50 protein-coding genes and 2 pseudogenes (1 of these 52 only partly in view) are annotated in these 57671 nt (G+C 62.0%); 37 read left to right on the forward strand and 15 right to left on the reverse strand.

Annotated features, from left to right (window positions below):
* Both DLM46_RS09280 and DLM46_RS09285 read right to left on the reverse strand, forming a co-directional pair.
* A protein-coding gene (locus tag DLM46_RS09280) for a response regulator (RefSeq protein ID WP_115100473.1) crosses the window boundary here: on the reverse strand, window positions 1–219 show its 5' end (the start). It extends 429 nt beyond the left edge of the window; only the first 219 of its 648 coding nucleotides appear in the window; the start codon lies at window positions 217–219; its stop codon lies off the left edge, out of view.
* A gap of 2 nt (window positions 220–221) precedes the next feature.
* Window positions 222–1631, reverse strand: a complete 1410-nt coding sequence (locus DLM46_RS09285; protein ID WP_115100474.1) for a cache domain-containing protein — start codon at window positions 1629–1631, stop codon at window positions 222–224.
* Window positions 1632–2106: 475 nt separating this feature from the next.
* Here DLM46_RS09285 and DLM46_RS09290 point away from each other — a divergent pair, with 475 nt between their 5' ends.
* Both DLM46_RS09290 and mctP read left to right on the forward strand, forming a co-directional pair.
* Window positions 2107–2304 (forward strand): DUF3311 domain-containing protein, encoded by a 198-nt coding sequence (locus DLM46_RS09290; protein WP_115100475.1) that lies wholly within the window; start codon window positions 2107–2109, stop codon window positions 2302–2304.
* Window positions 2301–3782 (forward strand): monocarboxylate uptake permease MctP, encoded by a 1482-nt coding sequence (mctP, locus tag DLM46_RS09295; RefSeq protein WP_115100476.1) that lies wholly within the window; start codon window positions 2301–2303, stop codon window positions 3780–3782. Before DLM46_RS09290 ends, mctP begins: the two co-directional genes overlap by 4 nt.
* Window positions 3783–4548: 766 nt before the next feature.
* Here the strand turns inward: mctP and DLM46_RS38995 are convergent.
* Window positions 4549–4788: a hypothetical protein gene (locus DLM46_RS38995; protein WP_133300318.1), complete on the reverse strand. Its 240-nt coding sequence runs from the start codon at window positions 4786–4788 to the stop codon at window positions 4549–4551.
* Window positions 4789–4869: 81 nt separating this feature from the next.
* On the opposite strand from DLM46_RS38995, the gene DLM46_RS09300 reads away from it, so the two are divergent.
* The 3 genes from DLM46_RS09300 to DLM46_RS09310 all read left to right on the forward strand — a co-directional run bounded on the left by DLM46_RS09300 (window position 4870) and on the right by DLM46_RS09310 (window position 9697).
* Entirely contained in the window at window positions 4870–6987 is a 2118-nt protein-coding gene (locus DLM46_RS09300; RefSeq protein ID WP_115100477.1) for a D-(-)-3-hydroxybutyrate oligomer hydrolase, read from the forward strand.
* 139 nt (window positions 6988–7126) lie between these two features.
* On the forward strand, window positions 7127–8140 hold the full coding sequence (locus tag DLM46_RS09305) for a hypothetical protein (RefSeq protein WP_115100478.1): 1014 nt from the start codon (window positions 7127–7129) through the stop codon (window positions 8138–8140).
* A 144-nt stretch (window positions 8141–8284) separates the two neighbouring features.
* Window positions 8285–9697: a DUF2252 domain-containing protein gene (locus tag DLM46_RS09310; protein ID WP_115100479.1), complete on the forward strand. Its 1413-nt coding sequence runs from the start codon at window positions 8285–8287 to the stop codon at window positions 9695–9697.
* 65 nt (window positions 9698–9762) lie between these two features.
* Here the strand turns inward: DLM46_RS09310 and DLM46_RS09315 are convergent, their stop codons facing one another.
* Window positions 9763–10632 carry a polysaccharide deacetylase family protein gene (locus DLM46_RS09315; RefSeq protein ID WP_115100480.1) on the reverse strand — a complete coding sequence of 290 codons (870 nt, stop codon included), beginning with the start codon at window positions 10630–10632 and terminating at the stop codon, window positions 9763–9765.
* A gap of 261 nt (window positions 10633–10893) precedes the next feature.
* Here DLM46_RS09315 and DLM46_RS09320 point away from each other — a divergent pair, with 261 nt between their 5' ends.
* The 6 genes from DLM46_RS09320 (at window position 10894) to DLM46_RS09345 (ending at window position 16136) form a co-directional block, all read left to right on the forward strand.
* Entirely contained in the window at window positions 10894–11661 is a 768-nt protein-coding gene (locus DLM46_RS09320; RefSeq protein WP_115100623.1) for an SDR family oxidoreductase, read from the forward strand.
* Between the two features lie 99 nt (window positions 11662–11760).
* Window positions 11761–12090: an oxidoreductase-like domain-containing protein gene (locus DLM46_RS09325; protein ID WP_115100481.1), complete on the forward strand. Its 330-nt coding sequence runs from the start codon at window positions 11761–11763 to the stop codon at window positions 12088–12090.
* Window positions 12091–12140: 50 nt separating this feature from the next.
* Window positions 12141–13037 carry an NAD-dependent protein deacetylase gene (locus DLM46_RS09330; protein WP_208866252.1) on the forward strand — a complete coding sequence of 299 codons (897 nt, stop codon included), beginning with the start codon at window positions 12141–12143 and terminating at the stop codon, window positions 13035–13037.
* 305 nt (window positions 13038–13342) lie between these two features.
* Window positions 13343–13975 (forward strand): DUF938 domain-containing protein, encoded by a 633-nt coding sequence (locus DLM46_RS09335; protein ID WP_115100482.1) that lies wholly within the window; start codon window positions 13343–13345, stop codon window positions 13973–13975.
* Between the two features lie 173 nt (window positions 13976–14148).
* Complete coding sequence (gene gndA / locus DLM46_RS09340; protein ID WP_115100483.1) at window positions 14149–15558, forward strand: NADP-dependent phosphogluconate dehydrogenase; 1410 nt, start codon at window positions 14149–14151, stop codon at window positions 15556–15558.
* 260 nt (window positions 15559–15818) lie between these two features.
* Window positions 15819–16136: a DUF4148 domain-containing protein gene (locus DLM46_RS09345; protein ID WP_115100484.1), complete on the forward strand. Its 318-nt coding sequence runs from the start codon at window positions 15819–15821 to the stop codon at window positions 16134–16136.
* Between the two features lie 286 nt (window positions 16137–16422).
* Here DLM46_RS09345 and DLM46_RS09350 read toward each other — a convergent pair whose 3' ends face one another.
* On the reverse strand, window positions 16423–16743 hold the full coding sequence (locus tag DLM46_RS09350; protein ID WP_115100625.1) for a hypothetical protein: 321 nt from the start codon (window positions 16741–16743) through the stop codon (window positions 16423–16425).
* Window positions 16744–17007: 264 nt separating this feature from the next.
* Between DLM46_RS09350 and DLM46_RS09355 the strand changes: the two genes are divergently transcribed.
* From DLM46_RS09355 to ltaE, 3 genes are all read left to right on the forward strand, one after another.
* Window positions 17008–17319 carry a cupin domain-containing protein gene (locus DLM46_RS09355; RefSeq protein WP_115100485.1) on the forward strand — a complete coding sequence of 104 codons (312 nt, stop codon included), beginning with the start codon at window positions 17008–17010 and terminating at the stop codon, window positions 17317–17319.
* Between the two features lie 151 nt (window positions 17320–17470).
* Window positions 17471–18220: a peptidoglycan DD-metalloendopeptidase family protein gene (locus DLM46_RS09360; protein WP_115100486.1), complete on the forward strand. Its 750-nt coding sequence runs from the start codon at window positions 17471–17473 to the stop codon at window positions 18218–18220.
* A 407-nt stretch (window positions 18221–18627) separates the two neighbouring features.
* The gene (gene ltaE, locus DLM46_RS09365; protein WP_115100487.1) at window positions 18628–19635 is read left to right on the forward strand and encodes a low-specificity L-threonine aldolase; all 1008 of its coding nucleotides are present in this window, start codon (window positions 18628–18630) and stop codon (window positions 19633–19635) included.
* 76 nt (window positions 19636–19711) lie between these two features.
* On the opposite strand, the gene DLM46_RS09370 is transcribed toward ltaE, so the two are convergent.
* A complete protein-coding gene (locus DLM46_RS09370) occupies window positions 19712–21085 on the reverse strand; it encodes an MFS transporter (protein WP_208866259.1) in 1374 nt (457 codons plus the stop codon).
* Between the two features lie 735 nt (window positions 21086–21820).
* Between DLM46_RS09370 and DLM46_RS09375 the strand changes: the two genes are divergently transcribed.
* Complete coding sequence (locus tag DLM46_RS09375) at window positions 21821–24274, forward strand: glycogen/starch/alpha-glucan phosphorylase (RefSeq protein ID WP_115100489.1); 2454 nt, start codon at window positions 21821–21823, stop codon at window positions 24272–24274.
* Between the two features lie 114 nt (window positions 24275–24388).
* Here DLM46_RS09375 and DLM46_RS09380 read toward each other — a convergent pair whose 3' ends face one another.
* Complete coding sequence (locus DLM46_RS09380) at window positions 24389–25477, reverse strand: hypothetical protein (protein ID WP_115100490.1); 1089 nt, start codon at window positions 25475–25477, stop codon at window positions 24389–24391.
* Window positions 25478–26240: 763 nt separating this feature from the next.
* Window positions 26241–26630, reverse strand: a complete 390-nt coding sequence (locus tag DLM46_RS09390) for a DUF6232 family protein (protein ID WP_115100491.1) — start codon at window positions 26628–26630, stop codon at window positions 26241–26243.
* A 924-nt stretch (window positions 26631–27554) separates the two neighbouring features.
* On the opposite strand from DLM46_RS09390, the pseudogene DLM46_RS09395 reads away from it, so the two are divergent.
* Window positions 27555–27731 (forward strand): annotated as a pseudogene (locus DLM46_RS09395) (DUF1330 domain-containing protein); the annotation flags it as partial.
* Between the two features lie 91 nt (window positions 27732–27822).
* Here DLM46_RS09395 and DLM46_RS09400 read toward each other — a convergent pair.
* On the reverse strand, window positions 27823–28449 hold the full coding sequence (locus tag DLM46_RS09400) for a TetR/AcrR family transcriptional regulator (protein WP_115100492.1): 627 nt from the start codon (window positions 28447–28449) through the stop codon (window positions 27823–27825).
* A 178-nt stretch (window positions 28450–28627) separates the two neighbouring features.
* On the opposite strand from DLM46_RS09400, the gene DLM46_RS09405 reads away from it, so the two are divergent.
* Entirely contained in the window at window positions 28628–29155 is a 528-nt protein-coding gene (locus DLM46_RS09405; protein WP_115100493.1) for a DinB family protein, read from the forward strand.
* Window positions 29156–29514: 359 nt separating this feature from the next.
* The gene (locus DLM46_RS09410; RefSeq protein ID WP_115100494.1) at window positions 29515–30072 is read left to right on the forward strand and encodes a sugar O-acetyltransferase; all 558 of its coding nucleotides are present in this window, start codon (window positions 29515–29517) and stop codon (window positions 30070–30072) included.
* Window positions 30073–30328: 256 nt separating this feature from the next.
* Here the strand turns inward: DLM46_RS09410 and DLM46_RS09415 are convergent, their stop codons facing one another.
* Complete coding sequence (locus DLM46_RS09415; RefSeq protein WP_115100495.1) at window positions 30329–30952, reverse strand: TetR/AcrR family transcriptional regulator; 624 nt, start codon at window positions 30950–30952, stop codon at window positions 30329–30331.
* A 134-nt stretch (window positions 30953–31086) separates the two neighbouring features.
* On the opposite strand from DLM46_RS09415, the gene DLM46_RS09420 reads away from it, so the two are divergent.
* The gene (locus DLM46_RS09420; RefSeq protein WP_115100496.1) at window positions 31087–31575 is read left to right on the forward strand and encodes a DinB family protein; all 489 of its coding nucleotides are present in this window, start codon (window positions 31087–31089) and stop codon (window positions 31573–31575) included.
* 151 nt (window positions 31576–31726) lie between these two features.
* Here the strand turns inward: DLM46_RS09420 and DLM46_RS39350 are convergent, their stop codons facing one another.
* On the reverse strand, window positions 31727–31885 hold the full coding sequence (locus DLM46_RS39350; RefSeq protein ID WP_165847940.1) for a hypothetical protein: 159 nt from the start codon (window positions 31883–31885) through the stop codon (window positions 31727–31729).
* A gap of 195 nt (window positions 31886–32080) precedes the next feature.
* On the opposite strand from DLM46_RS39350, the gene DLM46_RS09425 reads away from it, so the two are divergent.
* Both DLM46_RS09425 and DLM46_RS09430 read left to right on the forward strand, forming a co-directional pair.
* Entirely contained in the window at window positions 32081–32539 is a 459-nt protein-coding gene (locus tag DLM46_RS09425) for a cupin domain-containing protein (protein WP_115100497.1), read from the forward strand.
* 180 nt (window positions 32540–32719) lie between these two features.
* Window positions 32720–32923, forward strand: coding sequence for a hypothetical protein (locus tag DLM46_RS09430; protein ID WP_208866253.1), 204 nt, complete (start codon window positions 32720–32722; stop codon window positions 32921–32923).
* Here the strand turns inward: DLM46_RS09430 and DLM46_RS09435 are convergent.
* The 3 genes and pseudogenes from DLM46_RS09435 to DLM46_RS09445 form a co-directional block, all read right to left on the reverse strand.
* Entirely contained in the window at window positions 32886–34094 is a 1209-nt protein-coding gene (locus DLM46_RS09435) for a leucine-rich repeat domain-containing protein (RefSeq protein WP_244306011.1), read from the reverse strand. The two genes, DLM46_RS09430 and DLM46_RS09435, sit on opposite strands and share 38 nt — an antisense overlap.
* A gap of 138 nt (window positions 34095–34232) precedes the next feature.
* Window positions 34233–34397 (reverse strand): annotated as a pseudogene (locus DLM46_RS40140) (NAD(P)/FAD-dependent oxidoreductase); the annotation flags it as partial.
* A gap of 70 nt (window positions 34398–34467) precedes the next feature.
* A complete protein-coding gene (locus tag DLM46_RS09445; protein ID WP_115100499.1) occupies window positions 34468–35517 on the reverse strand; it encodes a LacI family DNA-binding transcriptional regulator in 1050 nt (349 codons plus the stop codon).
* Between the two features lie 218 nt (window positions 35518–35735).
* Here DLM46_RS09445 and DLM46_RS09450 point away from each other — a divergent pair, with 218 nt between their 5' ends.
* From DLM46_RS09450 to DLM46_RS09470, 5 genes are all read left to right on the forward strand, one after another.
* Window positions 35736–36893 (forward strand): ABC transporter ATP-binding protein, encoded by a 1158-nt coding sequence (locus DLM46_RS09450; RefSeq protein WP_115100500.1) that lies wholly within the window; start codon window positions 35736–35738, stop codon window positions 36891–36893.
* 20 nt (window positions 36894–36913) lie between these two features.
* Window positions 36914–38149, forward strand: coding sequence for an ABC transporter substrate-binding protein (locus tag DLM46_RS09455; RefSeq protein ID WP_115100501.1), 1236 nt, complete (start codon window positions 36914–36916; stop codon window positions 38147–38149).
* Between the two features lie 16 nt (window positions 38150–38165).
* Window positions 38166–39113, forward strand: coding sequence for a carbohydrate ABC transporter permease (locus tag DLM46_RS09460; RefSeq protein WP_115100502.1), 948 nt, complete (start codon window positions 38166–38168; stop codon window positions 39111–39113).
* Window positions 39114–39127: 14 nt separating this feature from the next.
* Window positions 39128–39979, forward strand: coding sequence for a carbohydrate ABC transporter permease (locus DLM46_RS09465; RefSeq protein WP_115100503.1), 852 nt, complete (start codon window positions 39128–39130; stop codon window positions 39977–39979).
* 85 nt (window positions 39980–40064) lie between these two features.
* The gene (locus DLM46_RS09470; protein WP_115100504.1) at window positions 40065–42074 is read left to right on the forward strand and encodes a beta-galactosidase; all 2010 of its coding nucleotides are present in this window, start codon (window positions 40065–40067) and stop codon (window positions 42072–42074) included.
* A gap of 83 nt (window positions 42075–42157) precedes the next feature.
* Here DLM46_RS09470 and DLM46_RS09475 read toward each other — a convergent pair whose 3' ends face one another.
* Window positions 42158–43192, reverse strand: a complete 1035-nt coding sequence (locus tag DLM46_RS09475; protein ID WP_115100505.1) for a LysR family transcriptional regulator — start codon at window positions 43190–43192, stop codon at window positions 42158–42160.
* Between the two features lie 117 nt (window positions 43193–43309).
* Between DLM46_RS09475 and DLM46_RS09480 the strand changes: the two genes are divergently transcribed.
* The 11 genes from DLM46_RS09480 (at window position 43310) to yjfF (ending at window position 57476) form a co-directional block, all read left to right on the forward strand.
* Window positions 43310–45061: an IlvD/Edd family dehydratase gene (locus tag DLM46_RS09480; RefSeq protein ID WP_115100506.1), complete on the forward strand. Its 1752-nt coding sequence runs from the start codon at window positions 43310–43312 to the stop codon at window positions 45059–45061.
* A 21-nt stretch (window positions 45062–45082) separates the two neighbouring features.
* Window positions 45083–46666 (forward strand): aldehyde dehydrogenase (NADP(+)), encoded by a 1584-nt coding sequence (locus DLM46_RS09485; protein WP_115100626.1) that lies wholly within the window; start codon window positions 45083–45085, stop codon window positions 46664–46666.
* 99 nt (window positions 46667–46765) lie between these two features.
* Entirely contained in the window at window positions 46766–47695 is a 930-nt protein-coding gene (locus DLM46_RS09490) for a dihydrodipicolinate synthase family protein (protein ID WP_115100507.1), read from the forward strand.
* Between the two features lie 58 nt (window positions 47696–47753).
* Entirely contained in the window at window positions 47754–48683 is a 930-nt protein-coding gene (locus DLM46_RS09495; RefSeq protein WP_115100508.1) for a Gfo/Idh/MocA family protein, read from the forward strand.
* An 83-nt stretch (window positions 48684–48766) separates the two neighbouring features.
* A complete protein-coding gene (locus tag DLM46_RS09500; RefSeq protein WP_115100509.1) occupies window positions 48767–49771 on the forward strand; it encodes an arabinose ABC transporter substrate-binding protein in 1005 nt (334 codons plus the stop codon).
* Window positions 49772–49890: 119 nt separating this feature from the next.
* Window positions 49891–51432 carry an L-arabinose ABC transporter ATP-binding protein AraG gene (araG, locus tag DLM46_RS09505; RefSeq protein ID WP_115100510.1) on the forward strand — a complete coding sequence of 514 codons (1542 nt, stop codon included), beginning with the start codon at window positions 49891–49893 and terminating at the stop codon, window positions 51430–51432.
* A 74-nt stretch (window positions 51433–51506) separates the two neighbouring features.
* Window positions 51507–52517: an L-arabinose ABC transporter permease AraH gene (gene araH, locus DLM46_RS09510; RefSeq protein ID WP_115100627.1), complete on the forward strand. Its 1011-nt coding sequence runs from the start codon at window positions 51507–51509 to the stop codon at window positions 52515–52517.
* Window positions 52518–52777: 260 nt separating this feature from the next.
* The gene (locus DLM46_RS09515; protein WP_115100511.1) at window positions 52778–53746 is read left to right on the forward strand and encodes an ABC transporter substrate-binding protein; all 969 of its coding nucleotides are present in this window, start codon (window positions 52778–52780) and stop codon (window positions 53744–53746) included.
* 102 nt (window positions 53747–53848) lie between these two features.
* Window positions 53849–55363, forward strand: a complete 1515-nt coding sequence (locus tag DLM46_RS09520) for a sugar ABC transporter ATP-binding protein (RefSeq protein ID WP_115100512.1) — start codon at window positions 53849–53851, stop codon at window positions 55361–55363.
* A complete protein-coding gene (locus tag DLM46_RS09525) occupies window positions 55360–56400 on the forward strand; it encodes an ABC transporter permease (protein WP_115100513.1) in 1041 nt (346 codons plus the stop codon). Before DLM46_RS09520 ends, DLM46_RS09525 begins: the two co-directional genes overlap by 4 nt.
* Window positions 56397–57476, forward strand: a complete 1080-nt coding sequence (yjfF, locus tag DLM46_RS09530; protein ID WP_115100514.1) for a galactofuranose ABC transporter, permease protein YjfF — start codon at window positions 56397–56399, stop codon at window positions 57474–57476. Before DLM46_RS09525 ends, yjfF begins: the two co-directional genes overlap by 4 nt.
* Window positions 57477–57671 lie beyond the last annotated feature (195 nt).

Raw genomic sequence — 57671 nt, forward strand, 5'->3', positions numbered from 1 at the left:
CGCTAGCGCGATGCCGTTCATGCCGTTCATGCCGACATCCATCAGCACGAGATGAGGTTCGTGGCTGGCGGCGAGCGCGAGCGCTTCCTGTGCATTGCCCGCTTCGCCGACGATTTCGAGGTTGCGCACCGCTTCGAGCCGGGCTCGTAAACCGTCGCGCACGAGCGGATGATCGTCGATCAGGATCAGGCGTGCGACGGCGGGTGAGGTGTCGTTCATGGTCAGTGTTCCTGCAAGGCCGGCGAATGCGGCTCGTGTGTTCCCAACGGCACACGTGCGGTGACGATCGTGTGGCCGGTTTGCGAGCAGAGGGAGAGTTTGCCGCCCAGCGCCTCCAGACGCTCGCGCATATTGCGCAGTCCGACGCCGGCGCGCGGGCCGACGAACGCGTGCGTCACGTCGAAACCGCGCCCATTGTCGGAGATCGACAGCGTGACGGCCTCGCTCGATACTTCCAGCATGAGCGCTGCTCTCGACGCCCGTGCGTGCCGCACGATGTTCGTCAGCGCTTCCTGCGCGATACGGAACAGGACGGTGTTGACGGCGTCCGGCAATGCCGCGGCGTTCGTATGGGTAACCTGCGTGAAGCCGATCGCGATACCCGACTCGTCGCCCAGCTCTCGCGTGAGTTGCTCCAGTGCGGCCGCTACGCCGAGGTCGTCGAGCATCGACGGACGCAGCGCATGGGAAATGCGGCGCACTTCGCGCAGCGTATCGCCGAGCCGCGCGAGACTGGTCGATAGCGCGGCTTCCGCCGCGGGCACGCGCACCTCGCTGCGCTCGAAACGCGCCAGCGCCGATTCGAGCAGCAGCTTGACCGATACCATCATCTGACTGATGCCGTCGTGCAGTTCACGCGATAGCCGCGCACGTTCGTTTTCCTGCGACTCGACCACCTGCTGCGCGAGCCGCTTCAGTTTCGCGTCGGCGCTGCGGTATTCGGTGACGTTGAGCACCAGCGCACATAACGCGATCACGGCGAGGCCTGCTAGCGCGATCGCGTCGATCCACTTCATCGTGCGGTCGATGTTGGCCGCCGCACGCTGGTCAATGTGCGCGAGCGTCGTATCCACGTCGTCCAGATAGATGCCGGTGCCGATCATCCAGCCCCAGCGTTCGAGCGGCACCACATAGCCGAGTTTGGATGCGAGCTTGCCCGTCGACGGACGATGCCACACGTAACGCACATAGCCGCCGCCATGCGAGGCGGCGGCGAGCAGTTGCTGAATGGTCGGTGTGCCTTGCGGATCGCGCAGTGCCCACAGATCGCGTCCGACCAGATCGGGTTCGCGCGGATGCATCAACGTGCGGCCGTGCATGTCGTAGACGAAGAAGTAGCCGTCCTGGCCGAAGTCCATTTTCTCCAGTATGCCGAGCGCGCGGGTGCGCAGCATTGCATCGTCGCGCGCGTTGTCGCTGCCGGCGTTGTAGAGCGGCGCGATCGCGGTGGTCGCGAGCTCGACGTAGTGCTTGAGTTCGATTTCCTTGCTGGCCATGTAGGCAGCCTGCGTCGTGGCGTGCTGCGTTTCGGCGAGCGCGGTGGCTTCGTGGCGCACGCCGATTTCGATGCTGGCGATGGCGGCCAGAAAGGGCACGATAGCCAGCAGGACGATCTTCGCTTTGAGTTTCATCGTTGACAAGACGGCCGACGGGCTACGTAGTATTACGTAGCCTGCTTACGTAGTTGCGCGGTTGTGAGGACGCTTACGAAGGCGAATACTACATCCCCACGGCGTGCCGCGCTTTTCGGCCGGGCACGCCTTCTGCCGCACTGTCGCGAATCCGGCCCAGCCCGGCATTTTTATAAATCAGCAGGAGACACATGAACCCGGTTTCAGGCTCAGTCCGTGCATCGTCGCAAGGGGAGGGCGTTCGCTTTCGCTACGCCGGTGGTTTGCCTGCGAGCCGGCTATGACCTGCGGTGAGGTCGTTGCGCATTCGTATGAATGTTCGGTCGACCCGCTGGATGAGCCGTCACCCCAATCCATTCCCGCGTTGTGCAACAAGCAGACTCCGGTTCCGCCTGCCTGATAACAGGCAACCGGCCTTCCGCGTGCCGGACCACAAGTCATGTCACGCGGTTTCGACCATATCTAGGAGAAGTTCTTGGAGACCTCCCAACCGTCCGCCCGTTCATGGCTCTGGCTCATCTTGCTGGTGCCGTACATCGCGTTGTTGTGGCTGCCGTTCTATAACGACACGCGTCCCTCGTTCGCCGGCTTTCCTTTCTTCTACTGGTATCAGTTCCTGTGGGTGCCGTTGACCTCGCTGCTGATTTATATCGTGTATCGAGGTGTCAAATGAGCGAGCTGAATCCTGTGAATCCGGTTGCGATGACCGTCTTTATCGCGTTTTTTGTGCTCGTCACCGTGATCGGTTTTTTTGCCGCGCGCTGGAAGCGGGGCGACCTGACGCAATTGCATGAGTGGGGTTTGGGAGGCCGCCAGTTCGGCACGGTGATTTCGTGGTTCCTGGTGGGCGGCGACTTCTACACCGCCTATACCGTGATCGCGGTGCCCGCGCTCGTGTATTCGGTGGGGGCGTATGGTTTCTTCGCATTGCCGTACACGATCATCGTCTATCCGTTCGTGTTCGCGGTCATGCCGAGGTTGTGGAAAGTCGCGAAGGCGAAGGACCACATCACGGCGGCCGACTATGTGCAGGGCGAATACGGCGGCAAGTGGTTCCCTGCGGCGGTCGCGCTGACCGGGATTGTCGCGACGATGCCGTATATCGCCCTGCAGCTGGTGGGCATGCAGGTCGTGATCAAGGGCTTGGGCGTGAGCGGCGAAATGCCGTTGATCGTCGCCTTCGTGATTCTTGCGTTGTACACGTATGCCAGCGGCTTGCGGGCGCCGGCGATGATCGCGTTCGTGAAGGACATCATGATCTACATCGTCGTGATCGCGGCGGTGTGGCTGATTCCGTCGAAGCTTGGCGGCTACGCGCATGTGTTCGATGCGGCCGATACGTTTTTCAAGGCCAAGGGCGGCGCAACCGGCATTATCCTGAAGCCGGCGCAGTTCACTGCTTATGCATCGCTTGCCTTGGGCTCGGCGCTGGCGGCGTTCATGTATCCGCATACGATGACGGCGGTGTTGTCTTCATCTTCCGTGGGCACGGTGCGTAAGAATGCGATTTTCTTGCCGGCTTATACGTTGTTGCTCGGGCTGATTGCGTTGCTTGGGTATATGGCGATTGCGGCGGGCGTGCATGTGAAGTCGGCTTCGGACGTGGTGCCGGCGCTGTTCGGCACGCTGTTCCCGTCGTGGTTTGTCGGTTTTGCGGCGGCGGCGATTGCGATTAGCGCGTTGGTGCCTGCCGCGATCATGTCGATTGGGGCGGCCAATCTGTTCACGCGGAATTTGTGGCGTCCTCTTGTCTCGCCGGATATCACGCCTGCGGCGGAGGCTTCTACGGCGAAGATCGTTTCTTTGGTCGTGAAGTTCGGTGCGCTGTTGTTTATTGTGTTTTTGCCTACGCAGTATGCGATTGATTTGCAGTTGCTCGGTGGGGTTTGGATTTTGCAGATCTTTCCTGCTATTGTGTTTTCCTTGTATACGCGGCGGTTGAACACGCAGGGGTTGTTCCTGGGATGGCTCGTCGGGATTGTGATTGGGACGGGGATGGCTGTTTCTCAAGGGCTCAAGCCGGTGTTTGCCTTGCACTTTGGTGACGCTGTCTATCCGGTTTATATCGGGTTGATTGCGCTTGTGGCTAATGTTGTTGTTAGTTTTGGGGTTTCTGTTCTTTCTCCTCGGAGAGTTGTTGCTGTTGTTTGAGGTTTGTTTTTTTTGCCTGGGCGGCGCTTGTTGTTGTGCTGCCCAGGGCGGTGGGCTTTGGCGGTTTTTTTGCCTTCGCGGCGCTTATGTTCGTGCTGCCCACGGCGTTGGCCTTTCCTTGATTTCTTTGTGGTCTATTAGCTTTCCCCCTGTGCGGGGGAGCACCTACTTTTCTTTGCCGGCCGCAAAGAAAAGTAGGCAAAAGAAAGCGGCTAGAACCGCTAATTCTTAAGCGGGCACCACGGTGATCAACGGGGAGTGGCGGCCACCTGATCTGTGCCCGTGCCCCTGCACGCGGTGGTGACAAGGCAGTCATCCACCCCTTCTCGCGCTGCGCGCTCGCCGGAAAGGTACTTCATCCAACCAATCACTACGGTTGACGCCCGCGTTGTGTGCCGGGCGTAGCTCGCCAGTTCACGCGTGCGCGCCGCTCCATGACCCCCGAGTTCCGCTCAACATAGCACTCCAGATCAGCCCCTCGCCGGGGCGAAACCGATGGCTGGCGCCAGGCAAAACCGAAGCGAGCGGTGTGGGATGGACCTTGCCGGCGAGCGCGCAGCGCGAGAAGGGGTGGATGACTGCCTTGTCACTGGCACACATGGACCACGGTGTGGTCCGGCAGGTTTCCACTACCGGTGGTTGACCGTGGTGCCCGCTTCAGAATTAGCGGTTCTAGCCGCTTTCTTTTGCCTACTTTTCTTTGCGGCCGGCAAAGAAAAGTAGGTGCTCCCCCGCACAGGGGGAAAGCTAATAGACCACAAAGAAATCAAGGAAAGGCCAACGCCGTCGGAATAAGGAAAAGAAAGACCAAGGAAGCCAGAACAGGGAAAGACCCTACCGCAGGCAGCACCACCAGAAAGCCCCGCGAAGGCAAAAAATCAAGTAAATACCATCGCCGTAGGCAAACAGAAACAAGAACCGCCGCCCAGGCAAAAAAACATCCTAAACTTGCATCAAGCTTTCCCACGCCCCCGGCAGGGCACAACCCCCAGGAAACCTGATTCATCGAGAGACTCCCGCCCGGCAGGGCTCCAATAGCGGAGCCCCAACCGCGGGACCACAAAAAAAGAAAGCGGAGACAACCGAGATGACATCACCGATACCCGCGAGGGCAGCGCTAAACCCCACCACCCAGGCGCGAGCCGCATCAATAGCAATAGCTCTTGCACTAACCTCCTGCCACGGCGGCAACGGCGGCAACACCACACCGCAGACCAATGTCCTCCCGAGCTTCATCACCAGCCCGGTGAAAATCCAGTCCTACGACGGCAACACCGACGACCTCCTCACTGCCGGTCTCGGCAAAACAGGTCTGGCATTAGCCACGGCGCCGACCATCGCCAACCCATCACAACCCACCGCCGCCGAACTCCGGCGTCTCGCCATCTGGTCGAACTATCGCGCGCTCGTCGACATGACGGCAAACGGCGGCTACGGGCGTTTCTGGGGTCCCAATGTCGACCTGAACGGCAACGACACCCTCGGGGAAGGCAAAATCGCCGGCAAGGAATATCTCGCGTTCGCCGACGACGGCAGCGGCAAGCTGAACGTCAGCATGCTCGTGCAAATCCCGGCAAGCTTCAATCCGGATCAGCCATGCATCGTCACGGCGACCTCGTCAGGGTCGCGCGGCGTGTACGGCGCAATTTCCGCCGCCGGCGAGTGGGGCCTCAAGCGCGCTTGCGCAGTCGCCTACACCGACAAGGGCGGCGGCAACGGCGCGCATGAACTGTCGACCAACCTCGTCACGCTCATCGACGGCACCTTGCAGGACGCAGGCACCGCCGGCAACACCAGCATCTTTACCGCGAATCCTGGCGGCAGCGCACTCGCTGCCTTCAACAGCAATTTCCCGAACCGCTACGCATTCAAGCACGCACACTCGCAACAGAATCCGGAAAAGGATTGGGGCAAAAACACGCTGCAAGCCATCCAGTTCGCGTACTGGGCACTCAACGATTCATTCGGCACGCTCGACGGCTCGACGCGAACCGTGCGCTATGCCAACGGCACGATCACGACCATCGCGGCGTCGGTGAGCAACGGCGGCGGCGCGGCGCTTGCCGCAGCCGAACAGGACACCGGCGGCTGGATCACCGCAGTCGTGGTCGGCGAGCCGCAGATCAATTTGCGGCTGCCCGCGCAAGTGTCGGTGACCCAGGGCGGCGTGCCAGTCGGTGCAATCGGCAAACCGCTCGCCGACTACATGACGCTCGCGAATACGTTGCAGCCGTGCGCGGCGCTCGCGCCCGCCGCGGCCGGCGCGCCGTATCTGAGCGCGTTGCCGCTCGCCACGACCACGGCGATTCGCACCGCGCGATGCGCGTCGCTGGCGGCCGACAGCGTCATCGCCGGCACGACGGTGACGGCCCAGGCGACCAATGCGCTGGCGCTGCTGCATCAAAACGGATACCAGACCGATTCCGATCTCCTGCAGGCGCCAATGTGGGACTCTCAGGCAGTGCCGGCCGTTGCCGTGACCTATGCCAATGCGTACTCGCAGTCGAGCGTTGCCGATAACCTCTGCAACTTCGGCTTCGGCACCACGAGTTCAACCGGTGCTGCGGGCGTCACGCCGGCGGTGTCGCCGATGCTCACGGTGTTCGGCACCGGCAACGGCGTGCCGCCGACCAATGGCATCAACCTCGTCTACAACGCGGGCGCATCCGGCGCGGCGGATCATCGCCTGGCGAGCGCGGATGGCAGCTATGCGGGCGCCGCCTGTCTGCGCAGACTGTGGACGAACGGCGGATTGACCAGCGGTGTCGAGGCGATCCGCGTGAATGCCAACCTGCACGGCAAGCCAGCCATCATCGTGCAGGGCCGCGCCGATGCGCTGGTACCGATCAACCATGCGTCGCGTCCGTATCTGGCGATGAATCAGCTGGCCGAAGGCGGCGCGAGCAAGCTGTCGTTCTACGAAGTGACGAACGGCCAGCATTTCGATGCGTTCCTTGGTGTCGCCGGCTTCGATACGCGTTTCGTGCCGGTCCACTACTACAACCTCCAGGCGCTCAACCTGATGTGGAATCATCTGAAGAGCGGCACGCAGTTGCCGCCTTCCCAAGTGATTCATACGACGCCGCGCGGAGGCACTGCCGGCGCAGCGCCCCCGCTCAGCACCGCTAACCTTCCCGCGATTGCCGCGAGCCCAGGGCCCGACGCGATCACGGTCACTAACGGTGCGGTGAACGTACCGAACTGAGGAGCGGCGTCCCGCTGCGTTGCCCCGTATCGAGGCCAACCCCATCCCAGGCCGGAACGCCACTTGCGTGCAGCGTGGCGGGCATACGGCGCCCGCCGACAACATCAAACAGCAACGATAACTTTAAAGGGGCGCCCGCATGCTGAATCTGAAACGTGCTTCAGGCAACCAGCCGATAGTCAAGACTATCCCCTGCGTTGCCGGTCTGTGTCTGCTGCTGGCTTCGGGCGCGAGCGACGCCCAGGAATTCTCGATGTTCGGCGGCGGCTCGCGCGCCAGCAGCACGAACACCTACACATGGGCGTTCAACTATCAGGAAGGGCTAGGCCAGTATTTCGCCGCCAGCTTTACCTGGCTCAACGAAGGCCACATTCCAGACCATCATCGCGATGGCCAGATGATCCAGCTCTGGGGCCGTATTCCAGTAGGAAGCCCGCAGTTCGTCCTGCAAGCCGGCATCGGGCCATACCGCTACTTCGATACGACGACAGCCCAGCAAGGCGGGAGTTATTCCGACACCCACGGCTGGGGCGTGGTCTACAGCGTGCGCGCCGCGTACTACGCCTCGAGCCGATGGATCACGCAGCTTCAGTTGAACCGTGTGCACGTGCAGCGCGGGCCGGATGCGACGAGCGTGATGTTCGGCGTCGGCTATCAGCTCGACGCTCCGAACACACCCGGTCCGCGCGACTGGGCCAGCGGCAGTACGCACAAGGTCACGAATAACGAAGTGGCGGTGTATGCCGGCGAAACCATCATCAACTCGACCAGTTCGCCAACCGCGCTGGGTGGCGCGATCGAGTACCGGCTCGGCCTTGCGAAGTATCTCGACGTCACCGTCGGCTATCTTCACGAAGGCAGCAGCAAGGTGGCGCGGCGCGACGGTTTCACCAGCCAGTTGTGGGCAACCCGCGCGTTTATGAACGACAAGGTCACGCTGGCGCTCGGCGTCGGCACATACTATGCGATCAACGAATACGAGGGCAGTCTGACGCCGGGTCCGGGCGCCGGCAAGTTCTCCGGCCTCGTCACGATCGCGGGCTCATATCGCTTTACCGACCACTGGGATGGACGGATCGAATGGAACCGGGTCGTGACTCGCTATGACCGGGATTCGGATGTGATTTTTGCCGGAGTGGGATATCGATGGTAAAAGGGCGGTGGTAAAGGCGTCGTGGCATCATTGCGATCGCGCCCCAGAATAGCGACAAGCAACAGGCGAGCTTAGCTGCGAGCAGTCTTCAAGCAGTCTTCTAAAACCGGTCGTGACGATCCGCAAAAAAAGACGGAGAAGAGCATGAAAGCCAGCACCATCGCCGAACGGGAGGCCCGTGGCCGTGCCGCGCGCGAACACTCGAAGCGTTCGAGCCATCGCACGGTGGGCGAACTGAACCGCAACCCGATCGAACTGCTTAAGCAAAGCAGCGAGGGCCGTGTCGCCAGCCTCATACCGCTGCGCTATGGGCGCATGGCCGTCTCGCCGTTCACCTTCTTTCGCGGCACCGCGATTCTGCAAGCCAGCGATCTCAGCCAGATCTCCGATACCGGTCTCACCATGCCGATATGCGGCGACGGCCATCTGATGAATTTCGGCGGTTTCGCCACGCCCGAGCGGCAACTCATATTCGATTTGAATGACTTCGACGAAGTGTCGGTCGGTCCTTTCGAGTGGGACCTGAAACGTCTGAGCGCGAGCCTCGTGGTCGCTGCGCGGCACATGCGTTTGAGCCGCGGCGCGGCCGAGAATCTGGTGATGGCGGCTGTCACCGAATACCGCGATCGCATGGCGCAATATGCGCAATGCGGGGCGCTCGAACTCTGGTATGACCGCATCACCTTCGACCGGATGGCGGAAACCGCGCTGGCCCCGGAGCATCGCCGCACCGTGCGGCGCGGCATGGAAAAGGCCGCGAACCGCACCCACGAAAGCTTGCTGGAGAAAATGGCCGAGCGCGACGGCGATCGCTGGACGATCCGCGATGCGCCGCCGGCACTATTCCACGTGCTCGGTTCGAACACGCTCTTCACGCCGGAAGAGACCGAAATGTTCAAGAGCGCCAACTGGCGGAAGCTGCTCGAACGCATGTGGGGCGAGTACCTGAAGACGATGTTGCATGATCGGCGTGACCTGCTGAGCCATTTCACTGCGCAGGATCTCGTCTTCAAGGTTGCGGGCATCGGCAGCGTGGGGACGCGCTGCATGGTGGTACTGAATGTCGATCACACGGACGAGCCGCTGTTCCTGCAAATCAAGGAAGCGCGGCCGTCGGTGATCGCGCAGTACGACAAGTCGCCGGCCATCAAGCACGAAGGCGAACGCATCGTGCAAGGGCAGCGTATGTTGCAGGCCGCGAGCGATATCTTCCTCGGTTGGGCGACTGGGCCGGCAGGGCGGCCTTTCTATTTCCGGCAGCTGCGCGACATGAAACTGTCGGCCAACCTCGAGTTATTCGACGCCGACCTGCTGGAAGGCTATGCGCGGCTATGCGGCTGGATCATGGCGCGCGCGCATGCCAAGGCGAGCGGCAAGGCGATCGAAGTCAGCGCGTATATCGGCCGCAGCGATCAGTTCGCGGAAGCGCTCGCCCGCTACGCGGCCTCTTACGCGGACCAGGTGGAGCGCGATTACGACGCGTTCATGAAAGCCTGCCGCAGCGGCGATCTTCAGGCTCGCAGCGATGCAGACATGGCGGCGGATTTTCGCGTGTAGCGGCGGTTTTATACGGCTCGCCGCGTTCCGGGCTGCGAGCCGCAGGTGCCGCGCAGGTGCCCTATTCAGGCGTCGATATGCGCTTCGCGCAGCGTGACGAAACGCAAGTTCCGGCGGCGCACCGCGTCGATCACACGCGGCAGGACCGCGAGTATCACTGGTTTGGCATCGAGGGTAAGCGCGGCATTGCCGTCGTGCAGCAGCAGAATATCGCGCCCGGCGAGGCCGACCAGCAGTCGCTCGGCCACGACTTGCGGATCGCGCTCGCGGGTATCGAAACCGCGCCGCGTCCACGCCGCGAGCCGCAAATCGAGCTTCTGCAGCACGGGTTCGAGAAAGAGGTTGCGCAAACCGGCCGGCGCGCGGAAGAACATGGGCCGCTCGCCCGTCAGCTCTTCGAAGGTGCGCTGCGCGGCGGCGATCTCACGCGTGAGCGCGCCGGGAAACGTCACTGAAAAGGTGTGCACGTGGACCTGTGAATGGTTTTCAAGCGCATGGCCGCGCGCGACGATCTCGCGCGTCAGCGCCGGATAGCGCTGCGCTTTTGCGCCGATGCAGAAGAACGTGGCGCGCACGCCGTAGGCGTCGAGCAGATCGAGCACTTGCGGCGTGACAACCGGGTCGGGGCCGTCGTCGATGGTCAGTGCAATGGCGTCGGCATTGCGCGCGCCGGCGGGCAGCCGCGTCCAGTTCGGACCCAGCAGCGAGGTGCGCGGCAACAGGCCGGCCACTGTGAAGATGGCATGATTCGCCACAATCGCGGCGAGCCACCAGGGCCACGCGGACGGCGCGAACAGCCAGCCGGCCAGCACGGCGACGTGCCATGCGGCGGTGGCGCTCAGCATCGCGGGATAGCCGGTGCGCGGCCAGCGCCGGCGCGGCGCGGCGGCTTCGGCGCTATCCGCGTTTTGTGGCGGCGAGGAGAATTCAGTCATAAACGGTGCTTCCGGGTGCTTCCTGTTTTCCTTCCTCCGTCCTTGGACGGCATTGCTTTGCGCGCATCACGCGCAGCGATAAACGATACCATCGTTGCACCGTTTCAAACCCGCTTGCATAAGGAGCGGGAAATAATGAAGGCAAGTTGAAAGGCGTTATGCTTCGCGACAGTCGGGTATTCAGACCGACAGCCACCCGGTCCGTTCCGCGTGGTGAAGTCCGGCAGGTTCGCGCGGCCGATCTGCAAAACGAGGAGAGGTATTGTCACAGTAACGGGAACCAGGAAGGTCGCGCTGGTGACGGGCGCGGGCAGCGGCATCGGCCGTGCCTGTGCGCTGAAGCTGCTGGAACGCGGCTATAGCGTCGTGCTTGCCGGCCGTCGGCAGGCGGCGCTCGACACGGTCGTCGAGCAAGCGCAACAGTGGGGTGGCGATGCGCTCGCCGTAGCTTGCGACGTCACAGATGCCGCCAGCGTCGCTGCGCTGTTCGACACGATTCGCGCGCGGCACGGCCGGCTCGACGTGCTGTTCAACAACGCCGGGCGCAACGGGTCGCCCGTCGAGATCGACGAACTCGATGTCGACGAATGGCGTTCGGTGGTCGACACCAATCTCACCGGTGTGTTTCTCTGCACGCGCGCCGCGTTCGGTCTGATGAAAACGCAGACGCCGCGCGGCGGCCGCATCATCAACAACGGCTCGATCTCGGCGCACGCGCCACGGCCGAACAGCATTGCCTACACGGCGACCAAGCATGCGATCACGGGTCTCACGAAAGCCGCTTCGCTCGACGGCCGTAAGTACGACATCGTCTGCGGCCAGATCGACATCGGCAATGCCGCGACCGAGATGGCCGAGCGGATGGCGCGGGGCGTGCCGCAGGCGAACGGAGAGATCGCTGTCGAACCGCTGATGGACGTGCAGCACGTGGCCGACGCGGTGCTGCATATGGCGGATCTGCCGCTGTCGGCGAACGTGCAGTTCATGACGATCATGGCTAGCAAGATGCCTTTCGTGGGCCGGGGCTGACCGCAAGACCCGGGCGGCGTGGAACGCGAAGCGCCGCCGCGCGCGGCGCGGAAGATCAACTTATACTGAGCGCGTCCCGTCATCCGGAAGCCATTCGCCGTGCCCCGAGCCACGCCCAAGGACGACCCGAAGCCGGTGCCGCCGGTGCAGCCCGACCTCGACGATTGTTGTCATAGCGGCTGTATTCCATGTGTCTTCGATCTTTACGATGAAGCACTCGAGCGCTATCAGGCCGCGCTCGCCGAATGGCAGGCGCGGCACGAGCAAGAAGCTCAGCATGGGCAGAAAGCGCAGCACGGGCAGAACGCGCAGCACGGGCAGAACGCGCAGCACGGGCAGAAAGCGCGGCACGGGCAACAATCGCAGCACGAGCAACAAGCGCTGCACGGGCAAAACGCGCGTCAGAGCAAGCCGCGCTCGCGCCGCTGAACGGCGCTTTGCGTTTCACCTCTAGCCCGCAGCCCTACAACGTCCCTGTCATGACCGACCTTCAACCCGCTCGCATCGAACCCTTCAGCGGATCGCACGCCGATTCCCAGTACGCCGACTCCCGCACGCTAGACGACCTGCACAGCTTCGTGCAGCGTTATCCGCGTCTGTTCGTGCTGACCGGCGCGGGCATCAGCACCGACTCCGGCATTCCCGGCTATCGCGACGATAACGGTGAATGGAAACGCTCGCCGCCGATCACGTTGCAGGAGTTTCTCGGCACCATCGCGATGCGTCAGCGCTATTGGGCGCGCAGCATGGTCGGCTGGCCGGTGGTCGCCGACGCGCAGCCGAATGCGGCGCATACCGCGCTCGCCCGGCTCGAAGCGGCCGGTCACGTGCCGACGCTGGTCACGCAGAACGTCGACGGTTTGCATCAGCGCGCGGGCAGCCGCGACGTGATCGAATTGCACGGCGGGATCAACGGCGTGACGTGTCTCGACTGCGGCATGCAGCACACGCGCGCCTCGATCCAGCAGACGCTCGAAGCCGAGAATCCAGGGCTGCTGAACGTCACCGCCGAAACCACCGCCGACGGCGACGCGCATCTGGAATGGCACGATCTCGAGGCGTTCCGCATTCCTGCGTGCTCGAACTGCGGCGGCTTGCTGAAGCCGGCGGTGGTGTTCTTCGGCGAAAGCGTGCCGCGCGAGAGAGTCGAGGCGGCGTCGCACGCGCTCGATGCGGCGGACGCGGTGCTGGTGGTCGGTTCGTCTTTGATGGTGTATTCGGGCTATCGCTTCTGCGTGTGGGCGCAGAAGGCGGGCAAGCCGGTCGTCGCGATCAATCTTGGGCGCACGCGGGCCGATCCGCTGCTCTCGCTGAAAATCGCCGCGCCTTGCGCGGACGCGCTGACCGCGCTGGCGGGCCGTTTGGTGCCGGATTGAGCGGGTTCGACCAGACAGATCGAAGCCCGCCGAGCGGCGACGCGCCGGGTTTCGAAAGACCCCGAATGGCTTGAAAGCTTCGCCGTAGACGGTAAACTGCCGCGCACCGTGCTGAAGCCGAGTCGAAGCCGAGTCGAAACCGAGTCGAAACCGAGTCGAAGCCGAGTCGAAGCCGAGTCGAAACCGAGTCGAAACCGAGTCGAAACCGAGTCGAAGCCGAGTCGAAACCGAGTCGAAACCGAGTCGAAACCGAGTCGAAACAGAGTTGAAACAGAGTTGAAACAGAGTTGAACCGAACACAAGACATGACCGAATCTCATCCCGCGCCGCGGCAACACTCACCGTCCGCCGAACGCAATCGCGAACCGATTCTCGCGGTGCTGCGCGAGGTGTTGCCGGCCTCCGGCCGGGTGCTGGAAATCGCCAGCGGCACCGGCCAGCACGCAGTGTGCTTCGCCGGCGCGTTGCCGGGCCTCGACTGGCAGCCGAGCGATCCCGATGCCGACGCGCGGGCTTCCATTGCCGCGTGGGTCGCGCATGAAAAACTGGCGAACGTGCGCGCGCCGCTCGCGCTCGACGTGCATCAGACGGATTGGGGCGTGGATGCGTTCGACGCGGTGGTCTGCATCAACATGATTCACATCTCGCCGTGGAGCGCGGCGCATGCGTTGTTCGCCGGCGCGAGCCGGCGTCTCGTCGACGGCGGCGTGCTGTATCTGTACGGTCCTTACAGACGCGGCGGCGCGCCTACGTCGCCGAGCAACGAGGCGTTCGATCAACAATTGCGCAGCCGCGATCCCGCATGGGGTGTGCGCGACATGGAGGCCGTGATAGCGTTGGGCGCATCGGTCGGCTTGCTGTGCGACGAGCCGATCGCGATGCCGGCCAACAATTTCAGCCTGGTATTCAGGAAACACCGGAGCGCGGCGCGAGTCTGACAAGCGTTCGGCTGCGTGCGAACGTCCGGCGGCTCGCATGCAGTGAAAAGCTCCGTTCATTGCCCGCCACCAAGCGGTTAGCCGGCATTTCTTTTATCCTTTCACCCTCGACGTTCCGCCGACGATCATTCCGGCGCGATGTCCCGACATTTTTTGGACTCTGGAGAATTCACATGGGCAAACAGGCCATTGGCGTGGTAGGGCTAGCGGTCATGGGCCGCAATCTGGCGCTCAACATCGAGAGCCGCGGCCACGCGGTGTCGGTATTCAACCGTACTCGTGAGAAAACCGACGAACTCATCGCCGAATATCCGGACCGCAAGCTGGTGCCGGCTTTCACGCTAGAAGAGTTCGTCGAGTCGCTGGAAAAACCGCGCCGCATTCTGCTGATGGTCAAGGCAGGCGAGCCGACAGACGCCACCATCGCCTCGCTCAAGCCCTTGCTGGACAAGGGCGACATCCTGATCGACGGCGGCAATACGCATTTCACCGACACCATCCGCCGCAATCAGGAACTGGCAAAAGCCGGCCTGCATTTCATCGGCACGGGCGTGTCGGGCGGCGAAGAGGGCGCGCTCAAAGGCCCGTCGATCATGCCGGGCGGCCAGCGCGACGCCTATGATCTGGTCGCCCCGATCCTCACCGAAATTGCCGCGAAGGCGCCGGACGGCGAGCCGTGCGTCGCTTACATGGGGCCGGACGGCGCGGGCCACTTCGTGAAGATGGTGCACAACGGCATCGAATACGGCGACATGCAGCTGATCGCCGAGAGCTATGCGGTGCTCAAACAGGTGGCGGGTCTGTCGAACGAGGAGTTGGGCAAGGTCTACACCGAATGGAATCAGGGCGAACTCGACAGCTACCTGATCGAAATCACCTCGAAGATTTTCAGCAAGAAAGATGAGGAAACCGGCAGGGACCTGGTCGACGTGATCCTCGATCGCGCCGCGCAAAAGGGCACCGGCAAGTGGACCAGTCAGAACGCGCTCGATCTCGGCGCGCCGCTGCCGCTGATTACAGAAGCGGTGTTTGCGCGCGTGCTGTCGTCGCTGAAAACGCAGCGCGTGGCCGCGAGCAAAGTGCTCGAAGGACCGAACGCGAAGCCGCTCGGCGTCGAGCGTGGCGCGTTCATCGAGTCGGTGCGCCGTGCGCTGTACTTCAGCAAGGTGATTTCGTACGCGCAGGGCTTCGCGCAACTGCGGGCGGCCTCGGAAGAATACAAGTGGGATCTGGACTTCGGCACGATCGCGAAGATTTTCCGCGCCGGCTGTATCATCCGCGCCCGCTTCCTGCAAAAGATCACGGACGCTTATACGAAAGACAAGGCGATCGCCAATCTGCTGCTCGACCCGTACTTCCGCGACATCGCCGCGAACTACCAGTCGGCGCTGCGCGACGTGGTGATCGCTGCGATCAATGCGGGCGTGCCGGTGCCGGCATTTGCCTCGGCTATTGCGTATTTCGACGCTTATCGCTCGGAACGCCTGCCGGCGAACCTCGTGCAAGCGCAGCGCGATTTCTTCGGCGCACATACGTTCGAGCGCGTGGACAAGCCGGGCAGCTTCCACGCGAACTGGAGCTGAGCGTTTGAATCGCGGCCCGGCGCGCTTGCCACAAGGCGCGCCGGGTGGCAGCAGTGATTGAACTTGAGACGGGCAATTATTGCCGGAAGCTATCATTCAGATAGCATGTGAATGCAGCGGGTTGCAAACTATTGCGAAAATCGAAATAGAGTTTCGTCGTTTCAGGGGTTTCCCCTAGATGTCGGCGCTCCTAAACTTGTACTTAAGCGCTACGGGACATGGGTCCCAAGCGAGCTCAAAACAAGTTTCGGAGGTTTATCATGAAGACGTTTATTTCCGCAGTTGTCGTTGCCGCCGCTCTGGCCGCTCCTGTTGCCTCGTTTGCCCAATCGAACCAGCCCGTGACGCGCGCTCAAGTTCGCGCTGAACTGGTGCAACTCGAAAAGGCCGGCTACAACCCGGCTGACAATCCGATCGATTACCCGGCCAACCTGCAGGCCGCACAAGCACGCGTCAATGCACAGAACGGCACCGCTCAAGCTGTGAACAGCGGTTATGGCGCACCGATCGCCGGCAGCTCGCAAGCCGGCCGCCCGACTAGCGGCAACGACCGTCAGTCGGTTTACTTCGGCAACTAATCTGCGCCGAAGCTGATGCAAACAAACATCGCCTGGGTAACAGGCGGTGGGCAATAAAAAACGCCGACCGGTTTTTTTCGGGCGGCGTTTTTTTCGTTTACGGTCCGCGTGGGCGGTTTGCCTCGGGACCGGAGCCGCGGTTCCTCCAGCTGACTCGACCGGCACCTTCAGACGGCGCCGACCGTCAAGCATGCCGGGCAGTCTGGCGGTTCGGTTGGTAGTGAAATTGGCGGGCAGGCGTCGTCGGCGTGCGGGGTGCCAGGGTGCGAGGCAGTGCGGGGGCAGCCTAATGCATGGTGCGATGCCGGCGGCCGATATCGTCGAACAGCGCGCGGCTCGGTTCGAGTGCGAGCAGCCACGATTCGTCGTAGCCACTCAGATTGTCGAGCGCCTCGCGCAGCCGCTCGATCGCCACGGCGGGAATCTCGACACGGGCTTCGACGCCGCTCGACAGACCCGAAATGCTGGCGAGCTGCACCAGCGCGTCGGCCGCTTCGGCCACGTCCGCTGCAAAAACCAGATGTGTGTTCAACAACTCGACCAACCCGGGCGACGCCGCAACATCGTCGACGTTGAGTTGTACTGCCAGAAAGGTGGCTTTGTTCATCTCCGACTCCTCACAGGATCTGAGCGTATTGCGTACGGCGCATTGCGGCAGCATGACTGAGTATAGGTGAGGCCTCAATGGGTTCAATAAATCACGCGAGTGGCGCGGCTCAGCTCGGGGACAGCCGTGAGACCGGCCGTCAGGCTCACCGTCGGACCTATAATTGGGCCAGTCGAAATGGGCGGCTTTGCTGGTCGGGCTGCCCCGATGGGCCTCCGGGGTAGCGAGCAGGGGAAGACCGCGCCATTCAACCGTCGATTCACCATGAAGATCATTCGCAGCAAGAATTTCACCGCGACGCGGCCATGGGGCGCGCTCGATATCGCCAACATGGGCGGCATCACGACGCGTCTGCATTGGACAAATCAGCCGTACAAATGGCACGTCAACGACGGCGAGGAAGTGTTCGCCGTGCTCGATGGACGCGTCGAAATGCGTTACCGCGAAGCGGGTGTCGAACAGTCGACCGTTCTGGAAACGGGCGATGTGTTCTACGCGTCGGCCGGCACCGAACATGTCGCGCACCCAATCGGCGTGGCGCGCATTCTGGTGGTCGAGGCGCAAGGCAGCGTCTGAAGTTCGCCGCGGCGCCGGTGCGCTCGCGTGTGCACACGGCGGGCATAATGGGTGCTGCCGCTTCGCTTGAACACTACACTGCGCCGCGCTTTCCCACATCTTGCCGCGGGCGCCGGCGGATCAATTGAATCAACCTGTCGAGGATCGTCACATGACAAGACAATGGCAAATCGCGGGGTCCCGGTTTCTGATCGTGGCCGCGTTTGGCGTCGTGCTCGGCGGCTGTACGACGATGCCGTGGGAAAGCACGCCGTTCTACAGCAGTACGCCGAGCCGGCCGACCACCCTCGGCAATGTTCCCGTGCCGGCCGGCTTCTACCGCGTCAATCCGGGTGACACACTCCCCGGGATTGCATCGGCGTTCGGCCGTCGGCCGCAGGATCTTGCTACGTGGAACGGTCTGGCGCCGAATACCACTGCGGTCGGTCCGGGACAGGTGTTGCGCGTTGCGCCGCCGATGGCGTCCGGCAGTGTGGTGACGCCGCCGGCCAATGTGGCCGGCGCCAACGCTGCCGCCGCCGTCCCGCAGCAGGGCGTGCTGCTGTGGCCGTTACGCGGGCCGGTGCTGAAAGGCTTCGCGCCGGGCAAGTCGAACGGCATCGTGATCGGCGGCCGCGCCGGCGATCCGGTCAAGGCCGCGGCCACCGGCCGGGTGGTGTACGCCGGCTCCGGTATCGAGGCGTACGGGCCGCTGATCATCATCAAGCACGACGATTCGTTGATTACCGCTTACGGACAAAACAGCACGCTGCTCGTCAAGGAAGGCGACGCCGTCGCGCAAGGCCAGACCATCGGCGAAGTCGGCGTGGATAGCCGGGGTGTGGCGTCGATCCAGTTCGAAGTCCGGCAGAACGGCCAACCGGTCGATCCGCTTGCCTGGCTGCCGAAGTCTGGCGGCTGAGTTTCGGCGGCTGAGTTTCGGCGGCTGAGTTTCGGTGCTGAGTTTCGGCGGCTGGGTTTCGGTGCTGAGTTCCGGTGCTGAGTTCCGGTGCTGAGTTTCGGCGGCTGAGTTCCGGTGCTGAGTTCCGGCGCTGGGTTTCGGCGGCTGAGTTTCGGTGCTGCGTTTCGGCAGCCGAGTTTCGGTGCCGAGTTTCGTCGATGACATCCGGCGGTGAGTCCGGCACATGAGCCGGGGCCGGTGGGAGCGGCGGCTGCGGGTTTTTAGCGCGATGCTCGGCGCATCGGTAATTGAAATACACTCTGTGGTTCAGCAGCTAGAGCCGGGCCCGCCGCACCAGGCTATCGAGCTAAACCTGCGAAGCGGCACATCGGCCGGCCGTCACCGGCCGTCAAATACAGGACTTCACAATGATCGATTTGCGCAGCGATACCGTAACCCGTCCGACGCCGGCCATGCTCGCGGCCATGTCTGCCGCCGAAGTGGGCGATGACGTCTGGGGCGACGACCCGACCGTGCTGCGTCTGCAAGCGAGCGTCGCCGAGCGTGCCGACAAGGAGGCCGGCCTGTTTTTCCCGAGCGGCACGCAAAGCAACCTGGCCGCGCTGATGGCGCACTGCGCGCGGGGCGACGAATACATCGTCGGCCAGTTGGCGCACACCTATAAGTACGAAGGCGGCGGCGCTGCGGTGCTCGGCAGCATTCAGCCGCAGCCGCTCGAAAATGCCGTCGACGGTTCGATCCCGCTCGACAAGATCGCCGCCGCGATCAAGCCGATCGACAACCACTTCGCGCGCACGCGGCTGCTCGCGCTGGAAAACACCATCGGCGGCAAAGTGCTGCCGGCCGGTTACGTCGCTGAAGCAGTGCAGCTGGCGCGTCAGCACGGCCTGTCGGCTCACCTCGACGGCGCGCGCGTCTATAACGCGGCAGTGGCATCCGGGCAGCCGGTCGCGGCGCTGTGCGGGCCGTTCGACTCGATATCCATCTGCTTTTCGAAGGGCCTGGGCGCGCCGGTCGGCTCGGTGCTGGTCGGCAGCCGGTCGCTGATCGACATGGCACACCGCTGGCGCAAGGTGCTGGGCGGCGGCATGCGCCAGGCCGGCGTGCTGGCGGCGGCTTGCCTGTATGCGCTCGATCACAACGTCGAGCGCCTCGCCGAAGATCATGCCAACGCCGCGCATCTGGCTGCCGGCCTCGCCGATGTCGAGCAGGTCAAGGTGCAGTCTGTGGCGACCAACATGGTGTTCGTGCAGTTTCCGCAGCAGCATTGCGCGCAGCTCGAAGCATGGCTCAAGGAGCGCGGCATCCTCACACAGATGCTGTATGCGTCGCGCTTCGTCACGCATAAGGATGTGTCGCGTGCCGATATCGACACGTTTGTCGCGGCTGTGAAGGGATATTTCGCCGCGCATTGATTCAGCGGCGTGGCCGGGTAGTCGAAGCGGCAAAAAAAAGCGGGCGCACTGTCACGGCAGCGCGCCCGCTGCGCTTTTACGCTGACTCCGCCGATGCCTTGGCGTGCACGCCGGCTCGATGCGACGGCGCCAGAAGCCGCAGCCCGCTTGCAAGGCTCGCCGCGCCGGCGAAGCAAGCGCCCGCGCCCAACGCGAGCGTCGGCCCATGCCGGCCGGCGATGCCGAAGCTCAGCGCGACCAGCGCAGCGCCGGTGGCCTGCCCCAGCAGCCGCGCGGTCGCGACAATACCGCTGGCGCCGCCGCTGCGCTCGGGCGGCGCGCTGGCCATCAGCGCCTTCAGATTCGGCGACTGAAAGAAACCGAAGCCCGCACCGCACACCGCCATCCGGATACCGATGTCGAGCACATGCGGATGCACCGGCAACAACGCGAGCGATGTCATTCCCGCCGACAACACCGCAAGCCCTATCGCGCCGAGCAAGCCTGGCGGATAGCGGTCGGACAGCCTGCCCGCCAGCGGCGCGGCCAATGCCACCACCACCGGCCACGGCGTCATCAGAAAGCCGGTCTCGACCTGGCTGCGATGCAGCACATCCTCGAAGTAGAACGGCAGCGACACGAACGCCAGCCCTTGCGCGGCGAACGAGCACACCGCGGTCACCGCCGACAACGCGAACACCGGCCGCTTGAACAGATCGACGGGCAGCATCGGCGCCGGGTGCCCCGCCTCGCGCCGGATCAGCAGCAACCCAAACAGGAAGGCAACCGCCGCCGCGCTCACTACCCGTTGCGCCGGAGCCCGTTGAGCCGCCTCGCCGAGCGCGAAGATCAGCGCGGCAAAGGTGACGACGTTGAGCAGGGCGGCGAGCGGGTCGAAGTGGTGCGTGCCGCGCTCGGTGTGCGGCAACGCCGGCCATGCAACGGCGAGCGCCAGCAGGCCGAGCGGCACGTTGATCGCGAACAGCCACGGCCATGCCGCCACCGACAGAATCAGCGACGCCACCGTCGGCCCGACCGCGAACGACACACCGACGATCAGCGCGTTGGTGCCCACGCCGCGTCCGAGCCGATGCGGCGGATACAGATAGCGGATCAGCGCGATATTCACGCTCATGATCGCGCTCGCGCCGAGCCCTTGCAGCACGCGCGCGGCGGCCAGCAGCGGCAGGGTCGAAGCAAGCGAACAGGCTAGCGACGCCAGCGTGAACAGCGCAATCCCACCGATATAAATCCGCCGATGTCCGACGATGTCGCCGAGCGCGGCGAGGGGCAGCAGCGTCGCGACCGTCGCGAGCTGGTAGGCGTTGACGATCCATATCGACGCGGCGGGCGCCGCGTGCAGATCGGCGGCGATGGCGGGCAGGGCGGTGTTGGCGATCGCGGTGTCGAGCGTGGCGAGCGCAACGGCGAGCAGGATCGCGGCCATCGCGCGGCGGTTGGCCGCTGACATCGAGCCGTCCGCCGGCCAGGTACGGGTGGAGGTGGCGCTGGATTTGTCGGACAAGGCGTGGCTCGTCGGGTTGAGCATGCCGAAGCGTCGGCCGCGCCAAAGGTGGCGCGGTGCGCAAGCGGCAGGGTGGTGTGGAGCGGAGCGGAGCGCGCGTGGCCCGAATCCATCGGTCAGGGCGGCTCGCGCAGTGAATGAAGTGATTGTTACAGAGTCGTGGAAATCGTGCTGGGAGCGCGGCAGCCCGGTGGCCGTTCGGGCACTGCCGTAATGCAACTAACGGTCAAGCCCGGCACGCGCCTCCGAGCCCGCGCGGCTCGCGCACCATACGAGTTCGCGCGGCAAAACCGTTCAGCAGGGGAGGTGGGCCGATTCGAACACCTGGCGCGGGCATCGAGTCGTTCATCCGCGCGTCACGTGGTAGAAAAATAATCGCGCTGTATCCTGTCGAAGCGCGCCTGCATCGCACGCAATGGTTTGCCTCTTTTGCACGCCGATGCACGCGCGCAGTGCCCGCCAACACGCCGCGTGCACCGCGCGCGTGCGCAAAACCCGCGAAGTATCCCGCATCGGCGGGCATGGCATGTGCGTGATTCCCGCTCGCGCCCGCCGGTGTTCGCGGGTCGTAAAATGTCCTACTCTGTTGGTTAGTTTGTTAATCCGCCTGACCGGCACGCGCCTCCCGTCCGTCATCTGTGCGGTTCGCGTTCGCCGCGTCGCTTTTTCCCGGAGGCTTCGATGACAGCCGTCGATCTGGAATTCGACCAGCTCAACAGTACCGTCGACGCGCTACGGCGCTCAATTTCCAATCGCATGATGTACGGCGTCGGCAAGGACGCCGTCACGGCTCACCCGCACGACTGGCTGCACGCCGCCGCGCTTACCGTGCGCGACCGGCTGGTCGCGCGCTGGATGAAAACCACGCGCCTGCAATACGAACAGGACGTGAAGCGCGTCTATTACCTGTCGATGGAATTCCTGATCGGGCGTACGTTCACGAACGCGTTGCTCGCGCTCGGCATTTACGATCAGATGAAGGAAGCGCTCGCGAGTCTCGGCGTGGACATGGAAGCGCTGACCGATCTCGAGCCGGATGCCGCGCTCGGCAACGGCGGCCTCGGGCGGCTGGCCGCCTGCTTCCTCGATTCGATGGCGACGCTCGGCATTCCGGGCTTCGGCTATGGCATCCGCTACGAATACGGCATGTTCCGTCAGGAGATCGTCAATGGCGAGCAGGTCGAAGCGCCGGACTACTGGCTGCGTGCGGGCAATCCGTGGGAGTTTCCGCGGCCCGAGATCAAGTACATGGTGCACTTCGGCGGCCGCACGGTGCAGCGCGGCGAACACGTCGAATGGATCGACACCGAGCATGTGAACGCCACGGCCTACGACACCGTCATTCCCGGCTACGCGACCGCCGCGACCAACACGCTGCGCCTGTGGTCGGCGCGCGCGACCGAGGAACTCGACCTCGGCGCGTTCAACCGCGGCGACTACCGCAACGCGGTCGATACGAAGAACATGTCGGAGAACGTGTCGCGCCTGCTGTATCCGGACGACTCGACGCCGGCCGGCCGCGAACTCCGGCTGCGCCAGGAATACTTCTTCGTCTCGGCGACGATGCAGGATCTGATCCGCCGCTATCAGCGCACGCACAGCACGTTCGGCCGCTTCGCCGAGAAAGTGGCGGTGCATCTGAACGATACGCACCCCGTGCTGGCGATTCCGGAACTGATGCGTTTGCTGGTGGACGTGCATCACGTGCCGTGGGACAAGGCGTGGAAACACATCACGCAGATGTTCTCGTACACGAATCACACGCTGATGCCGGAGGCGCTCGAAACGTGGGACGTCGAGACGCTCGCGCGTTTGCTGCCGCGCCATCTGGAGATCATCTTCGAGATCAACGCGGAGTTTCTCAAGCACGTCAGCGAGCAATCGTGGCATGACAGCGAGATGATCCGCCGCATTTCGCTGGTCGACGAATATGGCCAGCGGCGCGTGCGGATGGCCCATCTGGCGATCGTCGCGAGTCAGAAGGTGAACGGCGTGTCGAAGCTGCATTCGCAACTGATGACGCGCGACATCTTCGCCGACTTCGCGCGCCTCTATCCGGACCGCTTCACCAACGTGACCAACGGCATCACGCCGCGGCGCTGGCTCGCGCAGGCGAGTCCGTCGCTGTCTTCGCTGATCGATCAGCAGATCGGCAAACACTGGCGCAGCAATCTGTTCGAGCTGGAGCAACTGCGCGATTTGCGCAACGACACGGCGTTCGTCGACGCTTTCCGTGAAGCGAAGCGGCAGAACAAGATGCGCCTCGTGCAGCGTCTCGCGCATCACACGAAACTGCGCTTCGATCCCGATGCGCTGTTCGACCTCCAGGTCAAGCGCATCCACGAATACAAACGGCAGTTGCTGAACGTGCTGCACGTGATCGTGCGCTACAACCAGATTCGCGACGACCCCGAGCACGACTGGGTGCCGCGGGTGGTCATGTTCGCCGGCAAGGCCGCGTCCGCCTATCGAATGGCGAAGACGATCATCAAGCTGATCGGCGACGTCAGCCAGAAGGTCAACCACGATCCGCTGGTCGGCGACCGGTTGAAGGTGGTGTTCGTGCCGAACTATGGTGTGAGCGTGGCCGAGCTGATCATTCCGGCAGCCGATCTGTCGGAGCAGATTTCGATGGCCGGCACGGAAGCGTCGGGCACCGGCAACATGAAGCTCGCGCTCAACGGCGCGTTGACGATCGGCACGATGGACGGCGCGAACATCGAGATCTGCGACGCGGTGGGGCGCGAGAACATCTTCATCTTCGGCCATACCGCCGACGAAGTGGACAGCCTGCGCGCCACCGGTTACCGGCCGCGGCAAATCTATGAGGAGAATCCGGAACTGCGCATGGCGCTCGACCAGATTCGCTCGGGCTTCTTCTCGCCGGACGATCCGCGGCGGTTCTCCGACATCTTCCACACGCTGGTCGATTGGGGCGATCACTACATGGTGCTCGCGGATTTTGCGGCGTTTGCGAAGGCGCAAGCGGAAGTGGACGCGCGTTTCGTCGACAAACGCGCGTGGGCCGAGAGCGCGATCGAAAACGTGGCGGGCATGGGGCAGTTTTCGTCGGACCGCACGATCGGCGAATATGCACGCAATATCTGGCACGTGAATCCGGTCACGATCGAGTGAGGGGTGCTCGATGCGGCTTGTCAGATTCTACTGACTACGGAGTGCCGGGGCGCTCGCTCAAATGAACAAGGCCGGTTCGCAAGAACCGGCCTTTTTTCCAGCGCTCGATGAATCTCACGGCGCGAATCTTTCGCTCTGCTGGGCGGCATACAAACCGAACTCGCCGCGCGGGAAATCGAACAGCACGTCGATGTTCTGCATCGCCATCAGACCGACCACGATGCGGTTGGTGTCCGGTTTCGCCTTGACGATGGTGACCTGCGCGACTTCATAACGGTGCACCCATGATCCGGTACCGATGGCCGCTTCGTAATTGCCCTGCTTGAGCACCGTGCCTGCTTCGCCGTCGCCGGTCCAGTTCGGCGCCTTGTCCGTTTCGATGCGGATCATGCCGGTGCTGCCGGTGGCGAACACCAGGGGCGCGCAGAACGTCATCTTGTCGGCGACTTTCACGCAGCCTCTCGGCCATTGCGCCGCGCCGTCTTTCGACACGGTCATCGGTACCATCGTGTAGTCCTTCGTGAGGGCGCTCGATGGGCTCAACACCATGTACGGCTTCGCGAAGTTCGAGTGCACCAGATAACGCTGGCCGAGGTTGCCGGGCAACGCGCGGAGCGGTTGCGTGTAGCCGGCTTCGCCCGGCTGCGCGGCGCCGACGCCGAAAATGCCGGAAAAGGCCCAGCCGAATTCGCCGGTGTAGCCGTCCATCGCCACGCAGCGCTTCGCGATCGGCAGGCAGCGCACGGTTTCGACCGCTTGTGCGTCGATCGATGCCGGCTTCGTGCCGGCCACGCTGAACGGCACCTTCACCGGCGCGCCCCGAATCTCCGCGCCGTTCGCAAACGACAATGACGTGACGGCGCCGGCGTTCGCGTAGTTCGAACCCGGCAGCACCGACTTCAACACCCGCACGCCTTGCGTGCCGGTGTCGAGCGCGACGTACACCGGCTTGCCGTCGAGCTGAACTGGTAGGCCGAGGCGCGCGTGATCGTTGTCGGCGCGCTCCACATGCAGCGGAATCAGCAGGCCGTCGTTGCCGCCGTTGATCAGCGCGGCGGTCGAGGCCGGCGGCGTGGGCGTGGGAAAGCTGATCGAGCAACCGGTCAGCGCGGCAGCGACGGTCGCGGCCAGCGCCGGCGCGGTGAAATAACGAAGACGATGACGACAATGCCGGCGCGCGGCATCGGAAGACGACAGGAACATGGAATCACGCTTTGCAAAAGAGCGAGTCCCTGGCGAAGGCGATGCATCGCGAGCGGCGAGCTGGACAGCACTGGCGGCGATCTCACTGGACTGCTGCGGCGTGGACGGGGAAACCGGGACGCTTGCGGGGGCCTGCGGGAGGGAACACGCGATAACAGGACCGCTGACTCTACAGGGCCACCCGCGGGCAATTGCAAAGATGTGTAAAGGTTCGTGGGTTTGCAGCGCGGCTGCCGATGCGCCCGTGCAAACGTTGATCTACGGCAATAGTCGCGTGGACGCCGGATCACCGTGGTCTGCGCGCGGCCCAGCGTGGCGCGGTCGAGGGCGCAGGTCAGCAGGCCGATTACGTCGTCGAGCGTGCGCGAGGTGACTTCGACGCGGAAGGTCACGCGTTCGTGCTGTTTGTCGACGGTGACGACATAGAGACGCAGATCGTCGCCGAGCGCGGCATGCAGCGCGCGCCGTCCGCTTGCGGACGAAGTGCCCGGCACAGTGACGTCGATGATGACGAGTGGAACGACGACGTGTGTGCGACGGGCAATACGCGGCGTGCGCGGCGTGCGTGGCAGGGAGATTTCAGACGAGGCGGTGGCGGTTAGCATCGTGATTGCGCCGATCCGCTGAGGTGGCGCGTGTTGTCGATACCTTTCCACTCTAGCGACGTGCGCCTCAACGGCGCGCAAAAGCCGCGCCGCCGCACATCAATTTTGCGTTAACGCGTGGCGCCCCGACGCGCCGGTCCGGCTGCTTCGCGCAGCGCTCAAGGCCTGGTCGCGGCGCTAGCCGCCTTTGCTTCATGCACGGCCGCGCCGACCCGCTCGACGAATTCGCGATCGACGCTCGACAGCGCCTCGCGCTCGCCAGTGGCGGTCTGCACCATGAGTCGGTGGGTAATGTCCTGAGTTGCCCAGGTGAGCCAGCCGACGACCGCCAGCATGATGCCGCACACGAGACCCGCCGCTGAGTGCAAAACGCCGCCGGCAATCGCGCCGGCCAGCCCGATCAGCGAAATCGCGGACGGCAGGACCTTGTTCTTCTGCACGGTGACGACCTGCACATCCAGAATCTCGCGCAGCGGGAACACCTGGCCGGCGGCTGAAAGCGCGTTACGCGTGACCGACACGCCACGATCATTGAAAGGGGTTTCCATCGAGTTGGTGCAAGCGGTAGCAAAGGGCGCAGCGTACCAGACTTCAAATTCCTGAAGTTACGGATTTTTTGGTTGGCCGTGAGGCCTACTCAGCCGGGGTTTCACGTTTAGCTGACTAAAAATTTCAGTTATGGATTTTCTGACTAAGATTTGGTGTTGTTTCTTCGCCGGTTCTTTGGCGCGGCCTTTATGGCATAGCCAGGATTTTAGCCTCTTGTCGGGAAGCTAGGCGTTACATGAAATTCAGTAGCTAGGCACCGGGTGTTGCCGGTTCCAGTGACGCCTCTCTCGCGTCGTACCACCGCAATCAGAACCAGGAACAGGCAGCTTGTCGGCCTTTGCTGACGTTGGCCGGTGATTCGATCTGCGGCCGTTGTGCGTCGCTTCGCCGCCAACCAACGTCAAGTTCGGGCGAATGTCAGAGATGACCGTCCGACAAAGGCAGGAACGACCCTCAACAGACGCTCAGGCTGTTGGGAAGTAAATGGCCGTTGCAGAGTGCGGATTCAACCGGCCGATCGAACCGTGCCAAGTATGCTCGTCGGCTTTCGATACGCCCCGGGCGCCAAGGTTATTTGATTGCCTTACGCCAAAAGAGCAAGTATGCGGATGCGCAGGATACGGCGAGCAAAATTGCCCACATCGGAGCCAAACTGATCAGAACAGCGGTGACGGGTAACATTTGGATTCCCAAAGCCAACGAATAACGATTTCGAACACACATCCGCTTCCCCCGGAATGGACGATCTGACCGAACATTGTGGTTCCGAGTAGCGGTGAATTAATGCTACATCGCTACCTGGGGGCAAATCTGTGGCTTCCTGTCGCACCGCCATTGATTCATGTCAAGGATGAGCCACTGCCGAACCTGAAGGCCCTGGGGACTCTGATATCGAGACAATCGCTGGCCATCGATAGATGTTTCCTGTTGCGCAGATTCTAGAGGGGGATGAGGTGCCGCTGCCGATGGCCGGCGTGTTTGAGTTTCCGACTCTCGTCCAAGCGCTAGCCTTCTACAATTCCGAGAGGTATGCGCCGATCAAGGCCGAACGTCAGGAAGCACAGCAAGCGCGGATGTTCATAGTCGAAACGCACTCGTGAGTGGCAGCTTTCGGAAGGCGTGATGGTCCGGAATGGGTCGCGCTGAGTCACCTGTGTCGGGGAGCGTGCGCCCACCAGCCGCCGTCCGATGTCATGGTCTTGATCGTTCACAATCAGACGCACGACACGTCCCACGGTCGCGCAAATATCCACGGACCAAGCGGCAAAGTTCATTCTTTAGTGCAACCGAGCCGAGATCGCCTTGTCGAGCGGCGGTATGTACCACGCCTTCCACGGCCGCCGCGAGCACACGCCCCGCAACTTCGTCTTGGCTTGCGTCTCGACTAGCTGAACCTCCAGCGACAACCGATCTGTATCGTCGTTGATACTCGCTCTCAAACTCGTCCTGGTTTTCGCGCGAAACAAGCGGGACTTCGTCGAGCAAGACCCGGTGCAATGCGTGATCCACCGAGTGTGCAGCGACAACGCCATCAATCAGGCGTATCACACGCAGGTCGAGAGTCTCAGACCCACTCCAATCGCCCGCATTTGATAACGCGGCGAGCACTGCCTGAAGATGACGCTGACGAATAGCCTCCGCAAGGGCGAGTTTGTTCGGAAAGTATTGATAGAGCGACCCGACGCTGACGCCAGCTGCCTGGGCGACCTCGTTAGTCGTGAATGCAGCCCATCCTCGACGTCCCAGAATGCGAGTCGCGGCTTCAACGATGGCATCCACCATCGCACGTGAACGCTGTTGACGCGGCACTTTACGCATGGTTTTCTGCTGTGGCCTAACGCGAGTATTCAAAATTGACGCTCCACGTCAAAATACGAATATGAGCTCGCATTTTACCGCGGGCCACCGGCGGGAATACGTCGCACTTCCTTGTCGATCGCGCCCGGCTATTTGGGCAGGCCAACCACTGCGGTCACAAACGAGTCTAGGAAACGAAATGAGTGCACAGACGCTTTTAAGTTCTCTGTTTCGATATAAGGCATGGGCCGATGAGGGATTGATCGCAGGGCTGAGAGACCTCGCGCACGATCGCCACAATGGCGAACGTGACACGGCTACTTGCATTTTCAGCCACGCGCACATCGTCGATAAAATCTTCGCGGCACATCTTCAACAAGTGCGGCACGGATACGCGACTACAGGGACCGACGATGTTCCGAGTCTGGAAGAACTGGCTCAGAGCATCAGGGAAACCGATCAATGGTATATCGCGTATGTTGAGAGTTTGACCTCGCTAGAATTTAGCGACACGGTAGAGTTCGTCTTTACTGACGGATCGTTGGGGCGAATGTCTCGCGAGGAAATATTTGGCCATGTGATTGCACATGGCGGATATCACCGCGGCGAGGTGGGACGAATCTTGACCCAGCTCACCGCGTCATCGCCGCGTGATACTTTTACTGGCTACCTTCACGAGGTCGATCCGGCTCGTGGTGGTTTGATGGGTCGCTCGACCGCTTTATGACAATGTAATCTGGTCCCGTGAGGCAACGAAGGGTGATTTTGCGCCACGCGATGCTTTCCGAGCGACGGGTCATCCTCGTTCGGCTTGAATGTCTGCTTCGTGGAAAGCTGATCGGCGCTCGTGGGTCGCGTGCAGCCGATCGCAGCTCGGGGCGACTTCGGTCGCGTATGCCTATTGCATGAGGCGGCACCCGGCCAGTTCGGTCAATCGGCGGAGAGGACTGGATCGTCAACCATCGGACCGACCGCTCGGCTATCGGAGCCATTAGCCTTCGACCTGCATGAATACCTGGATACGATAGGGTTTCCCCGTCATTTATCGCTGAAAGTCACCAGATTGCAACTGAAGGGAAATAACGAATGGCGAATGATGATCGCACCAAGGTAATTTCGAGGAGGACGCCGGAATCAGCGGCCATGTCTGCAAACGTCAAACGAGCGATGGCGATCACCGCCACTCTCAACCGGTTGACATTCAACGATGCGGATGAAGTCCGGGCCTTGTTCAGCGATCTCATCGGCAAGAAGGTGGACGACAGCTTTTCATTGATACCACCGTTCTACACAACCGGCGGGGTCGATATCAGTGTCGGGCGCAATGTCTTCATAAATCAGAACTGCACTTTCTATGATCTTGGCGGGCTCGACATTGCCGACGATGTGATGATCGGACCGAACGTGAGCATCATCACGTCCGGCCATCCCATTGAACCTTCCCAGCGGCGAAACGGCGTAATCGCAAAGCCCATCGTGATTGAGAGAAACGTCTGGATCGCAGCCGGCGCGACCATTATCGGCGGCGTAACGGTAGGCGAGAACTCGGTTGTCGCGGCAGGATCGGTAGTCACCAAGGACGTTCCCCCGAATACTCTTGTCGGTGGAAATCCGGCAAGGGTCATTCGTTCGATTGCTGACTAGAGGGACGTCCGCAAGGGGTCGAGTCGGGCCCCACGCATCCGGCAACACCCGGCCAATAGCTGTCAGTCGATGGCGTGGGCTTTCGGCCGGAAAAGAGACATTCACTCGTGGCCTATACATCTGACGGTGAAGCGATCGGGAGTCGATAGACGCGTTTGTCGCATCGTGCGCCATGCTCCAACCTGATCGCGCTATTCCTCCGATCACCCGCCTATTGGGACTCGAAGCCCCCCGCGAGTGCTCGCTGCTACGGCGACTACTGCAGATACCGGACTACGAGCCGTGTGGCCTCGTCGACGAGCGCTTCAAACGCTTCGTCCGAGAGGCTTTCAGAATGGTGCACGACCGCTGTATGCGTCAGCGCCTCTATTGATGTCACGCACACAAACGCCGCAAGCCCCAGGTCGACTGTGCGAAATTCATCGCAGTGGGCCTCAAGGTAGGCCCTGAACAGGGCATAGGTTTCCCCGTTCAAGACCTCCGTGTTTTCAAGCCTTCCTGTGCGTGGGATCTGCTCCGCAAGCACGCGATGTAGCTTGGGATCGATGCGATGCGCTTCGATCGCTGCGGCGACAAGCGTGCGTACCGCTTGCTCCATCGGGAGTGCCGCAGCCTGTGCCAGCGCGCCACGGACGACCTGCATGAGTTCCTGACTATGGCGCTTCGTGACGGCGGTAACGAGCGCCTCTTTGCCGGGGAAATATTGGTAGAGCGAGCCAACGCTCACGCCCGCTTTCTCTGCGATACGGTTGGTGCTGGCTTTATCGAAACCGTCCCTGACCAAAATGCGAGCCGTCGCTTCAATCAGGGCATCGACCGTTGCGCGTGATCTCCCCTGGGAGGCGTATTTCCTGGGTTTCGTGGGCGGTTTTCGCGGCATTTCTCGCGCTCCAAATGCGAGTAGGTAAATACGAGTTCTTACTCGTATTATGCATCTGACGAATCGAATAGCAACGCAGAAGCCAACCTTGATCGAGCGCGCATCATAACTTCGACGGTGAAAGGAGACATCTCATGATCCATCAGCCCTACTCGAAACTTGTCGCCATCAAACGATGGGCCGATCGCGGCCTCTACGATGTGGTCAGTCAGAATTTCGACCGGCTGAGCAGCGAGGATGCGTCGATCATGCTCCGCATCCTTGACCATATACATATGGTCGACAGAATCTTTCAGCATCACCTGCAGGGACTGTCGCACACGTTTCAGGCGCCGCGATCGGAGAGAATGCCGGAGCTCCAGGCGCTTGCGAGCAGTGCGCGAAAGGTCGACGGCTGGTACGCGTGTTACGTGGATAGTTTGGCGGAGAGCGATTTCGAGCAGCCTGTCGATTTCGTCTTCACCAGCGGAAAGCCAGCGCGCATGCGGCGAGGTGAGATCATTCTACATGTGTGCCTGCATGGAACTTATCATCGGGGCAACGCCGGCGCCGTTCTTCAGTTGAAAGGCATCACCCCGAGTCGTGATGCGATCACGGACTTTCTAGAAGAAGACGCGACGTGATGCGGGCTGGCAACCACTTAATGTCCGCTTCGGCGGTTCTGAATGACGGCTACGTGGTAGGGGCATTGTCGCCTATGAGTCGAGAGTACGCATTCGATTACAGTGAAGCTGCCGTTCGTGGGGGCCGAAGTGCGAATGTCGGGAAAGTGATCTACAGCCGCCTGACCGATGCCGATACCTGAATGTCGGTTTGGCCGATGAACTGACCGCCAAGCTTGACGTTAGAGTTTCCGCTATCGAAGTGAGAGAGGCGCTCGAGTAACAGAATCATCGCGATGGCAAGCGGATGGAGATCGCTGACCGGCACCATCCTGCGCCTGTGTCCGTCCACGTCCCAACGTACCTGGTTTGATCACAGGATGCGGACGCATACGTACATGACTGCCATTACACAATCTACGGAGATTCGCTGAAATGCGTGCCTGTCACGGGTGATAGACTCCGTTGCGCGCCTCGATACGTTGCTAACCGAACAACAACCTCGCCATCTATTCGGAGCCGTCGCATGATCAATGAACAACATACGGTCACCCGCGCCAGCCCCTTGTCCGCAGACGGGCTGTGGATCCCCGAGGGGCCGGGTAAGTGGTCGCGGCCGTTACGCTTCCTGAAAGACGATCGCGGCTGGGTGGAACTGATGCGTCTGGCGCCAGGTATCAAGCTCGGCCTGCACCGTCATACCGGCGATGTGCACGCCTTCAGCCTCGAAGGGCAGCGTCGCCTCTGTACTGGCGAAACTGTCGGACCCGGCGACTACGTGCACGAGTCTGCTGGCAACGTCGACTGGTGGGAGGCGGTCGGTGACGAACCACTGGTCGTGATGGTGGTAGTGATGGGCACCGTCGAATATCTTGGTCACGATGGCGAGATCAAACGCCGCATCACAACCGCCGATCGCCTTGCCGACTATCAGCGCTACTGCAGCGAGATGGGCATCGAGCCGCAGGATCTGCTCGAGCGCTGAGCGCGGCGCCCCAGCCTGCAGATGAAGGCGCTCGTGCCGGCGCACATCGCGATGATCTAGTCGTCAAAGCTCGTAAAACGGCGCCCGTGTGTGGGAATCGCGGGCATTCAGACATGCGCGTTTGTAAGGCGGTTACAGGGGGCGAAGTCATCGCCACCCTTCGCCGGCGATGAAGAGAGCATGGGCACGGAGGGGACTGGCTATCTGTTGAATCATGTGCCGCACGCAGCCGGCGACGCGATGAACAGCGCCGACACCGGATCGCCCAACGTCCTGCGCTTTGGCGAGAAAGGCATGATCTGGCTGCGTCTCGACCTGGCGCACCTGTTGAAAAAATGTCGAATGATCACCACACGATTCGCGTTTTTGGAAGCGCCGCTTTGAGATCGTCGACGTTCCTGGCCTGGGTGCCATACAGAATGAGCTCTCGCAGGCCAGTGAGCCCTTTCAGCGCGTCGACGTCTTCGACAGGGGTGTTCGCAAGGTAGAGTTCCTGCAAACCGGTCAAACGTCGCAGTGGATCGATGTTTCGAACCCTGGTGCGAAAGAGATTGAGCATCCGCAGGCTTTTCAGGTCTTTCAGCGCCTCGACGTTCTCGACCCGGGTGTCGGCGAGATTGAGCCTTTGCAGACGGGTGAGCCCCTTCAATGCATCGATGTTCGTCACTTGCGTGCGAGCGAGCACCAGCGTGTCCAGCTGGAGCATGCCCTGCGCTGCGTCGATATCATCGACCTTCGAACCGTCCAGCACGAGCGTCCTGAGCGAGGCCATTCCTTTTAGTGCGTCGATGTCTCGCAGCGGCGTGTTCGCTAGATAGAGCGCTTGCAGACCACGGAGCTTTTTCAACTCACGGATGCTGTCGACCTGGGTTTCGTTGAGGTCGAGCGTCTGCAAGGAGGCGAGCTGGCTGAGCGCGTCGATGTTCCGGACGTTCCGCGCGCCGCCGAGTTTGAGCGCTTCCAGATGAGGCAAATCTTCGAGCGGATCGAGATCGCGAACCTGTGTATCCCGCAGGTCGAGTTCTCGCAGATCGCGCAGGTTCTTGAGCGCGTCGAGATTCGAGACGCGGGTATCCCAGAGGTTCAGCGATTGCAGACCGGTCAGCCCTTTTAGCGCGGCGATGTTTTCGACTTCGGTGCGATGGAGCACGAGCCTTTTCAGCGAGTGCATTTCCTTCAGGGCGTCGATGTTCCAGACGGGCGTGTCCGTCAGGTCAAGCGATTCCAGATCGTCCAGTCCCTTCAGCGAATCGAGGTTATCGATCTGGGTGCCTCCCAGATTCAGTTCGATCTTGCGGTCGGAATTCTTCAGATGTGGCAAAGCGGCGGCGACCTGAGATGCCGTCATTGTCGGTTTCGCCCGCAACGCCAGGCATTCCGAGTCGGGCGTGGCTGTCGACGCGTCGCTCTCGTTGCAGGTGCCTTTGATGAATCCCAGTTCGCTCAGCGCCCGTTCATCCGGGCTCTTGTGGAACGGGTTGAAGATCAGCAGCAAAATGCCGAGCAACAGCACGATTGCGCCACCGATGGCCCACGGCTTGATGATTCGCGGCAAGGACGGGTTCCTACCTTCGACGGTTGAGTTCGTGGGAGACGGCGGGGTTTCGGGCACGGCGGGCTCCCGTAGTGCAGACTTCCTCCTTTATACACGAAGAGCGGGGCGCATTCCGCCCAGGCAACGTCGCTCTTCGCGCTACGCGTGAGAGCCAGCGACACGTTCTGCCAGCCTGGCGTCGTAGCTCGGATGCATGTGCACGCGTTTCTTGTCCGGGAACGCGTAGTTGTAGGCTTCGCGAAGGACAAGCGAAGCCTCGTGAAATCCGGAGAGGATCAGCTTCCGATTGTTCGGATAGTCCGCTCCTTATCACGTTGAGTGGGCGTTTGGCGGAAAATGCAGGTGCGAGAGCCCTCGGAAGCGTCTCGGACACCTAGTTGCTTATGCTCGCCGGTGCTGCTGTTGAGCCGCGAATAACGAGCTTCGGTGCCGAAGTGTGGATGACAGTTGTCTCTGTCGCGCGCCCGTTCATGAGATCGATAAGTAAGCCGATGCCTTTCTCCGCCAATTCGGCGGTGGGAATGGCAACGGTTGTCAATCCGGGCCGCGATTGTCTGGCAGGAACGATGTCGGTGATACTCACTACCGACAAATCATGCGGTACCGAGTACCCAAGGTCCGAGGCTGCGTTCAACACGCCCAAGGCGGGGAGATCATTGGACACAAAGATTGCCGTCAAATCAGGTCGAGAAGACAGCAAGTCCGTCGCGGCCCGATATCCGTCGTCGAACGAGTCTTCCGTGAAACGCTCGTCAGATGCCAGTCGACGAATCTTCGTTTCGCGCATGACTTCTTGATACCCTGCGTAACGAGCGCTGTGAATCCCATTCTTTCGACTGCCAATGATTGCACCAATACGCCGATGCCCCAACTCGACAAGATGCCTGACCGCAAGTTTTGCGGCACCCTTGGAGTCGAACGTTACGCACGGGATTCCCGGTGGTTCGTCCGGCAGTTCCCACACCGATATGACAACCGGGATTCCGCGCTGCTGAAGCGCCCGCAGTTCTTCAATCGGCAGGCCTCCATAGTTGGCTACCAGCACTCCATCCGAAAGAGAGCCCGCGACCTGCTGCAGAAAGCTCGTACCACGATCTGGCTCGTGATCCGTGTTGCACACGAGAAGGTGGCGCTCGTATTTGAGCGCTGACAGATTGGCGGCAAGCGTGAACTCGGGATAGAAAGGGTTTGTGATGCAGCTCAGCATCAACGCGAGCGTCGGCGCCTTTCGCTCTACCAGTGCTCGTGCCGTCAGGTTGGGGCGATACCCTTGCCTTGCCACTGCCTCGAGTACACGCCGTCGAGTCTCTTCCCCGACGCGTCCGCGACCACGCAGCACATTTGAGACCGTCATAACCGAGACGCCGGCGTCTTCCGCCACCTCTCTGATTGTGACGGCCGGAGTGAAATGTTTGCTGTTCATGACTGGTGGTTTCGTGCCGTGCGGCAAAGGATGCGTGACGCAACATTCAATAGGCTCGGCGAACGCCTGTCAACTCATCTTCGGTAGAAAACCTATTGCGTCGGCCAAAATTCCGGCGTAGAGTCCGTTTCAACAACAGGGAAAGTTACGTCCGGACCGGCCTCGCGGCCTTTTTTTAAAGTTCGATGATGTAACGTTAAATCAAATCGGACGGAGACATGGCAACCATCACACTGAAGGGCGTGACGAAGGCGTATGGAGATCACGCACCCGTACTACACGGAATCGATCTGGACATCGAGGAAAACGAGTTCTGCGTTTTCCTCGGTCCGTCGGGTTGCGGCAAGTCGACCTTGCTTCGCATCATCGCTGGCCTCGAAGACGCGACATCCGGCGACGTGCAGATTGGTGGGCGCCTTGTCAATGCAATACCTCCTGCCAAACGAGGGGTAGCGATGGTCTTCCAGAGCTACGCCTTGTTTCCCCATATGACGGTCGAAGAGAATATGGGGTTCGGTTTGAAGCTGGCCGGGCTACCCGCGAGCGAGATTGACAAGAAGGTTCAATCTGCAGCAAAGACGTTACAACTCGACGCGTTGCTGAAGCGAAAGCCGGCGGCGTTGTCCGGCGGTCAGCGCCAGCGCGTCGCGATCGGAAGAGCCATCGTCCGGGAACCCGGCGTGTTCCTGTTCGATGAACCGCTCTCGAACCTCGACGCCATGCTCCGCAGCCAGACACGGGTCGAGATTGCCAAACTCCATCATCAGTTTGCACAAGCCAGCACGGTCTATGTGACTCACGACCAAATCGAGGCAATGACCCTCGGGGACAAAATCGTTCTCCTGCGGGCTGGCGCAGATGCCGAACGATTCGGCAGCATTGCGCAGGTAGGCTCGCCGCTCGATCTGTATCACCGCCCAAACAGCCGATTCGTTGCGGAATTCATCGGTAGTCCCAAGATGAACTTCCTGGAAGCAACCGTTCAATCTGTAAGCAACGATGGGGTGTCAGTGAGACTGGACAAGTCCAACGACGGAGTGCTAGTCAAGGTGGACGGTTCGTCGTTGCATATTGGTCAGACAGTGCAACTTGGGATTCGTCCCGAACACTTCGACCAGGTGATCGATAGCGGCTCCGAGCGCGAGCAGCGCGTGAACGGCGGCGCGACACAAACGCTTCGGCGCCGGGTCGCTCTCGTCGAACGCCTGGGTGAACACAGCTATGTTCATCTCGACGACCATGCTGGAACTACGGTCGTCGCGAAGCAATCAGGCGACGTGAGCTATCGACCTGGCGCGCCCGTCACGGTCCGATTCGACTCAATCGCTTGCCACCTGTTTACCGCCGATGGTAACGCTGTGCCAACGCTTCATTAAAACAACATCCGGAGACGTCCATGAAACGAATCATTGCGCTCTCAGTTCTGAGTGCCGCCCTCTCTGTCGCTACGGCCGCCAGCGCCGGTACGCTTCAATTGAACATTGCTTTCAAAGGCGCGGAGACGCGTGCCGTCTGGGAGAACCTGATCAGGCAGTTCCAACAAGCCAACCCTGACGTGACGACCAAAGTGGCGTTCGTCGAAGAGGAAACATACAAGGTTCAGCTTCCTGCATGGCTTACATCCGTAGCGCCTGACGTGATCAATTGGCACGAAGGCGAGCGCATGGCCTACTATGCGCAGCGCGGCCTCCTCGAAGATCTCTCGTCAGACTGGAAAAAGAACGACTGGAACACGCAGTTTGCGTCCCTGAAGACGGCCTCTTCGTATAAGGACAAACAGTACGCAATGCCGACCCAGTATTTCGCGTGGGGTCTGTACTATCGAAAGGACCTGTTCGAGAAGGCCGGAATCAAGCGCGAGCCCACAACCTGGCAAGAGTTTCTCGACGACTGCAAAAAGCTCAAGGCCATTGGCATTGCACCGATTGCCGTCGGCGGTCGCGACTCGTGGACGCTTGCTGCATGGTTCGACTATCTCGATCTGCGCATGAACGGCTATGACTTCCACATGAAGTTGATGAACGGCGATATTCCATACACCGATGCACGCGTCAAGAACGTGTATCTGGCCTGGAAGACGCTGATCGACAACAAGTACTTCATCGACAATCCGCTGTCGTACAGCCTCGACTCGGTGCAGCCGCTCTACATCCAAGGCCAGGCTGCAATGATGCTCATGGGCACGTTCCTGTCCCCTGGCTTGCCTCCGGCGACAAAATCTCAGACCAGTTTCTTCAAATTCCCGACAGTGGACCCAAAGGTGACGCCGGCGGAAGATGGTTCCGCCGAATGTCTCAACATCCCGATGCGAGCAGCAAGCAAGGCCGATGCGCGGAAGTTTCTTGCGTTCATCGGTCAACCTGATAACGACGCAGCGCTCGCCAAGGGGGTGGGCACCTTGCCCGCCAACAACAAGGCGGCCATGCCCGATGACCCAATCGCCAAGATCGGCTTTCAGATCCTGTCACAGACGACAGGCGGTGTCGCTCAGTTTTACGACCGCGACATGACCAAGGAAATGGCCGACGAAGGCATGAAGGGGATGCAGCGATTCATCAGCGATCCGTCGAAGCTCGATGACATCCTTAGCGACCTCGAAAAGATGCGCAAGCGCGTCTACAGCAAGTCCTGATCACGCGAGAGTTCAGATGGCCACAGCCGAAACGAGAGAGTCGGTGAGCCAAGGCTCGCCAACGGATCAGCCCCGCCGCATCAGCCGCTCGTCAGAGTCGCGGCTGTCGGCACCCCTTGCCCGGAAGCGCAAACGAGCTGCTTTGCTGTTTCTGCTACCCGCTTGCACGATGTTCTGTATCTACGTGATCTATCCGATCATCAGCAGCATCGTGCTCAGTTTTTTCAACTGGGACGGAATGAGCGACAAGGTGTTCGTCGGACTGGCGAACTATAGCGAGTTGCTTCATAGCGACACGTTCTATGTTGCCTTGAAGAACAATGTCTTGTGGCTCGTTCTATTTCTGCTTGCCCCACCAATTGGACTGGCGTTTGCGCTGTATCTGAACCAGAGTGTGACGGGCATGCGGTTGATCAAGTCGCTGTTCTTTTCTCCCTTCGTGCTGTCAGGCGTTGTGGTCGGTCTCGTCTTCAGCTGGTTTTACGATCCCGCGTTCGGTCTGTTGAAGCTTTTCGTTGGGCACGGCATTCCAGTGCTTGGCGACGAGCACTATGCCACTTTTGGTGTGATCGCCGCAGCGCTTTGGCCGCAGATCCCGTTCTGCATGCTGCTCTATCTCACCAACCTCACGAGCATCAATCCCGAGATCATCGAAGCGGGAAGGATGGAGGGCGCAACGGGCTGGTCGCTGCTCTGGCACGTTGTGCTCCCTCAACTGCGCCCAGCAACCTTTCTATCTGTCGTGCTCACCATCATCGGTGCGCTCCGAAGCTTCGACTTGATTGCCGTTATGACAGGCGGAGGCCCGTTCGACAGTTCGACGGTGTTGGCCTATTTCATGTACGACCAGGCCATCAAGTATTTCAGGTTTGGTTATTCGGCGGCCATTGCAGTCGTGTTGTTTTTGATCATGCTGGTCTTCATCGTGTACCAGCTACGCCGGCTCCTTCACGCCGACCGATAACAGAGGAATCGCACATGTATCCCACTCCGGTGAGCCGTTGGAGCCCGATGAGCCGTAAGGTTTACAAAACCTCGTTGCCGATCGCGCTTGTAATCTGGCTGCTTCCACTGATTGCGGTCTTCGTCACGTCGGTTCGTTCGACGGACGATCTGACGAACGGCAACTATTGGGGGTGGCCTGAAAAGTTTGCGCTGGTGGAGAACTACCGCAGGGTACTCTTCAACTCCCCCATGCTTCACTATTTCCTGAACAGTTGGCTCATCACGGTGCCTTCAGTCGTCGGCTCCATCGCGCTGGCCGCGATGGCCGGATTTGCGCTGGCGACGTATCCGTTCAAGGGCAACAACAGCATTTTGGGTATCTTCGTGGCTGGTAACTTTGTTCCGATCCAGGTGCTCATGATCCCCGTGCGTCAGTTGACGCTTCAACTTGGGTTGTTCAACACACTTGAAGGACTGATCCTCTTCCACATTTCGTTTCAAACCGGGTTTTGCACGTTGTTCCTGCGAAACTTCATCAAGGAACTCCCGTATGAGCTCGTTGAAGCAGCGCGGATCGAAGGTGCCAACGAGTGGCAATTGTTTTACCGGATCATCCTGCCGTTGATCGCGCCCGCCCTCGCGGCGCTTGCCATACTCGTGTTCACATTTGTCTGGAATGACTATTTCTGGGCACTTTGCCTGACACAGGGCGATGACGCGGCCCCCCTCACGGTCGGGGTGGCAGCGCTCAAGGGGCAGTGGACGACCGCCTGGAATCTGGTGTCGGCGGGCTCGCTCCTCGCAGCCCTGCCGTCCGTGGTCATCTTTTTCACGATGCAAAAGCACTTCATCGCCGGTTTGACATTCGGCGCAACGAAGGGCTGAGCGAATACCGATCGTCGATAGGATGCGGGTGGCAATCTCGCAGGGCGCAGCGCGTCCCTAACATTTGACAAAAAGGAATCTGTCTATGAATGTCGGTGTCGACTACTATCCCGAGCATTGGGACGTTTCGTTGTGGGAGCAAGATGCCAGGCAGATGCAGGAAGCCGGTATCACCCTTGTTCGCCTGGCTGAATTCGCGTGGTCGCGGCTCGAGCCGACGGAGGGTAATTTTGATTTCGAATGGCTTGACCAGGCGATTGCCGTGTTGGCGCGGCATGGGATAGAGGTGGTGATTGGAACTCCGACCGCAACGCCGCCGGTCTGGCTGACTCACCACTATCCGGACGTTCTGCCTGTCGATAACAAAGGCAACGCGATGTTCGCTGGCGTGCGACTTCACCGTTGCTACAACAGCCCGTCGCTCCGCAAGTTCGGCAAGCGCATCATCGAGCAGATCACGCGGCGTTATGCGGCGCATCCGGCCGTCATCGGTTGGCAAACCGACAATGAACTGGCGGCGAACGATTGCCACTGCGAAAACTGCACGCGTTTGTTCCGTGGCTGGCTGCAGAAAAAGTATGAGTCGTTGGAGACCCTGAATCACGCATGGGGCACCGTCGTCTGGAGCGGGGAATACAGCGACTGGGAACAGGTGAACACACCACTTGGCGGTTCACCGCATCTCAATCCTTCGTTCTTGCTCGACTTCCGGCGGTTCTCATCCAACGCGGTTGCCGACTTCAATCGATTCCAGGCGGCGCTGATCCGGGAAAATAGTCCGGGCAAATTCGTGACGCACAATCTGTGGGGATATCCCGTCACCGCCGACTACTATGACATGTTTGACAGCATGGACTTTGCGTCTGTCGACTATTACCCGGCGACCGATTTCCTGGACGACTCCAAATCGAAGATGTACCACGGCGCATTGACTCTCGATCTCGCGCGTGGCGTAAAGCGTCAGAACTTCTGGGTCATGGAGCAACTTAGCGGAACGCCAGGATGTTGGTACCCCATGTCTCGCACTCCGTTCCCGGGCATGATCCGCGCGTATGCATGGCAAAGCGTCTCGCGCGGTGCTGACACGATTGTCCAGTTTCGTTGGCGCTCGGCGCGTATCGGTGCGGAGCAGTTCTGGCACGGACTTTTGGACCACCACGGGCAGCCCGGCCGCCGTTTCGATGAGTTTGTCCAGTTTAGCCGGGAAGCCAGGAAGCTCGCTCCGCTGCTCGAGGGCACAACGCTCAAGCACGACGTAGCCATGCTTTTCTCTCACGAGCAGCTAAACGCTTTCCAGATCCAGCCGCAGGCTGATGGTTTCGACTACCTGGGCAACTTCAAACGGTTCCATTCGGCGTTTCTGCGAATGGGTGTTGGTGTGGACGTCATTAACTGGAGAGAAGACTTCCACGGCTACAAGCTTGTGGTCGCTCCGATGCTGTATTTGATCGATGACGCCATTGCGGGGAAACTCAAAGGATATGTCGAGAACGGTGGGACCCTCGTACTGACAACACGATCCGGCGTCAAGAACATGGACAATGTTTGCTTGCCAGACCGGCTTCCAAATCTATTAACCGATCTCGCTGGCGTGTATGTCGACGAATACGATCCTGTCGGCAAGGATGTGCAGACGCTGATTCTCGCCACTGGCGAGGAGCTCGCAAGCAGCCAGTGGTGCGACATCCTGACTCCTCTCACAGCAGAAACGGTGGCAACGTACGCAAGCGAATATTTCGCGGGCGAAGCGGCTGTGACTCGAAACGCCTTTGGTCACGGCGCTGTGTACTACATCGGGACGGTCCTTGACGAGAGGGCAAGCCAGGTCCTGATGAAGCGCATCGCCGGGGTCGCGGGCATCGACTTCGAGCTTGAGCTTCCTGACGGTGTGGAAGTCTCGATCAGGAGCTCGGAGGAGAGGCGGCTTGTGTTCGTGCTGAACCTTTCCAGGGAGCCGAAGGAAGTCCCGCTTCCCGCCCGTAACTACGTGAGCGCGCTTTCGGATCGTCGAATTCCTGGTGAGAGCATAAAGCTCGGGCCAGGGGGCGTGGAAATACTTGTTGAGGTGAACTCCACGGTGACCGCGAGCGCTTAACCCATGCCTAGTTTCGCGATATGTCGACTGTCAAGCGATCGCCAGGGGGATACCCACTCGTGCTTTTCGCGCGCGACGCGGGATCAGGTCGGCCGGTGTGAGTCGCGCGCGTGCGTCGCATCGGCACTACGGCTGGTTGTAAGCGTATCGACGGCGTCCGCGCCAACGCGATAGGGCAGGTCGTACGTCTCGCGGCTCGCTGCGCGCAGTGCGTCGATCATCAGAGCCGCGGCGGGGGAGAGAAGCTTCTCCGCCGGGGTGATGATCCCAAAGTCGTCCATTTTGCAGTCCATCGGCAGCGGCAGGATCTCCACCATGCCGTGCGCCGCGTAATAACGCGCAACATCTTCGGCGAGCACGGCGATCATGTCGCTCTTCTCGAGCGCCCGCGTAATGAAGAGCAGCGCCGCCGTCTCCACGACGTTCGAGGGCGGAGCGAGGCTTGCACGCTGGAACATGAGCTCGAAGCGATGCCGCAACACGCTGCCGGCCGGCGGCACGACCCACGCGCCGCGCTGGACATCGGACAGCGCAACTGGCTCGCCGGTCAGCAGCGGATGGCCTTGCCGAACCACTGCGCAGACGGGCTCGCCGGCCAACGGTTCGTAGCGCAACTGGCGCTTGTCGTGCTCTGCCGACAGACGTCCGATTACCACGTCGAGCTTGTCTTGCGCCAGCCGCTCCAGCAGCACGTTACTGGTGTCGATTTCGACCGAGACACGCATGTTCGCATACACGCGCTTGACTGCCGCGACAGCCGCCGGAAGCACGCGCACGCCCGGCGAGGTGATAGCACCCACCGCAACGTGCCCCAGGCGTCCGGCCTTCAAAGCGGCCAGTTCTTCCTGTGCCTGGTCGAGACTGCCGAGCACGACGCGTGCATGGCGGATCAACGCATCGCCATAGAGAGTTGGCCGCACGCCGCGCGGCATGCGCTCAAATAGAACCGCTCCGAGCATCTCCTCCAACTCGCGCAACAGTTTCGAGGCAGCAGGCTGGGTCATGTTCAAGGCCGCCGCCGCCCGGTGGATGTTGCCTTCTTCGGCCAGCGCAACCACGAGGAGTAACTGGCGGGTTTTCAGGCGAGTACGGACGTACCACGGGTTCGTATCCAGCATGACTTAGGTATTTACACTGATATATGAATTGATATGTGAAGCGTCTAAATTTTCATTGGTAGGTTATCAGTTTGGTCCTTAAACTGCACGCAAATCTAGCCAACCCAAAGACGGACGATGTCGGCAACCAAACCCAAACTGCGCTCCCAACTATGGTTCGGCACCATGGACAAGAACGGCTTCATGTACCGGAGCTGGATGAAGAATCAGGGCATTCCCGATCATGAGTTCGACGGCCGGCCGATCATCGGCATCTGCAACACCTGGTCGGAACTCACGCCCTGCAATGCGCATTTCCGCAAGCTCGCGGAGCACGTGAAGCGCGGCATTTACGAGGCGGGCGGCTTCCCGGTCGAGTTTCCGGTGTTCTCGAACGGCGAATCGAACCTGCGTCCTTCAGCGATGCTCACGCGCAATCTCGCCTCGATGGATGTGGAAGAGGCGATTCGCGGCAATCCCATCGACGCCGTCGTGCTGCTGTGCGGCTGCGACAAGACCACGCCCGCGCTGCTGATGGGCGCGGCGAGCTGCGACGTGCCCGCCATCGTGGTGAGCGGCGGCCCGATGCTCAACGGCAAGCTCGAAGGGAAGGACATCGGCTCGGGCACGGCCGTGTGGAAGCTGCACGAGTCGCTCAAGGCGGGCGAGATCGACCTGCATCATTTCCTCTCGGCCGAAGCGGGCATGTCGCGCTCGGCGGGCACCTGCAACACCATGGGCACGGCCTCGACGATGGCGTGCATGGCCGAGGCGCTCGGCGTCTCGCTGCCGCACAACGCTGCGATTCCGGCCGTCGATGCGCGCCGCTATGTGCTCGCGCATTTGTCGGGCATCCGCATCGTGCAGATGGCGCTCGAGGACCTCACGCTCTCCAAGGTGCTGACGCGCGAAGCGTTCGAGAACGCGATCCGCACCAATGCCGCGATCGGGGGCTCGACCAATGCCGTGATCCACCTGAAGGCGATTGCGGGGCGCATCGGCGTGCCGCTCGAGCTCGAGGACTGGATGCGTATCGGCCGTAATACGCCGACCATCGTCGATCTGCAGCCCTCGGGCCGCTTCCTGATGGAAGAGTTCTATTACGCGGGCGGTCTGCCGGCAGTGCTGCGGCGCCTGGGCGAAGCGAACCTGCTGCCGCATCCCAATGCGCTCACAGTCAACGGCAAGTCGATCTGGGACAACGTGCGCGAAGCGCCGAACTACAACGACGAAGTGATCCGGCCACTTGACGAGCCGCTGATCGAAGACGGCGGCATCTGCATCCTGCGCGGCAATCTCGCGCCGCGCGGCGCGGTGCTGAAACCGTCGGCGGCGACCCCCGAACTGCTCAAGCATCGCGGCCGCGCCGTGGTGTTCGAGAACTTCGATCACTACAAGGCGACCATCGGCGACGAGTCGCTCGATGTCGACAAGGACTCGATCCTCGTGATGAAGAACTGCGGCCCGCGCGGCTATCCGGGCATGGCCGAGGTCGGCAACATGGGCCTGCCGCCCAAGCTGCTGCGTCAGGGCGTGAAGGACATGGTGCGCATCTCGGACGCACGCATGAGCGGCACGGCCTACGGCACGGTGGTGCTGCACGTCGCGCCGGAAGCGGCGGCGGGCGGCCCGCTCGCGGCGGTGCGCAACGGCGACTGGATCGAGCTCGATTGCGAGGCGGGCCGGTTGCATCTGGACATTAGCGACGAGGAACTGCTGCGGCGTCTCTCCGACGTCGATCCGGTGGCCGCGCCGGGCGTGGCGGAGCAGCAGGGCAAGGGCGGCTATGCGCGTCTCTATGTCGATCACGTGCTGCAGGCCGACGAAGGTTGCGACCTCGATTTCCTCGTGGGCAAGCGCGGCGCCGCCGTGCCGCGCCACTCGCACTGATTGGGAGCGCGAAGCATGACGATGCAGCTGACGGGCGAACTGCTGATCGCGGGCGCGGCGAGACGCGGCGCCGGCGCGCCGTTCCAGGCGCTTGACGCCGCGACGAACGAGCCCATCGCACAGCCGGTTTTCCATAGCGCCTTGACCGCCGATGTCGATGCGGCGTGTGAACTCGCGGACGAAGCGTTCGACCTCTATCGCGGACTGCCCGCCGAAAAGCGCGCGCAATTCCTCGACGATTGCGCGGCGCGCATCGAAGCGTTGGGCGAGCCACTGATCGAACGCGCGATGGCCGAAAGCGGTCTGCCGCGTGCACGCCTCGAAGGCGAGCGCGCACGCGCTGCGAATCAGCTGCGCATGTTCGCGGCGCTCGTGCGCAGCGGCGACGCACTCGACGCGCGCATTGAGCCCGCGCTGCCCGAACGCCAGCCGCCGCGCACCGATCTGCGCTTCTGGCGCATCGGCGTCGGCCCCGTTGCGGTATTCGGCGCGAGCAATTTCCCGCTGGCGTTTTCGGTGGCGGGCGGCGATACGGCCTCGGCGCTCGCGGCGGGCTGTCCCGTCGTCGTGAAGGCGCATCCGGCGCATCCGGGCACCTCTGAACTCGTTGGACGCGCAATCCAGGAGGCCGTTGCGGCGGCCGGGTTGCCCGCGGGCGTCTTTGCACTTCTGTTCGACGCGGGCCACGAAGTCGGCGGCGCGCTGGTGCAGCATCCGGCGATCCGCGCGGTGGGCTTCACCGGTTCGCGCGCGGGCGGCCTCGCGCTTGTGAGGCTCGCGGCAGCGCGTGCCGAACCGATTCCGGTCTACGCCGAAATGAGCAGCGTGAATCCGAACCTGCTGTTGCCGGGCGCACTCGCCGCGCGCGGCGAAACGTTGGCGCGCGAGTTCGTCGCGTCCGCGACGCTCGGCTGCGGGCAGTTCTGCACTAATCCGGGCTTGATGCTTGGCCTCGCGGGTGCCGGGTTCGACGCCTTCGCCGCCAACGCCGCGCGCGAATTCAGCGCCGCGCCTGCTGGCATAATGCTCGCGGCAGGCATCCTGCGCGCATACGAGCGCGGCATCGAGCGTCTCATGCAGCATCCGAAAGTGATGACGCTCGCGCGCGGCGCGGCAGCGCCGGGACGTGCCCAAGCGGCGCTCCTGCGCGTGAGCGCGAGCGACCTGCTCGCCGATCCCACGCTCGGCGAAGAAGTGTTCGGTCCGAGCAGCGTGCTCGTGGAATGCGCGAACGAGGTCGAGTTGCGCGCGGTACTGCGCAAAATCGAAGGCCAGCTGACGATCACGCTGCACATGGAGGCCATCGACGCCGAACTCGTGCACACGCTCTTGCCGCTCATCGAGCGCAAGGCGGGCCGCGTGCTCGCGAACGGCTTTCCGACCGGTGTCGAAGTGTGCGACGCGATGGTCCACGGCGGCCCATTTCCAGCGACCTCGGATGGCCGCAGCACATCGGTTGGCACTGCCGCCATCGAGCGCTTCCTGCGCCCCGTGTGCTACCAGAATCTCGCCGACGGCCTGTTGCCCGACGCGCTGCGCGACGCCAATCCGCTGAACATGCGGCGCCGCTTTGCAGGCAAGCCGGAAACGCCGCGCGCGTCATAACGTGGGGTTACGCCCGGCGCCGCGCGCCGAAGGCGGATCCACACGCGAATCGTGAAGGCGGGGCCTTCGACGAACGCTATTTTTTGCAGGATTGGAGTTATGACAACGAGTCGTACGCCCCGTTATCAGGGCATTTTCCCCGTAGTGCCGACCACCTTCGCCGAGACCGGCGAACTGGACCTGGAAAGCCAGAAGCGCGCCGTCGATTTCATGATCGACGCGGGCTCGGACGGCCTGTGCATTCTCGCTAACTTCTCCGAGCAGTTCTCGCTCTCCGACGAAGAACGCGAAATCATCACGCGCACGGTGCTCGAACACGTGGCGGGCCGCGTGCCGGTGATCGTCACGACCACGCACTACGGCACCAACGTGTGCGCGGCGCGCAGCAGACGCGCGCAGGAGCAGGGCGCCTCAATGGTCATGATCATGCCGCCGTATCACGGCGCCACCTTCCGGGTGCCCGAGCCGCAGATTTACGAGTTCTACGCGCGTGTGTCCGATGCGCTCGACATTCCGATCATGATTCAGGACGCACCCGCGAGCGGCACGGTGCTGTCGGCGGCGTTTCTCGCGCGCATGGCCTGCGAAATAGAGCAGGTCTCGTACTTCAAGATCGAAACACCGGGTGCGGCAAACAAGCTGCGCGAGCTGATCCGCCAGGGCGGCGACGCCGTGGAAGGTCCGTGGGACGGCGAAGAAGGCATCACGCTATTGGCCGATCTGAATGCCGGCGCCACCGGCTCCATGACGGGTGGCGGCTTCCCGGACGGCATTCGCCCGATCATCGAAGCGCATCGCGAAGGCCGTATCGATGACGCATTCGCGCTCTATCAGAAGTGGCTGCCGCTCATCAATCACGAGAACCGCCAGGCGGGCCTGCTCGCCTGCAAGTCGTTGATGAAGGAAGGCGGCGTGATCGCCTGCGACCTACCGCGTCACCCGCTGCCGCCAATGCATCCGGAGACGCGCGCCGAGCTGATCGCGATCGCGAAGCGTCTCGATGCGCTCGTGCTGAGGTGGGCGCAATGAGCCGCGACTGCCTTTGGCGAATCGCTCTGGCTCAGCAAACATTGGGCGGAGAAACACCATGAATTCGACTTTTACGCTGGCCGTGGCCGGCATCGGCAAGATCGCCCGCGACCAGCATCTGCCTGCTATCGCGGCAAACGCGGGCTTCGCGCTGGTCGCGTGCGTGAGCCGCAGCGCGCAGGTCGAGCAGGTTCGCAACTATGCTGACATCGATGCGCTGCTCGCCGCCGAGCCTGACCTCGACGCCGTCTCGCTGTGCACTCCGCCGCAGGTGCGCTACGCGCAGGCCCGCGCGGCGCTCGAGGCGGGCAAGCATGTAATGCTCGAAAAACCCCCGGGGGCGAGCGTGAGCGAGGTCGAGGCCCTGCGCGAGTTGGCGCGCGCCCGGGGACGCACGCTCTTTGCCACCTGGCACTCGCGCTATGCCAGTGCCGTGGAGCCGGCGCGCGCGTGGCTTCAGGGACGCACGATCCACTCCGTGCACGTGCGCTGGAAGGAGGACGTGCGCCGCTGGCATCCGGGCCAGCAATGGATCTGGGAGCCAGGCGGCCTTGGCGTGTTCGATCCGGGTATCAACGCGCTCTCCATCGTCACGCACATCCTGCCGCGTGAAATCATGTTGTGCGGCGCGCAACTGCTCGTGCCGCGCGATGTGTCGACGCCGATCGCGGCCGAACTCGACTGCATCGACACAGAGGGCGTACCGGTGCGCGCCGAGTTCGACTGGCGCCACGGTCCCGTCGAACAATGGGAGATCGACGTCGAAACCGCCAACGGGTTGCTCTCGATCACGGAAGGCGGGAAGCGTCTTTCGATTGCGGGCGAACCGGTTGTGCTCGAAGGCGAGCGCGAATATGGGGCGCTCTACGAACACTTTCACGGACTGATCGCGCATGGCGCCCACGATGTGGACGTGCGCCCGCTGCGCCTCGTCGCCGATGCGTTCCTGCTCGGACGGCATGTCGAAGTCGAGGCGTTCGGCCGCTAAACCTTAGTCTGCAAATCAATCGCCAGAAATCACTGCAATACCTACGCACGGTTGACCACAACCACACATCCCGGAGACAGAGTATGACCAGCAAGATCCGCCGCCTGACCCTTCGCGCCACCCTCGCAGCGATGTGCATCGCACCGCTCGGCATGAACCTCGCGGCGCGTGCCGATGCGCCGCTCAAGATCGGATTTCTCGTGAAGATGCCGGAACAGGCATGGTTCATCAACGAACAGAAAGCCGCGACCGCACTGGGCCAGAAGGACGGCTTCTCGGTGGTCAATATCGGCACGCCGGACGGCGAAAAAGTGCTGGCTGCCATCGACAACCTCGGCGCGCAAGGTGCCAAAGGCTTCGTGATCTGCGCACCCGACGTGCGGCTCGGACCGGCGATTCAGGCGCGCGCGAAGCGCTACAACATGAAGTTCGTCACCGTCGACGATCAACTGGTCGACTCCGCCGGCAAGCCGCTCGCGAACGTGCCGCATCTGGGCATGTCCGCGTTCAAGATCGGCAATCAGGTCGGCACGGCGATCTCCGATGAAATCAAGCGCCGCGGCTGGAAACCGGAAGAAGTCGGCGCGCTGCGCATCACGAACTACGAACTGCCGACCGCGAAACTGCGCACCGACGGCGCGACGCAAACGCTGCTCGCCGGCGGCTTCAAGAAGGAAAACATCTTCGACGCGCCGCAAAAGACCACCGACGACGAAGGCGGTTTCAACGCGTCGTCGCCGGTGCTGGCGCAGCACCCGACCATCAAGAAGTGGGTGGTCTTCGCGCTCAACGAGGAGAGCGTGCTGGGCGGCGTGCGCGCTACCGAGCAACTGCACATTCCGGCAGCGGACGTGATCGGCGTCGGCATCAACGGCGCGGGCGAAGCGTTCGCCGAGTTCCAGAAAAAGGAACCGACGGGCTTCTACGGCACGATCGCCGTGAGCTCGACGATGCACGGCAAGGAGAGCACGGAAAATCTCGTTCAGTGGATCAAGGGCGGCAAGGAGCCGCCTGCCGATACGCAGACCACCGGCAAGCTGATGGTGCGCGGCAATTGGCAGGACGTGCGCAAGGAACTTGGTATCTAAGCACGTCTGTATGAGCTGACAACGTTCGGTGCGGGCCATGACCGTTGCCTGATAGCGGTTTCTCAGGCGAGGTGTTCGCGGTGTGGCCCGCAGACGTGTCCATCTGCAAAAGGCATTCGATGACGGTTTCACAATACAACCAGGCGCGTGCATCCTTCGCGCCGGCGTCCGCCGATACTCGGGCGTATCTGCAGCTCGACGGCATTACCGTACGCTTTCCGGGCGTGTTGGCGCTCGATCAGGTGTCACTCGATGTGCGCCGCGGCGAAGTACATGGCCTGATGGGTGAAAACGGCGCGGGCAAATCGACGCTGCTCAAGGTGCTCTCCGGCGTGAACCAGCCGGCGGCGGGCACCTTGTCGCTCGATGGCGTCGAGCAGCAGTTCGTCACCACCAAGGCGGCCATCGCGGCCGGCGTCGCGATCATCTATCAGGAACTGCATCTGGTGCCGGAACTGACGGTTGCGGAAAACCTGATGCTCGGCGCCCTGCCCAATCGTTTCGGCGTGCTGGACGAAAAAACGCTGGTTGCACGCGCCATTCGCGAACTCGAACGACTCGGCGAGAAGATCGATCCGTCGCAACAGGTGAAAAATCTGTCGATCGGGCAGCGGCAGATGATCGAAATCGGCAAGGCCCTGATGCGCGACGCACGCGTGATTGCGTTCGACGAGCCGACCAGTTCGCTTTCCGCGCGCGAGACCACGCAACTGTTCCGGATCATTCGCGCGCTGAAGGCCGAGGGCCGCGCGATCATCTACGTGACGCATCGGATGGACGAAGTCTACGAACTGTGCGATCGCGTGACGGTGTTTCGCGATGGCCGCCACATCGATACGTTCGAAGCGGGTGAAGGACTCGATCGCGACCGTCTGATCAGTAGCATGGTGGGCCGTTCGATTGCGGACGTGTACGGCTATCGTCCGCGTGCAACTGGCGACGTGCAGCTCGAGGTCAAGGAATTGATGGGACCGGGCCTGAGAGAACCCGCGTCGTTCTCCGCACGCGCCGGCGAGATTGTCGGCTTCTTCGGACTCGTGGGCGCGGGCCGCTCCGAGTTGATGAAGCTGATCTACGGCGCGGTGAGGCCCGCTGGCGGCGAGATCACGCTCAAGGGCAAGCGTGTGCGCTTTGCCACGCCGCGCGATGCGGTGCGCGCGGGCGTCGCCTTATGTCCCGAGGACCGCAAGCAGGAAGGCATCGTGTCGATCGCCTCCGTCTCGGACAACCTCAACATCAGTTGCCGGCGCCACTTCAGCCGCTTCAGCGTGCTCAACGGCCGCAAGGAAGCGCAGACCGCGAAGGACTTCATCGCCAAGCTTGCGATCAAGACGCGCAACGGCGAGACGCCGATCGGCACGCTCTCCGGCGGCAATCAGCAGAAGGTGATTCTGTCGCGCTGGCTCGCGGAAGAGATCGACGTATTCCTGATGGACGAACCCACGCGCGGTATCGACGTCGGCGCGCGCAGCGAGATTTACGGCCTGCTGTATGGACTTGCCGAAGCGGGCCGCACGGTGATCGTCGTGTCGAGCGATCTGGCTGAAGTGATCGGCGTAGCGGATCGTGTGCTCGTGATGAAGGAAGGCCGCATTGTCGGTGATCTGCCGAAGGCGCACGCCACGCCCGACGCATTGATCAAGCTCGCTCTGCCGCGCTAATGCGCTACGGTATTTCGTACCACGCAACTGAACAGGAAGTTGGTTTTGTAAAAGGCCTCAAGGAAATAGACAACATGCAAACGCAATCAAGCTCCTCCGATCCGGGCAGCTCGCCGGCCGTCTCCAACGGTATCAGCGCACGCGCCGCGCGCACCTGGGACCTGGTCAACAAGTCCGGCATCGTGATGGTGTTCATCATCCTGTTCGCCGTTCTGTCGTTCACGGTGCCGGACTTCATCAGCTCGCGCAATATCCAGGGGCTTCTGCTGTCGGTCACGCTGATCGGCTCCATCTCAGTCACGATGATGTTCGTGCTCGCGTTGGGCGAAGTGGATCTGTCGGTCGCGTCGATCGTCGCTTTCGCGGGCGTGGTCGCCTCCACCCTGATCACCGCGACGCATAGCGTGCTGCTCGGCGTTGCCGCCGGCGTGCTGGCGGGTGGCGCGGTCGGGCTCGTGAACGGCGTGCTGGTCGCGCGCTACAAGATCAACTCGCTGATCGTCACGCTCGCGATGATGGAGGTGGTACGTGGCCTCGCCTTCATCACGTCCAACGGCGACGCGGTGATGATCTCGGAAGAGCGTTTCTTCGACCTGGGCGGCGGCTCGTTCCTCGGCATTTCGTATCCGATCTGGAGCAACATCGTCGGCTTCGTGCTGTTCGGCTTTCTACTGAAAAAGACCGTGTTCGGCAAGAACGTGCTGGCCGTCGGCGGCAATAGCGAGGCGGCGCTGCTCGCGGGCCTGCCGGTCACGCGGATCAAGATCACCGTGTTCGTGCTGCAGGGGCTCGTCACCGGTTTTGCCGGCGTCATGCTCGCCTCGCGCATGAGCCTCGGCGATCCGAAAACCTCGGTCGGTCTTGAACTCGGTGTGATTTCCGCGTGCGTGCTCGGCGGCGTCTCGCTGACGGGCGGCGTCGCGACGATTTCCGGCGTGCTGGTCGGCGTACTGATCATGGGCTCCGTGCAGGATGCCATGAGCCTGCTGAATGTGCCGACCTTTTACCAATACCTGATTCGCGGCGGCATCCTGCTGCTCGCGGTGCTGTTCGATCAGTTCCGTCGCAGCAAGCGAGCAGTCTGACCAGCGGGCTGGCAGCCGAGCGCGACGAAGTCGCTCACGAAACAGGTGGTTATACGAATAATAAGTGGCTTCATGGAGGAGGAAATAGACGGATACAAACCCTTGCTCGATTCCAGCCTTGCAGAACACCGTCCTGCTTCAGGCATGCCGCAAATCAGCCTTGAAGGGGCGCTGTCGGGAATAGTTTCACGCTGAAGCGCGAGCGTTATCACGTGTGGCACGGCGCTAAAAAGAAACCAACCAAAAATCGGAGACACAACATGAGACTTATCGGGAAGCTCGCAATCGGCACGCTGATCGGCACGACGCTAACGCTGGCAGCAGGTGTCAACGCATCGGCGCAGGAAAAGCAGATCACGCTCGGGTTTTCGCAGGTCGGCGCAGAGAGCGCATGGCGCACGGCCGATACTGCGTCGGTAAAGACCGCCGCGAAAGAGGCGGGCATCAACCTCAAGTTCTCAGATGCGCAGCAGAAGCAGGAAAACCAGATCAAGGCGATCCGCTCGTTCATCGCGCAGAAGGTCAACGTGATCGCGTTCTCGCCGGTCGTCGAGTCTGGCTGGGAGCCGGTGCTGGCCGAGGCGAAGGCCGCGCACATTCCCGTGATTCTGACTGACCGCGCGGTCGACGTGAAGGACACTTCGCTCTACGTGACGGTGATCGGATCCGACTTCATCGAGGAAGGACGGCGCGCTGGCCGCTGGCTCGAAGAACGCTACAAGAGCGATGCGGGACCCGTCAATATCGTCGAGCTGCAGGGCACAGTCGGCTCTGCGCCGGCCAACGACCGTCACGCGGGCCTGATTGAGGTGATCAAGAACGATCCGAAGTTCAAGATCATCGCATCGCAGAGCGGCGATTTCACGCTTGCAGGCGGCAAGCAGGTGATGGAAGCGTTCGCCAAGACTTACAGCAAACAGATCAATGTCGTCTACGCGCACAACGACGACATGGCGCTCGGCGCGATCCAGGCCATGGAGGAAGCGGGCATCAAGCCGGGCAAGGACGTGAGCGTCGTCTCCTTCGACGCGACGAAGGGTGGTTTCCAGGCGATGGTCGCGGGCAAGATCAATGTGGACGTCGAATGCAGCCCGCTGCTTGGGCCGCAGTTGATGGCTGCGGTGAAGGACGTCGTCGCGGGCAAGCAGGTGCCGAAGCGCATCGTGACAAACGAGACCGTTTTTCCGATGAACGTTGCGGCGCAGATCCTGCCGACCCGCAAGTATTGACACAGGCCGCCGTCGGTACCCCGTGCTCCGCGGCTCGGCGCGCACCGCCCGGGCCGTGTCTTCGACCACTTTGACGGGACGGTCTTCATGTCCCATTCGCCCATGATCCACGCACCCATTCTTGAGATTATCGGCATCGACAAGACGTTTCCAGGCGTCAAGGCGCTGCAGCAGGTGAATTTTCGCCTCTTTCCCGGCGAGATTCATACCCTGATGGGTCAGAACGGCGCGGGAAAGTCGACGCTGATCAACGTGCTGACCGGCGTGTTCGGGCACGATTCCGGCGAGATCCGGCTCGGTGGCGAGACCGTGCGCTTCGCGGCCCCGCTCGAGGCCGAAGCCGCAGGCATCCAGACGCTCTATCAGGAAGTGAACCTGTGTCCGAACCTGTCGGTCGCGGAGAATATCTTCGCCGGCCGGCAGCCGAAGAGGCGCGGTGCGATCGACTGGAAGGCAATCAACGCGCGCGCCCGTGAAGCGCTCGCGGACCTGGACCTTTCCCTCGATGTCACGCGCTCGCTCGACGCTTATCCGATCGCGGTGCAGCAGATGGTCGCGATCGCGCGGGCGGTGTCGGTGGATGCACGCGTGCTGATTCTCGACGAACCGACCTCGAGCCTCGACGACGGCGAGGTTGCGCGCCTCTTTGCCGTGTTGCGGCAACTGAAGGCGTCGGGCATGGCGATCCTGTTCGTGACGCATTTTCTTGAGCAAACCTACGCTGTGTCCGATCGCATCACGGTGATGCGCAACGGCGAGCGCGAAGGTGAATATCTCGCGAAGGACCTACCCGTCGAGCTGCTCGTAGCAAAGATGACGGGCCATGAGCGGATGCGAGAGAGGCTGAAGAATGGCGCCTCGGACGTCGCCCGCGAGGACAATCGCGCGGCACCTTTCCTGTCGATGCAGGGCGTGGGCCGGCGCGGTCTGATGAACCCGGTCGATCTCGATGTGCGTCCGGGGCAGATTCTCGGGCTCGCGGGGCTGCTCGGTTCGGGCCGCACCGAGACGGCGCGGCTCGTGTTCGGTGCGGAGCGCTCGGACGCCGGCACGATGCTGGTCGACGGACAGAGCGTGAAGCTCGCTTCGCCACGCGATGCCGTGCGGCACGGCATCGCGTATTGTCCTGAAGATCGCAAGAAGGAGGGCATCGTTGCTGCGCTGTCGATCCGCGAGAACATCATTCTCGCGCTGCAGGCGCGGCGCGGCTGGTGGCGCATGCTGAGCCGGGCGCGGCAACGCGAGATTGCCGACGACTACATCGCGCGCCTTGGCATCAAGGCGCGCGACGCCGAGCAGCCGATCGGCCTGCTTTCAGGCGGCAATCAGCAAAAGGTGCTGCTTGCGCGTTGGCTGGCGACCGAGCCGAAGCTGTTGATTCTCGATGAACCGACGCGAGGCATCGACGTAGCCGCGAAGTTCGACATCATGGATCGCGTGCTTTCGCTGTGCGCGAAGGGGCTTGCGATCCTGTTCATCTCTTCGGAGATGAGCGAGGTGGTGCGCGTGAGCCACCGGGTCGCCGTGCTGCGCGATCGGCGCAAGGTTGCGGAGGTCTCTGGCGAGAAACTGTCGGAAGATCAGGTGTATCGACTCATCGCCGGAGGCCAGTCATGAGACGGATTCAGGCATTGCTTCGTCATCAGTTGATCTGGCCGGCGCTCACGCTCGTGCTGCTATTCGCGCTCGACCTCGCGCATCGGGCCAGCTTCCTGTCGATCACGATCCTCGACGGCCACCTGTTCGGCGCACCGATCGACATCCTGAATCGGGCGGCGCCGCTCGTGATCGTATCGCTCGGCATGACGCTTGTGATCGCGACGCGCGGCATCGATATCTCGGTCGGCGCGACCGTTGCGATTGCTGGCGCGGCGGCTTCCATCGTTCTGGAAGCGGATCCGTCCCACGTTGGCGAGGCGCTGCTCGCGGCAGCCGGCGTAGGGCTGCTGGCGGGCATGTGGAATGGATTGCTGGTTGCGTTCGTCGGCATGCAGCCGATCATCGCGACGCTGATTCTGATGGTCGCCGGGCGCGGCATCGCACAGTTGCTGACGGGCGGGCAGATTATCCCGATCGACGCGCCGGGCTACCTGAAGCTCGGCGACGGCTATCTCGCGACGCTGCCGTGCTCGGTGTGGATTGCGATCGCCGTGACGGCGGCGAGCGCGCTGCTCGTGAACCGCACCGCGCTCGGACTCTTCATCCGCTCCATTGGCGTGAATCCGGTCGCGACCCGTTTGGTCGGCTTGCGCTCCACTGCGATCGTGTTCAGCGTCTATGTCTTCTGCGGGCTGATGGCGGCGATTGCCGGGATCATCGCGAGCTCAAACGTGCGCAGCGCAGACGGCAACAATGCGGGACTGCTGCTCGAGCTCGACGCGATTCTCGCGGTGACGCTCGGCGGCACCTCACTGCTAGGCGGCCGCTTCAGCCTGGCTGGCACGGTGCTCGGCGCGCTGATCATCCAGACGCTGACCTATACGACGTACTCGATCGGCGTGCCGCCGGAGGCGACGCTTGTCGTGAAAGCCATCGTCGTCGTGGTGGTCAGCGTGATCCAGTCCGAGGCAGCTCGCGCGTTGCTCGTCAAACAGCTAATGCGAATTTTCTCTTCCGCGCGGTCCCGCGCAACCACCGGAATGACAAACTCATGAGCAAGCTGATTGGTCGGTTGGCCGACCCGCGTACTTTGCCGATCGTCGTGACAATCGTGCTGTTTGCTGCGCTGTTCGGCTTCGGCTCGGTGATGTACACCGGCTTTTTCTCGATGCAGGTGCTGACCGGTCTGTTCGTCGACAACGCGTTCCTGTTGATCGTCGCCATCGGCATGACGTTCGTGATCGTGTCTGGCGGTATCGACCTGTCGGTTGGGGCGGTGGTCGCACTGACGACGATCCTCTGTGCGGTCGGCGCTGAACGGCTGCATTGGCCCATTTGGGTAATCGTGCCGCTCGTGCTGATGTTCGGTGCGCTCTATGGAGCGGCGATGGGCGCGCTGATCCACTTCTTCCGCCTGCAGCCATTCATCGTGACGCTTGCCGGCATGTTCCTTGCGCGCGGCGCATGCTTCCTGATCACGACGCAATCGATCACGATTAACGAACCGACGTTCCATGCGATTGCCGGCCTGAGCATGCCGATCGGCGGCGGCTCGCTCAACGCGGGCGCGCTGATGGCGCTCGCGACGCTCGCCGCCGCGATCTATGTTGCACACTTCACGCGCTTCGGGCGCAACGTATATGCGCTCGGAGGCAGTGAGCGCTCGGCCCTGCTGATGGGGCTGCCGGTCGCGCGTACGAAGGTTGCCGTGTACGCGCTGAGCGGCCTGTGCTCGGCGCTCGCCGGTGTCGTGTTCACGTTGTACGTGCTGTCTGGCTACGGGCTGCAGGCGCAGGGGATGGAGCTGGACGCGATCGCCGCGACCGTGATTGGCGGCACGTTGTTGACCGGCGGCGTCGGCTATGTGATCGGCTCGTTGTTCGGTGTCGGCATACTCGGCACGATCCAGACGTTGATCACGTTCGATGGCACGCTGAGTTCGTGGTGGACGCGCATCGTAATCGGCGCGCTGCTGTGTGTGTTCTGCCTGCTGCAGCGGATTATCGAGCGGCACGCGGTGCGTCGACGCTCAGGGGGTACAGGGCTCGACGCGAAGCAGGGAGTGCCTCCTGGCAAACGGGCACCGCCAGCGGGCGTTGGTGACGAGGCCGATTTCGTGACGATGGTGTGAGCGGCTTGACCCCGCAGTGGGTGAGGCGGTGACGTGAGACAACAACCGGGTACTCGTTAGATTGCAGTTTCGATGGAAGTTGCGCGATCACGAGCGCATAACCAGCGAACTGAAAGTCGTCCAGATGCAGGATGAAACGGACAACTGACAGGCATTTTGTCTGGAGGGAGTGGGGTATGTACATGGTAGATCCCC

Source organism: Paraburkholderia lacunae, from assembly GCF_003353175.1.
Lineage (GTDB): Bacteria > Pseudomonadota > Gammaproteobacteria > Burkholderiales > Burkholderiaceae > Paraburkholderia > Paraburkholderia lacunae.

Coding starts and splice junctions, on each gene's coding strand:
- yjfF (WP_115100514.1), top strand. CDS start 56,397: ATGAGCAAGCTGATTGGTCGGTTGGCCGACCCGCGTACTTTGCCGATC.
- DLM46_RS09450 (WP_115100500.1), top strand. CDS start 35,736: ATGGCAACCATCACACTGAAGGGCGTGACGAAGGCGTATGGAGATCAC.
- DLM46_RS09415 (WP_115100495.1), bottom strand. CDS start 30,952: ATGCCGCGAAAACCGCCCACGAAACCCAGGAAATACGCCTCCCAGGGG.
- DLM46_RS09525 (WP_115100513.1), top strand. CDS start 55,360: ATGAGACGGATTCAGGCATTGCTTCGTCATCAGTTGATCTGGCCGGCG.
- DLM46_RS09430 (WP_208866253.1), top strand. CDS start 32,720: ATGGGCACGGAGGGGACTGGCTATCTGTTGAATCATGTGCCGCACGCA.
- DLM46_RS09460 (WP_115100502.1), top strand. CDS start 38,166: ATGGCCACAGCCGAAACGAGAGAGTCGGTGAGCCAAGGCTCGCCAACG.
- DLM46_RS09360 (WP_115100486.1), top strand. CDS start 17,471: ATGACAAGACAATGGCAAATCGCGGGGTCCCGGTTTCTGATCGTGGCC.
- ltaE (WP_115100487.1), top strand. CDS start 18,628: ATGATCGATTTGCGCAGCGATACCGTAACCCGTCCGACGCCGGCCATG.
- DLM46_RS09345 (WP_115100484.1), top strand. CDS start 15,819: ATGAAGACGTTTATTTCCGCAGTTGTCGTTGCCGCCGCTCTGGCCGCT.
- DLM46_RS09330 (WP_208866252.1), top strand. CDS start 12,141: ATGACCGACCTTCAACCCGCTCGCATCGAACCCTTCAGCGGATCGCAC.
- DLM46_RS09500 (WP_115100509.1), top strand. CDS start 48,767: ATGACCAGCAAGATCCGCCGCCTGACCCTTCGCGCCACCCTCGCAGCG.
- DLM46_RS09420 (WP_115100496.1), top strand. CDS start 31,087: ATGATCCATCAGCCCTACTCGAAACTTGTCGCCATCAAACGATGGGCC.
- DLM46_RS09285 (WP_115100474.1), bottom strand. CDS start 1,631: ATGAAACTCAAAGCGAAGATCGTCCTGCTGGCTATCGTGCCCTTTCTG.
- mctP (WP_115100476.1), top strand. CDS start 2,301: ATGAGCGAGCTGAATCCTGTGAATCCGGTTGCGATGACCGTCTTTATC.
- DLM46_RS09470 (WP_115100504.1), top strand. CDS start 40,065: ATGAATGTCGGTGTCGACTACTATCCCGAGCATTGGGACGTTTCGTTG.
- DLM46_RS09410 (WP_115100494.1), top strand. CDS start 29,515: ATGGCGAATGATGATCGCACCAAGGTAATTTCGAGGAGGACGCCGGAA.
- DLM46_RS09475 (WP_115100505.1), bottom strand. CDS start 43,192: ATGCTGGATACGAACCCGTGGTACGTCCGTACTCGCCTGAAAACCCGC.
- DLM46_RS09520 (WP_115100512.1), top strand. CDS start 53,849: ATGATCCACGCACCCATTCTTGAGATTATCGGCATCGACAAGACGTTT.
- araG (WP_115100510.1), top strand. CDS start 49,891: ATGACGGTTTCACAATACAACCAGGCGCGTGCATCCTTCGCGCCGGCG.
- DLM46_RS09375 (WP_115100489.1), top strand. CDS start 21,821: ATGACAGCCGTCGATCTGGAATTCGACCAGCTCAACAGTACCGTCGAC.
- DLM46_RS09485 (WP_115100626.1), top strand. CDS start 45,083: ATGCAGCTGACGGGCGAACTGCTGATCGCGGGCGCGGCGAGACGCGGC.
- DLM46_RS09335 (WP_115100482.1), top strand. CDS start 13,343: ATGACCGAATCTCATCCCGCGCCGCGGCAACACTCACCGTCCGCCGAA.
- DLM46_RS09370 (WP_208866259.1), bottom strand. CDS start 21,085: ATGTCAGCGGCCAACCGCCGCGCGATGGCCGCGATCCTGCTCGCCGTT.
- DLM46_RS09350 (WP_115100625.1), bottom strand. CDS start 16,743: ATGAACAAAGCCACCTTTCTGGCAGTACAACTCAACGTCGACGATGTT.
- DLM46_RS09405 (WP_115100493.1), top strand. CDS start 28,628: ATGAGTGCACAGACGCTTTTAAGTTCTCTGTTTCGATATAAGGCATGG.
- araH (WP_115100627.1), top strand. CDS start 51,507: ATGCAAACGCAATCAAGCTCCTCCGATCCGGGCAGCTCGCCGGCCGTC.
- DLM46_RS09310 (WP_115100479.1), top strand. CDS start 8,285: ATGAAAGCCAGCACCATCGCCGAACGGGAGGCCCGTGGCCGTGCCGCG.
- DLM46_RS09390 (WP_115100491.1), bottom strand. CDS start 26,630: ATGGAAACCCCTTTCAATGATCGTGGCGTGTCGGTCACGCGTAACGCG.
- DLM46_RS09495 (WP_115100508.1), top strand. CDS start 47,754: ATGAATTCGACTTTTACGCTGGCCGTGGCCGGCATCGGCAAGATCGCC.
- DLM46_RS09400 (WP_115100492.1), bottom strand. CDS start 28,449: ATGCGTAAAGTGCCGCGTCAACAGCGTTCACGTGCGATGGTGGATGCC.
- gndA (WP_115100483.1), top strand. CDS start 14,149: ATGGGCAAACAGGCCATTGGCGTGGTAGGGCTAGCGGTCATGGGCCGC.
- DLM46_RS09465 (WP_115100503.1), top strand. CDS start 39,128: ATGTATCCCACTCCGGTGAGCCGTTGGAGCCCGATGAGCCGTAAGGTT.
- DLM46_RS09480 (WP_115100506.1), top strand. CDS start 43,310: ATGTCGGCAACCAAACCCAAACTGCGCTCCCAACTATGGTTCGGCACC.
- DLM46_RS09305 (WP_115100478.1), top strand. CDS start 7,127: ATGCTGAATCTGAAACGTGCTTCAGGCAACCAGCCGATAGTCAAGACT.
- DLM46_RS09355 (WP_115100485.1), top strand. CDS start 17,008: ATGAAGATCATTCGCAGCAAGAATTTCACCGCGACGCGGCCATGGGGC.
- DLM46_RS39350 (WP_165847940.1), bottom strand. CDS start 31,885: ATGGTGCCGGTCAGCGATCTCCATCCGCTTGCCATCGCGATGATTCTG.
- DLM46_RS09515 (WP_115100511.1), top strand. CDS start 52,778: ATGAGACTTATCGGGAAGCTCGCAATCGGCACGCTGATCGGCACGACG.
- DLM46_RS09425 (WP_115100497.1), top strand. CDS start 32,081: ATGATCAATGAACAACATACGGTCACCCGCGCCAGCCCCTTGTCCGCA.
- DLM46_RS09300 (WP_115100477.1), top strand. CDS start 4,870: ATGACATCACCGATACCCGCGAGGGCAGCGCTAAACCCCACCACCCAG.
- DLM46_RS38995 (WP_133300318.1), bottom strand. CDS start 4,788: ATGAATCAGGTTTCCTGGGGGTTGTGCCCTGCCGGGGGCGTGGGAAAG.
- DLM46_RS09455 (WP_115100501.1), top strand. CDS start 36,914: ATGAAACGAATCATTGCGCTCTCAGTTCTGAGTGCCGCCCTCTCTGTC.
- DLM46_RS09445 (WP_115100499.1), bottom strand. CDS start 35,517: ATGAACAGCAAACATTTCACTCCGGCCGTCACAATCAGAGAGGTGGCG.
- DLM46_RS09315 (WP_115100480.1), bottom strand. CDS start 10,632: ATGACTGAATTCTCCTCGCCGCCACAAAACGCGGATAGCGCCGAAGCC.
- DLM46_RS09490 (WP_115100507.1), top strand. CDS start 46,766: ATGACAACGAGTCGTACGCCCCGTTATCAGGGCATTTTCCCCGTAGTG.
- DLM46_RS09380 (WP_115100490.1), bottom strand. CDS start 25,477: ATGTTCCTGTCGTCTTCCGATGCCGCGCGCCGGCATTGTCGTCATCGT.